This is a genomic window from Microbacterium murale (assembly GCF_014635185.1).
In the GTDB taxonomy this organism is placed as follows: domain Bacteria; phylum Actinomycetota; class Actinomycetes; order Actinomycetales; family Microbacteriaceae; genus Microbacterium; species Microbacterium murale.
Window position 1 is genome coordinate 226841 of the sequence record NZ_BMCM01000002.1, and the last position, 55025, is coordinate 281865.

The following is a 55025-nucleotide window of genomic DNA, read 5'->3' on the forward strand; positions in this document are numbered from 1 at the left end:
TCAGGTTGAACGGCATCATCGCCAGCGATGTGTCGAACGGCGTGCGGCCCTGCACGATCTGGATGTACAGCGGGATCGAGAAGTTCACGCAGGCTTCGAGCGCGACCACGATGAACATCGCGTACACCGCTGCGCGCTCGCGCGGTGAGTCGACGACGCTCAGGTCGATCAGCGGCACCTTCCCGCTCGCCATCCGCCGCCTGGTCCAGACGAAGAAGAACTGGCCGCACACGACGCCGAGCAGGATCAGGACTGGAGCGGGCGAAAGCCCGAACACGCTGAACGGCGCGTCTTCCGTCGCCGCCAGTGCACCCCAGCCGTTGAGGTTGTTGAAGCCGAGCGTCAGCATGACTATTCCGGCGCCGATCAGCAGCGCCGCGACCAGGTCGATCCTGATCGCGGCATTGCCTCGGTCGGAACGCAGGGTGAAGCTCAGCAGGAAGACGGCGATCGCGAATGCGAGCACCACGTAGAAGATCGGTCGCCAGCCGACGAGCGTACCGAGGGTGCCGCCGATCAGAAAGGCGCTGACCCCCGAGATCGCGCGGGCGGATCCCAGGGCGCCGATCGCCGTCGCCTGTTGGGCGCCGCGATAGTTCTCGGCGATGAGCGCCACGAGCGACGGCACGATGATCGCGGCCGCTGCGCCCGCCGTCGCCTGGCCTGCGATGGCCCACCCCACAGTCGGAGAGAAGATCATCATCAGGGCCGAGCCGGCGAAAAGCACCACGACGACGCGGAAGATGACGACCCAGCCGATGCGCTGTCCGAGCTTGGCGCCGGTCATCACAAGGGCGGCGACCGAGAGCCCGTACACGACGATCGTGGAACTCGCGACGGTTGGCGGCACGCCGAAATCCTCCACCATGCCGCCGAGCGAGATCGGGAGCGCCGCGACGTTGAACGACATGAGCACCTGGGCGAGGAACAGGCAGACCATCGGCAGCCAGGACGTCTTCTTCGCGGTGCTCGGCGATTCAGTGGTACTCACGTTCATCCTTCCGTTGCGACGCCGCTGCGCGGCGCAGATGCGAACAGGTTCAGTCCGAGGGCCCTCGAAAGGTAGCCGATCGCCAGCTGCGAACGAACTGAGTTGCCGGCGCTGTCGAGCGGGGGCGAGAAGGCGCCGGCGGCGCCCTTCCCCGGTGAGACCGCCACGATCCCTCCGGAGACGCCCGACTTCGCCGGGATGCCGATCTCGAAGAGCCATTCGCCTGATCGCTCATACAGCCCGGACGCCGCCACGACCGCGAGCGTGTCGCGGCAGACGTCAGCTGAGACGACCTGCTCACCCGTGACCGGGTTGACGCCGCCGTCTGCGAGCGTCGCGCCCATCACCGCGAGATCGTGCGCCGTGACGTTCAGTGCGCACTGGCGGGTGTAGATGTCCACGATCGCATCCGAATCGCCCTCCAGACGTCCGTAACTGCTGAGGAGGCTGCCGAGCCCCTCGTTGCGCTGGTTCGTCTCGGCTTCGGAGTGATAGACCTCGTCATCGAGCGTCAGTTCACGTCCGGCGAAGGCAGACAGTCCCGTGCGGATGCGCTCCCACTTCTCCTCCGGGGTGGTGCCGGGCATGAGCGCGGTGGTGGCGATCGCTCCGGCATTCACCATGGGATTCATCGGATGCCCGGCGTTGAGTTCCAGTGCCACCACGGAGTTGAATGGCAGGCCGGTGTTGTTGACTCCGACGATGTCGCGGACGCGTTCGTGTCCGTGCTCCTGGATCGCGAGCGCATACACGAACATCTTCGAGATCGACTGGATCGAGAATGGGTGCAGCGCATCACCGGCGTCGTGCACACCGCCGGTGACATCGACGACCGCGAGCCCGAAGAGTGCGGGATCGGCAGCGCCGAGGATCGGGATGTAATCGGCGACCGTGCCCGATTGATCAGCCATGTGACGATGGTGAGCCTCGTGCACCAGCTCATCGACGCGGTCCCAGCCCGGGAGCGCACCGGTGGAAACCTGCTGCACAACACCGACAAGATCGGTCGGAATCACTGGCCCCCCTCGCACCGTCGGTTCTCCGTCACACCGTAGACCTTGACGGCGCCCGCTGTACAGGTTCGCTCCTTTGTTACCTCACGGCCGTACGACAAGAGGGCCTCGCCATCCGGTTTGCACCGGCGGCGAGGCCCTCTTGAACACTGCCGTTACGCGTTGGCGTCCTGACGCTTCAGGCGCGACGTCTCACGACCGCGCACGGTCGCGTCGAGGTTGACCTTGCGGATACGAACGACCTCAGGAGTCACCTCGACGCATTCGTCGTCACGGGCGAACTCGAGGCTCTCCTCAAGGGTCAGCTGGCGCGGAGGCGTCATCGACTCGAAGGTGTCGGAGCTCGCTGCACGCATGTTGGTGAGCTTCTTCTCCTTGGTGATGTTCACGTCCATGTCGTCGGCGCGCGAGTTCTCGCCGATGACCATGCCCTCGTAGACCTCCTGCGTGGGCTGGACGAAGAACGACATCCGCTCCTGCAGGGCGATCATCGCGAACGGGGTGACGACACCCTGGCGGTCGGCGACGATCGAGCCGTTCTGGCGCGTGGTGATGTGTCCGGCCCACGCGTCGTAGCCGTGCGAGATCGCGTTGGCGATACCCGTGCCGCGCGTCGTGGTGAGGAACTCGGTGCGGAACCCGATCAGTCCGCGCGAGGGGACGATGAACTCCATGCGCACCCAGCCGGTGCCGTGGTTGATCATGTTGTCCATGCGGCCCTTGCGGGCTGCCAGCAGCTGCGTGATCGCGCCGAGGTACTCCTCGGGAGCGTCGATCGTGAGGTGCTCGAACGGCTCGTGTGTTTTGCCGTCGACCTTCTTCGTGACCACCTGCGGCTTGCCGACGGTGAGCTCGAAGCCCTCTCGTCGCATGTTCTCCACCAGGATGGCGAGCGCCAACTCGCCACGGCCCTGGACCTCCCAGGCATCAGGGCGTCCGATGTCGACGACCTTGAGCGAGACGTTGCCGATCAGTTCGCGGTCGAGACGATCCTTCACCATGCGGGCGGTGAGCTTGTGCCCCTTGACCTTGCCCATCAGCGGCGAGGTGTTCGTTCCGATGGTCATCGAGATCGCGGGATCGTCGACGTGGATCTGCGGGAGCGGACGGACGTCATCGGGGTCGGCGATGGTCTCACCGATCGTGATGTCCTCGAAGCCCGCGATGGCGACGATGTCGCCGGGGGCTGCGCTCTCGGCCGGGTAGCGCTCGAGGGCGCGGGTCTTGAGCAGTTCGGTGATACGCGCGTTGCTGGTTGTGCCGTCAGCACGCACCCACGCGACCGTCTGGCCCTTCTTCAGAGTGCCGTTGAAGACACGAAGCAGCGCGAGGCGGCCGAGGAACGGGCTCGAGTCGAGGTTGGTGACCCAGGCCTGCAGCGGCGCCTCGTCATCGTACGACGGTGCAGGGATGTGCTCGAGGATCGCCTCGAACAGGGGCTCGAGGTCGTCGTTGTCCGGAAGCGAACCGTTCTCGGGACGGTTGCGCGAGGCTGCGCCGGCACGACCGGAGGCGTAGACGACCGGCACGTCGAGCAGTGCGTCGACATCGAGGTCGGGCACGTCATCGACCATGTCCGAGGCCAGGCCCAGCAGCAGGTCGTGCGCCTCTTCCTCGACCTCGGCGATGCGAGCGTCGGGACGGTCGGTCTTGTTCACCAGAAGGATGACCGGCAGCTTCGCCTCGAGCGCCTTGCGCAGTACGAAGCGGGTCTGCGGCAGCGGGCCCTCGGATGCGTCGACGAGCAGCACGACGCCGTCGACCATGGAAAGGCCGCGCTCGACCTCGCCACCGAAGTCAGCGTGACCCGGGGTGTCGATCACGTTGATCGTGATGTCCTGCCCGTTCGCGTGCACACCCTTGTAGGTGATCGCGGTGTTCTTGGCGAGGATCGTGATGCCCTTTTCGCGCTCGAGGTCGTTCGAGTCCATGGCGCGTTCATCCACGTGCGCGTGCTCGCCGAACGAGCCCGTCTGGCGCAGCATGGCGTCCACGAGCGTGGTCTTGCCGTGGTCGACGTGCGCGACGATAGCGACATTGCGGAGGTCAGAGCGAAGGGCGTGCGCCATGCAAGTTTCCTAAAAGGGAGGGGAAATGCCGGGATGCCGACGGTCCAGGATATCGCACGATCGCTGATCGCTCTCTGAGCGCGCATAAGAACGCTCCCGTAGCATCAGGCTGTGCACTCCTCCGATCCCACCGCCGCACCCTCGCGTGCACGAATCTGGTGGGAGATCGCCATCGTCCTGGCGCTCGGGCTCGGCGAATCGGCCGTGTACTCGATCGTGCAGCTCGCCTACCGGCTGACCGATTCGACGCCGCTCGCCGATCAGACCACCGCACTCAATCCCTCGCGCAGCGATCGCGAGATCTTCGATCTCATCTACCAGGTGCTCGGGGTGGCCTTCTCGATCGTGCCGGTGCTGCTGGTCTGCTTCCTGCTGTGGCAGGCCTCGCGCCCGCACCTCGGCAGGCTCGGGCTGGACGGAACCCGTGTCGGCCGCGACATCGGCCGCGGCATCCTGCTCGTTCTGGCCATCGGCATCCCCGGTATCGCGCTCTACGTCGGCGGGCGGATGCTTGGGCTCTTCGTCGCCGTGAACGCGGGCAGTCTCGACAACTACTGGTGGACGGTACCCGTCCTGCTCCTCTCCGCCGCCCGCGCGGCGCTCATGGAGGAGTTCGTGGTGCTCGGCTACCTGTTCACCAGGCTCAAGCAGCTCGGCTGGGGCATCTGGCCGATCATCATCGCCACTTCCGTGCTGCGCGCGAGCTATCACCTGTACCAGGGTCCGGGCGCATTCATCGGCAATCTCGCGATGGGGTTGCTGTTCGGATGGCTCTTCGCCCGCACCGGCCGCTTGATGCCGTTCCTGGTGGCGCATTTCCTCATCGACGCCGTCGCGTTCGTCGGCTACCCCCTGGTTGCTCCCTTCCTTCCGTAGCTCCGCCGTCCCTCGAATCAACAACACCACGCCGAGACGTACGCAGTTCGCCGCGCATTCGGCGTGGTGTTGTTGATTCGAGGAGCTGCAACTGTGCGTCCGCCACTTGTCCTGCACATTGCCGATGAAGCGGGAAGCCTGTGGAGCACGACCATGGATGTCGATCGTGGATCACCATGGGCCGTATGCGGATCCTGCCGAGCCCCCTGCCACTGATCCTCTCCCGTGACGAGAGCGCCGGCCACACCGACCGCCGCTGGCGCAGCGGAACTCTGAACAGGCTGTTCCGTGGTGTCTACGTCGAGACCAGCACGTGGAATCCGCTCCCACCATGGCAGAAGTACCTCGTCCGCATCCACGGTGCCCTCGCGGCCGAGCCAAACCGTGTGCTCTTCGGCGAATCTGCCGCGGCGGCGGTCGGGGTGCTCATCCCCCATGCCGTTCGCCCCGTCCACATCCTCAGCCCGGGTGCTTCCTCGCGCGAGTACCGCGGGATTCGCAGTCATGTCTCGGTCGATGCGCGCGAGATCGTCGTCGTCGACGGCGTCCGATTGACCGCTTCGGCACACACCGCCGTCGATATTGCACGTTCGCGTCCACCTGCGGAGGCGCTCGCATACGCCGACGCGTTACTCCGCATCGACCCGGATGCGACGAGAGAGCAGTTCGTCGCGTTGAACCAGGCCCTGGTCTCCGGACGTGGGCGGCGACAGGCACGATGGGCGCTGAATCGAGCGACCGGCCTACCGGAGAGTCCACTTGAGTCTGCGAGTGTCGCAGTGATCGAGTGGCTCGGATATGCATCACCCACGCTGCAGCATCCGTTCTTCATCGAGGGCAGGACGTACAAGTCCGATTTCTTCTGGGAACACGAACGCGTCGTCGGCGAAGCCGATGGCAATGGGAAGTACTCGACGGAGACGGGCAATCCGACCGAGGCGATCATCGGCGAGAAGCGGCGGGAGAACCTGCTCCGCCGCCACACGTCAGGCATGGCGCGGTGGGGATGGGAAGACGTGGCTGAAATCGAGCCGCTCGACGTGGCCCTCCGCGCGACAGGCTTGCGCCCGATACGCGCACGCGACACGATGAACCTCGCCACGATGCGACCGTTCGGGCGTTAGCCGCGCCAGTCCGCTCCAACGAATCGACAACACCACGCCCAACGTGCGGCGAACCGCGTACGTCTCGGCGTGGTGTTGTCGATTCGACGAGTCAGCCGGCACCCAGGGTGATCGACGCGCCGGGGATCGCGCTCAACAGTCGCTCGGTGTACTCCTGCTGCGGGTTCGCGAAGATGTCGTCGACCGTGCCCTGCTCGACGATTCGGCCGGCCTCCATGACGCACACGTGGTCGGCGATCACACGAACGACTGCGAGGTCGTGCGTGATGAACAGGTACGTGAGATTCAGCTCGGACTGCAGATCGGCGAGCAGTGCGAGCACCTGCGCCTGCACCAGCACGTCCAACGCGGACACCGCCTCGTCCAGCACGACGATCTCGGGCTTGAGCGCCAGCGCGCGTGCCACTGCGACACGCTGCCGCTGGCCACCGGAGAGCTCGTTCGGATAGCGATCCACGACGCTCGCCGGCAGCGCCACCTGATCGAGCACCTCGAGCACACGGGCTCGCCGTGACGCGACGTCTCCCACCCCGTGCACGCGCAGCGGCTCGGCCACCGTGTTGCCGATGTTGTGCAGCGGGTCCAGCGATCCGTACGGGTCCTGGAAAACTGGTTGCATCTGCCGGCGCATCGCCTGCAGCTCCGACCGGTTCAGGGTGTCGGTGTCGCGGCCGTTGACGAGGATCGATCCGGCGGTCTTGCGCTCCAGGCGCAGCAGCAGCTTCGCCGCCGTCGACTTGCCCGAACCGGACTCGCCGACGATCGCCATCGTCGATCCCTTGGGAACCTGGAAGGAGATGTCATCGACTGCCGTGAAGCGGGTCGAGCTGAAGCCCGTGCCACGGATCTTGAAGACCTTCGTCACACCACGGAACTCGATCGCCGGTTCCGCATTCTCCGAAACGGGATGCACAGCCGCAGCCGAGACTGCGGCGAGGTCGGCCGCTCCCGCGGTGTCGGTGATCTCGATCAGGTCACCCGAAGCACCGGAGACCTCCCCGCTGGACACGGCCTGGATTCGCTTCGAGGCGATGCTCGGCGCCGCCGAGACCAGTCGCTGCGTGTACGGATGCTGCGGATTCTGCAGGATCTCCAGAGCGGGCCCCGACTCCACGATGCGCCCGCGGTGCATCACGACGAGGTTCTCGGCGCGCTCTGCGGCGAGTCCGAGGTCGTGGGTGATGAACAGCATCGCCGTGTTGCGTTCCGCCGCGAGCTTCTCGAGGTGGTCGAGGATCTTCTTCTGCACGGTGACGTCGAGCGCGCTGGTCGGCTCGTCGGCGATGAGCAGATCAGGATGCGACGACAGGCCGATCCCGATCAGCACACGCTGGCGCATCCCGCCGGAGAACTCGTGCGGGAACTGCCTCAGCCGAGTGTCCGCGTCGGCGAGCCCCGCTTCCTTGAGCACCTCGATCGCCCGCTTACGTGCGGCGCGGCGGTTGTCCGCGAGTCCGTTCGCGAGGATCGTCTCCTCGACCTGGAACCCGATGCGGTGCACGGGGTTGAGGCTGTTCATCGGGTCCTGCGGGACGAGTCCGATGAGCTTGCCTCGGACGTCCTCGATCTGAGAACGGTTCAGCTTCGTCAGATCGCGACCTTGGAAGTTCACGGCCCCGCCGGTCACCCGACCGCTGCCGGGCAGCAGGTTGATGATGGCGTGCGCGGTCGTCGATTTGCCTGAGCCCGACTCCCCCACGATCGCCATGGTCTCGCCAGGGTAGATGTCGAAGCTGACACCGCGCACGGCGGGCACGACACCATCCTGCGTACGGAACGCGACCTCGAGGTTCTGCACCGAGAGGAGCGGCACGTTCGGATCGTTGATGGTCATCGCAGTGCCCTCGCCTTCGGGTCGAGGGCGTCGCGCACCGTCTCTCCCAGCATGATGAACGACAGCACGGTCAGCGACAGCGCGATCGACGGATAGATGAGCGGCATGGGATCTGTGCGCAGACGGATCTGCGCCTGTGAGATGTCACTGCCCCACGAGACCACGTCACTCGGCAAGCCGACGCCGAGGAAGGACAGCGTCGCCTCCGCGGTGATGGCTGCGGCGAGACCGATCGTGCTCACCACGATCACGGGTGCGATCGAGTTGGGCAATACGTGCGTGAACATCGTGCGGACGCGTGAGACCCCGAGCGCTTCGGATGCCATCACGAAGTCGCTCGAGCGGACCCGCAGGATCTCCGAGCGGAGGATGCGCGCGAGCGATGGCCAGCCGAAGAAGCCGATCGCGAGCGAGATCACCAGGATGTTCCGGTTGGCCAGGAACATCGACATGATGACCACGGCAGCGAGAACGTAAGGGATCGCGAAGAACATGTCGCCGATGCGCATGAGCAGCGAGTCGACCCAGCCGCCGAAAAACCCTGCGAACGCACCGATGACGATGCCCATCACAGCGATGATGATCGTGACGATCACGCCCACCGAGAGCGACGTGCTCGTCCCGTGGATGACACGGGAGTAGACGTCGCACCCCTGGAAGTCGAAACCGAGCGGATGCCCCGCCCGAGGATCGGCGTTGGAGTTCGCCAACTCGCACGCGTGGGGCGAGACCTGGACGAACAGCCCGGGGAACAGCGCCACCACGATGAGAAGGAACACGAACACCGCGGAGACCCAGAACATCCAGCGGCCCCGCAGATCGCGCCAGGCGTCGAGCCAGAGGTTGCTCTTGCGCTCGTTCACGCGCACCGCATCGACGGCGCCGAGTCCTCCTTCGTCGAGTTCGGCGACGTAGTGCGCCATCCGGCGCACGGGGATCTCATTTGACATAGCGAATCCTCGGGTCCAGCACGCCGTACAGAAGGTCGATCAACAGGTTGACCAGCACGTAGATGACGACGAGCACGGTGACGATCGAGACGATCTCCGGAGCATCGTGTCTTTGGATCGCACCGAACAGCTCATTGCCGACCCCCGGGACGTTGAAGATGCCCTCCGTGACCGTGGCACCGACGATCAGGATCCCGAAGTCGGCGGCGAGATTCGTGGTCACCGGGATCAACGAGTTGCGCAGCACATGCACGGGGATCACGCGCCGAGTGGGGAGCCCCTTGCCGAATGCCATGCGCACGAAGTCCTGTTGGCGGGTCTCGATGACCGACGCCCGCGTGAGACGCACGACGTAGGCGAAGTTCAACGCCGCGAGAACTATCGCCGGGAGTAAGAGGTCTTCCCATGGCACGCCCCTGCTGACGGTGGGCCGGAAGATCCCCAGTTGGATGCCGAGGAAGAACTGCGCGATGAACGCGAGCACGAACACGGGAAGAGAGATGAGGACCAGGCTGATCAGCATCGAGACGTGGTCGAAGGCACTGTTCTTGCGAAGGCCGGCGATGAGGCCGACCGCGACGCCGAACACGAGCTGCAGTACAATCGCGAGAAGCGCGAGCCGCAGCGTCACCGGGAAGGTTCGCAGCAGGATGTCGTTCACTTCTTGACCGCGGAACGTGGTGCCCAGGTCGCCCCGGAAGAGGTCGCCGAGGTAGATCAGGTAGCGGGTGAAGAAGGGCTGATCGAGGTGGTACTCGGCCTGCAGGGCCGCGTACTGCGCGTCAGTCGGCGTCTTGTCGCCGAACAGGGCGAGGATCGGATCGCCGGGTAGCAGGAAGACCATCGAGAAGATCAGGAAGGTCGCCCCGAGGAACACGGGTATCGCCTGAAGCAGGCGTCGAAGGATGTATCCAGTCATAGCGTGCACCCGACCGCGCGGTGCGGAGCATCGCCCCACACCGCGCGTTCAGGACATTGCCTACGAGTTATTCGGCCTTCGTGATCTGGTACACGATCGGCCAGCTGTCCCAGCCGTACTCGACGTTGTCGACCAGGGTGGAGAAACCGGCGTTCGTGGAGCGGTACCAGAGCGGGAGGACGGGAAGGTCTGCGAACAGGACTTCCTGCGCCTGGTCGAAGAGCTTCTGGCCTTCTTCGACCGACGGCGCCGTTGCGCCCTCCTGCACGAGCTTGTCGTACTCGGGGTCCGAGTAGTCGCCGTCGTTGGAGCCTGCACCTGTGATGAACAGCGCGCCCAGGATGTTGTAGGCACCCGGGTAGTCGAACTGCCACCCAGAACGCGTCGCGGCATTCAGCGTGCGGTTCTTGATCTCTTCACGAAGCGTGGCGAGGTCAGGGAAAGACTGACCTGCAGCATCGATGCCGAGCGTGTTCTTCAACTGGTTGGAGACTGCGTCGACCCACGGCTGGTGGCCGCCGTCGGCGTTGTACGCGATCGTGAACGTGCCGCTCCACGGCGAGATGGCGTCGGCCTGTGCCCACAGGTCCTTGGCCTTCGCAGCATCCGCGTGCGTGACCTCGGAACCGGCGAGGGAGTCGTTCCATCCTTCGATGACCGGCGACGTGTAGTCGACGGCCGGTGTCCTGGTGCCCTCGAAGATCACGTCGGTGATCTCTTCGCGGTCGATCGCGTAGGAGATCGCCTGGCGACGCAGGAGACCTTCTTCGTCGTTCGCGAAGTGATCGAGGCGGGCCGGAATCGTCAGGCCTTCCCAGATCGCGGCGGGCTGGTCGACAGCGTTCTCGCCCAGGTCGTCCTTGTACGTGGCCAGTGCCGACGGCGGAACGCCGGGGTTGATCACGTCGAGGTTGTCGGAGAGCAGGTCGGCGTACGCCGCCTCGCCCGTGCCGTAGCTGACGAGGTCGACCCCGCCGTTCTGCGCGGCGCGAGGACCGTCATAGGACTCGTTGGGGACGAGCGAGATGACCTGGTCGTGCTCCCAGTTGTCGAGCTTGTACGGGCCGTTGCCGACCGGGGCCGCACCGAACGCCTCCGGGTCGTCGAAGAACGACTCGGGCAGCGGCGAGAACACCTGGTATCCGAGCGAGATCGGGAAGTCCGACTGCGGAGCCGCGAGCTGGACCGTGAAGGTCGTGTCGTCGACGACCTCGAGGCTGAGGGAATCCTCGGCGACCGCATCGGCGCTGTAGCCCTCGAAGTTCGCGAACCACCACTGGTTCTCGAAAGCGGGGTCGGATGCCGCGTACTGCCAGGAGTTGACGAACGACTCGGCGGTGACAGGGGTGTCATCGCTGAAGGTCGTGCCTTCCTTGATCTTGATCGTCCAGAGCTGGTTGTCGTCGGATTCGATCGACTCGGCGACATCCATCGCCATGGCGCCGTCGGCTTCGTAGTAGACGAGCCCGGCGAAGATGTTCTGCAGTACGAGGCCGCCTCCGACCTCGTTCGTCACCGCCGGGATGAGCGGGTTCTGCGGCTCGTTACTCTGAACCGTGACGATTCCGGTGGATGCACCCGCGTCGCCACCGCCACTGCCGTCGCCACCGCCACCAGATGCGCAGCCTGCGAGGGCGATGACGCCCGCCGCCAGCATCCCCACGCCCGCGAGGGCGATCCTGTTTCGCTTCACGTTGTCCTCCTGTGGACATGTAGAAGTGCAAACCCGTGTTCGGGTCGCAGATGTGTCGAGAATAACCCGGACGGACTCCGATTGACGCCGTGTGTTAATCAACCGTTACTGAGTGGTGACCTTCGTGAAACACGGATTTCTGCTAGGCGAAAGCCTCGATCGGCGGGCAGGCGCATACGAGATTGCGGTCGCCGTAGGCCTGATCGATCCGACGCACGGGTGGCCAATACTTGCCGGCGACGAGCGAATGCACCGGATATGCCGCATCCTCGCGAGTGTATGCGTGCGTCCACTCCCCAGAGATCAGGGAGACCGCCGTGTGCGGTGCGTTCACGAGCGGATTGTCATCGGCAGGCCAGCGACCGGATGCCACGGCATCCGCCTCGCCCTTGATCATGATCATCGCCTCGATGAACCGATCGATCTCGCCGAGGTCCTCCGACTCGGTCGGCTCGACCATGAGGGTGCCAGGCACGGGGAACGACATGGTCGGGGCATGGAATCCGTAATCGATGAGGCGCTTGGCGACATCGTCGACCGTGATTCCGGTCGCTTCCTTCAGCGGCCGAAGATCCAGGATGCATTCGTGCGCCACCCGGTCGTCCTCACCCGTGTAGAGCACCGGGAAGTGATCGCGCAGGCGCGCGGCGATGTAATTCGCCGACAGGACGGCCGCCGCAGTCGCGTCCCGAAGACCGGCGGCTCCCATCATGCGCACGTACGACCAGGAGATCGGCAGGATTCCGGCGGAGCCATACGGTGCAGCCGAAACCGCTCCCCCGGCGAACTCGTATCCGCCGGCATGCGTCGCGCGCTGCGCGAGGGGGTGAGACGGCAGGTGCGGTGCGAGGTGCGCCTTGGCCGCCACCGGACCGATGCCGGGGCCGCCGCCGCCGTGCGGGATCGCGAACGTCTTGTGCAGGTTCAGGTGCGACACATCGCCGCCGAGATCACCGAAGCGCGCATAGCCGAGCAGCGCGTTGAGGTTCGCGCCGTCGACGTACACCTGGCCACCCGCGTCGTGCACCGCGGAGGTGATCTCCACGACGTCGTGCTCGTACACGCCGTGCGTGGACGGGTACGTGATCATGAGGGCGGCGATCTCTTCGGCGTGCGACGCGATCTTCGCGCGCAGGTCGTCGAGGTCGACGTTGCCGAGCTCGTCGCACGCGACGACGACGACCTTCATGCCCGCGAGCACGGCGGATGCCGCGTTCGTGCCGTGCGCCGACGACGGGATCAGGCACACGGTGCGGTGGGCGTCGCCGTTCGCGAGGTGGTAGCCGCGGATCGCGAGGAGTCCGGCGAGCTCGCCCTGCGAGCCGGCGTTCGGCTGCAGCGAGACGGCATCGTATCCGGTGACCTCGGCGAGCCAGCTCTCGAGCTGGTCGATCATCTCGAGGTAGCCCTCGACGTCGGATGCCGGGGCGAAGGGGTGGATCTGCGCGAACTCCGGCCACGTGATCGACGCCATCTCGGTCGCCGCGTTCAGCTTCATCGTGCACGAGCCCAGCGGGATCATGCCACGATCGAGCGCGTAGTCGCGGTCGGCCAGACTCTTCAGGTACCGCATCATCGCCGTCTCACTGTGATGCACGTGGAAGACGGGATGCGTGAGGTATTCGTCGGTGCGGTGGAGTGACGCCGGGAGGGCGTTGGCTTCGACTCGCTCTGCTCGCTCAGCCCGTTTCGTCTCGCTTTGCTCGCTCAACGACCCGCGAAGGTTCGCCCGCGCGGAGCCGAAGGCGGACGCCTTCGCCCCGAACATCACTGCGATGTCGTGGATCTCGTCTGCTGTGGTCGTCTCATCGAGCGAGATTCCCACCGTGTCGTCATCCACCAATCGGAGCAGGATCTCAAGCCCGTCATGAGCAAAGCGGACCTTTTCTGCGGCTTCACCCGGCACTCGTACCTGAAGCGTGTCGAAGAACGCATCGTGCGCGACCTCGACGCCAGCCTCGACGAGGCGATCGCGCAGCGCCGCGGCCTTGGATGCGACGTCTCCCGCGATCCGACGCAGGCCGTCAGGCCCGTGATAGACCGCGTACATCGCCGCCATGACGGCGAGCAGCACCTGTGCCGTGCAGATGTTCGAGGTCGCCTTCTCGCGACGGATGTGCTGTTCCCTCGTCTGCAGGGAGAGCCGGTACGCGGGCTTGCCGTCGGCATCCACCGAGACGCCGACCAGGCGGCCGGGGAGTTGGCGCTCCAGCCCTTGTCGAACGGCCATGTAGCCGGCGTGCGGGCCACCGAAGCCCATCGGCACGCCGAAGCGCTGTGTGGTGCCGACCGCGACGTCGGCCCCGAGCGAGCCGGGTGAAGAGATCAGCGTCAACGCGAGCAGGTCGGCCGCGACGACCGCGAGGCCGCCGGCGACGTGCGCGTCGTCGATCACGGCGCTCGGATCCCAGACGAGACCGGATGCCGCGGGGTACTGCACGAACACGCCGAAGAGCTCATCCGGCAGAGCCTCGCCTCCGGCGAGATCGCGTTCGACGAGATCGATGTCGAGTGCTGCCGCACGGGTGGACAGCAGTGCCTTGGTCTGCGGGAACGCACCGGCATCCACCACGAACACGTTCGTCTTCGCCTTCGAGGCGCGCCTGGCCAGCAGCATCCCCTCGGCCACGGCCGTGGACTCATCGAGCATCGAGGCGTTCGCCGTCGACAGGCCCGTGAGGTCGGCGACCATCGTCTGGAAGTTGATCAGAGCCTCGAGCCGGCCCTGCGAGATCTCGGGCTGGTACGGCGTGTACGCCGTGTACCAGGACGGATTCTCGAGCACGTTGCGCTGGATCACGCTGGGCGTCAGCGTGCCGTAATAGCCGAGTCCGATCATCGAGCGGCTCACGCGGTTACGGGAGGCGAAGGCCCGGAGCTCGGCGAGCGCCTCGGCCTCGGTGGCGGCCGGCGGGATGATCGACGCGTCGGAGGCGTCGGTGTAGATCGACGTCGGCACTGCGCCGCGCATCAGCTTCTCGAGCGAGGTGGATGGGTCGGAGGTGTCGACGCCGAGGGCGTCCAGCATGACGCGCTGGGTCTCGGCGGTCGTCCCGATGTGACGATCGGAGAAGGAGCTCACTGCGGAATCAACCCTCCGTCAGCGCGACGTACGCGGCACGGTCGAGAAGGCCGTCGGCCGCGTCATCCGCGATCGAGACCTTGATGAGCCAGCCGCCCTCGAAGGGGGCTGCGTTGACGAGCGAGGGGTCATCGACCACGGCGTCGTTGATCTCGACTACGGTTCCGGCGACGGGAGCGTACAACTCACCCACCGACTTCGTCGACTCGATCTCGCCGACGACCGTGCCGGCGGCGATCTCCGTGCCGACTTCTGGGAGTTCGACGAACACGACGTCACCGAGCTTCTCGGCGGCGAAGTCGGTGATGCCGATCGTCGCGACGCCGTCGGCGATGTCGAGCCACTCGTGCTCTTCGGTGTACGAGAGTGCGTTCAGATCAGTCATTTCTTCCTCCGGTAGAAAGGCAGTGCGGTCACGGTCGCGGGGATTTTCGTGCCCCGCACATCAAGGAATACGGCTGTCCCGGTTTCCGCGGAATCAGGATCGATGTAGGCCATCGCGATCGGATGGCCGAGTGTTGGGCTGAGTGCTCCGCTGGTGATCTCACCCAGCGCTGTGCCGTCCTCGGCGACGACGGCGTAACCGGCACGTCCGGCCCGCTTGCCCTCGGCTGCGAGTCCGACGAGCACTGGTGCGTCCTCGGTAGGCGCCACGGCATCCTTGCCGATGAAGTCGGCCTTGTCGGATGCCACGACCCGGCCGAGACCGGCCTGCGCGGGTTTGATCTCCCGCGACAGTTCATGGCCGTACAGCGGCATGCCCGCTTCGAGTCGCAGCGTGTCTCGCGCCGCGAGGCCCGCGGCAACGATGCCGTGCGTCTCACCTGCCGCGAGGACCTCGTCCCAGAGCGCGACGGCGTCCTCACTGCGCACGAGCAGCTCGAAGCCGTCCTCACCGGTGTACCCGGTACGTGCGATCAGCAGCGGTGCGCCGAGGAAGAAGGCGTCGGTCCACGCGTAGTACTTCTGATCCGACCACGGGATGCTGACATCGGTGATGCCGGCGGTCGCCGCCGCGATGGCCTCGGAGGCCGGCCCCTGAACGGCGAGCAGTGCGTAGGAATCGGAGACGTCCTCCACGTCGACGCCCCGGTCGCCGAGGAAGCCGGCGAAGCTGCGGTCCTCCCCCTCGGCGCGCGGGGGAAGCTCCCGCTCGATCCGCGAGGGGAAGGATCTCACGCGGGAGGCGAACGCCGCATCGACGAAACCCCGGTTGCCGGCATTCGCGATAACCAGGAACCGGTCCTCCGCGAGCCGGTAGACGATGACGTCATCGATGATGCCGCCGTCTTCGGCGAGCACGAGCGAGTACTTCGCCTTGCCGATCGCCATCGTGGAGAGGCGCCCTGCGAGCGAGTAATCGAGGAACTCGGCGGCGAAATCTCCGGTGACGAGGAACTCCGCCATGTGCGAGATGTCGAAGAGACCTGCGGCCTGGCGCACGGCGTGATGCTCGGCGAGGTCGGATGTGTAGCGCACCGGCATCTGCCAGCCGCCGAAGTCGGTGAAGGACGCGCCGAGCGACTCGTGTCGCTCACGCAGCGGGGTGAAGCGGGCCTCGGTCATGGAGTTCTCCCGGATGGATCGGAAGGATGCCGTACGGAATGCACGGTATCCGAGAACTCCCCCTCTGTCATGGGCCTGAGAGTTTCGCCCGTGCGCATGACACAGAGCTTTCACCGTCGGCGGATATCTCGCGGAGGTCGTCTCACCAGGTTTCGACTCGGGGCTGCTGCGCAGCGCCTCGCTCAACCCGATTTCTTGCTTCGCTCGAAATCGCTTTTCAGAGTGGCCTGACCGGCGCGGTACGCGGTACCTGAGAGATTGGCGGGGAGGCTTGCTCCTTCGGTGCCCGGCTGTGATCACCGGGGCTCTCCCGCACGGGTCGTGGGGCCTGTCTTCAGTTATGCGTTCAGCTTAGCGTGCAAGCTCGGCCCGCACCTCGTCGCGCAGCCTCCCGAAGTTCTCCGGCTCTGGTGCCGCAGCCAGCAGCGTCTTCGTGTACTCGTGCTGCGGGTTCCGGATGACCTCATCCGCCGGCCCGCGTTCGACGATGTCACCCCGATACATAACGAGGATCTCGTCGCTGAAGTGCCGCGCCGTCGCCAGATCGTGCGTGATGTAGAGCACGCCGAGCTGCTCTTCGCGCTGCAGCTCTGCGAGCAGATTCAGCACGCCGAGGCGTATCGAGACATCGAGCATCGACACCGGCTCATCGGCCACGATGAATCGAGCGCCAGGGGCCAGCGCTCGAGCGATGGCAACGCGCTGGCGCTGGCCGCCAGACAGCTCATGCGGCCGGCGCTCGGCGAAGCTCTCAGCCGGCGACAAGCGGACGCGCTCCAGCAGTTCCAGCGCCTTCCCCCGTACCTCACCGGCCGAGAGCCCGCGATTGTGGATCCGCAACGGCCGCTCCAGGTGATGGATGATCGTGTGGAACGGATTGAGCGAGGCGAACGGATCCTGGAACACCATCTGCACATCCGAGCGGTACCGCTCCAGCGCCCGACCGGCGTCTCCGCTGCGTGTGCCGTCGAGGAGGATCTCCCCCGATGTGGGGGTCTCGAGCTTCATCAGCATCCGAGCGATCGTCGATTTGCCGCTGCCCGATTCCCCGACGAGGGCCACGGTCTTACCGGGCTCGAGCGTGAATGAGACGTCCTTCACCGCGTGCAGGATCGTTGTCTTCAGACCGGACCTCAGCCGGAAGTCCTTGACGAGGCTCCGCGCCTCGAGAGTGCGTACGCTCATCGCTGCTCCTCCGTGACACCGGATCGTACGAATCCTCCGCGTTCACCGTGCAGACTCGGGAAGCTCGACAGCAGCTTCCTCGTGTACGCGTGCTGCGGAGTGCGGTAGATCTCCTCCGCCGTCCCCTGCTCGACGATCTCACCCTGCAGCATCACCGCGATGCGGTCGCTGATCTCGATCAGCATCGGCAGGTCGTGCGTGATGAAGATGACGGCGAAACCAAGGCGCTCGCGCAGCCGCATGATCTCCCGGATGATGCCGCGCTGCACGACCACGTCGAGCGCTGTGGTCGGCTCATCCATGATCATCACCTGCGGGTCGAGGGCGAGCGCCATCGCGATCATGACCCTCTGCCGCATGCCGCCGGAGAGCTCGTGCGGGAAGCTCGACAGGCGTGCCGGATCGACCCCGACAAGGCCCAGCAGCTCCTCAGCGCGCTCGGTCTTGGCGCGCCTGCTCATTCCAGGGCGATGCGTGTCGAAGACATCGAAGATCTGCGCCTTCACGCTGATCACCGGGTTCAGCGAGTTCATCGCGCCCTGGAACACCATCGAGATCTTGTCCCAGCGGAAAGCGCGCAGCTGATCATTCCGCAAACCGATGATGTCGATGTCGTCACCGCCGCGGTCATGGAACGTGATCTCGCCCGAGGTCATCAGCGCTGGCGCCTTGAGCAGGCGGTTGAGTCCGTATGCGAGCGTCGTCTTCCCACATCCGGACTCTCCCGCGAGCCCGAGGATCTCGCCGCGGTGCAGGGTGAGCGAGACGTTGCGCACGGCCTTAACAGGTGGATCCACCTCGTACTCGATCGACACGTCGCGTGCGGTCAGCACTGCTTCTGATGTGTGCACGGCATCGGGGGCGATCACGCGATGACTCCCTTCGTCTTGGCGGCTTTGCGCACGCGGCGCGCGGCTTCCGGCACGCCCCGCAGCTTGGGGTTGATGATCTCGTCGATCGAGAAGTTGATCAAGGACAGGCCGCAGCCCAGCAGCGCGATCAGCACGCCGGGCGGCACGAACCACCACCACGCACCGGTCCCGAGAGCCTGACCCGATTGGGCGTCATTGAGGATCGTGCCCCAGGTGATGGAGTCGGTCGCACCGAGACCGAGGTACGACAGCCCCGCCTCACCGAGGATCGCGAAGATGATCGCGAACAGGAACTGTGCGGCCAGCAGCGGCAGAAGGTTGGGCATGATCTCGACGAGGATGACGCGGAACGACTTCTCGCCCGCGACCTTCGCCGCGTACACGTAATCCCGGCTGCGCAGCGACCGCGCCTGCGTGCGCAGCACGACAGCGGAACCCGCCCAGGAGGTGATGCCGAGCACGATCGCGACCAGCATCCAACTGCGGCTGCTGAAGTACGTCGCGATCACCATCGCGAGTGGGAGCCCCGGAATGACGAGCATGATGTTCGTCACGAGAGAGAGGATCTCATCGCGCCAACCACCGACGTAGCCGGCGAGGATGCCGAAGAAGAGCGACAGCACGACAGCGATGCCGCCGGCCGTGATGCCGACGAGGAGTGACCCCTGCGTGCCATGCGCCAACTGCGCGAACACGTCGTAGCCGAGTTTGCTCGTGCCGAGCAGATGCTCGAGGCTCGGGGGCTCGAGCGCGGGATTCTGCGAGTTGCGCGGGTTCTGGGTGAAGAGCGGACCGAGGATGCCGAACAGCACGATCGCACCGACCAGCACGAGTCCGACGACGAGCTTGGCCGACATCCTCGGCAGGATCGAGCGGAATCCGCCCCTGCTCCGCCTCTGCGTGACGAGGGCGACGGTGTCCGGTGGGATCGGCGTCGGCCCGGTGCGCGGGAGCTCGGACTTCTCGGAGGTCACGGTGGTCTCAGACATTGTGGCGCGCTCTCGGGTCGATGTAGCCGTACACGAGATCCATGACGAAGTTCGCCGCGAGCACAGTGATCGTGATCACCAGGAACACGCCCTGCATCAGCGCGTAGTCGCTGTTCTGCACTGCCTGGAACATGAGTTTTCCGATCCCGGGATAGGTGAACACCTGCTCCATCACGATCGAACCCGCGACAACGAATCCGAGCGTGATCGCGAAACCCGCGATCGAGGGGATCGCCGCATTGCGCGCGGCGTACATGGTGAGGATGCGACGCGGCCGCAGGCCTTTGGCCTCTGCCGTGGTGACGTAGTCCTCGGCCATCGTGGAGACCATCATGTTGCGCATCCCGAACAGCCAGCCGCCGACCGAGCTCAGCACGATGGTGAGCGCGGGGAGGAAGGCATGGGTGACAGCATCCGTGAAGAACGCCCACGTCCACTCGGGCCCGCGCGGGAAATCGAACACGCTGTACCCGCCGATGATCGGGAACGCTCCGAGGCCCACAGCGAACACGGCGACGAGCACGAGAGCCAGCCAGAAGTACGGGATGGACTGCAGGATCGTCGTCGCCGGGATGAGGTGATCGACCCACGTGCCGCGCTTCCATCCGGCCCAGGCCCCCAGCGCGATGCCGAGGATGAACGAGATGACCGTCGCGACGCCGACGAGGATGATCGTCCACGGCAGCGCCTGGCTGATCAGCTCGGCCACCGGGGTCGGATACTTGGTGACCGAGATTCCCAGGTCGCCTTGCAGCATCCGCCCCCAGTAGCCGAGGTACTGCTCCCACATCGACGAGTCATCAGAGCCGAGCAGCAGTTTGATGTTGCGGATCGTCGTCTCCGAGATCTCGCCGCCATTGCGCTGCAGTTTGGCGATCATGATGTCGGCGGGGTCACCGGGCATCAACCGAGGAAGCAGGAAGTTGAGAGATATCGTCGCCCACAGCGTGATGATGTAGAAACCGATCCTGCGGCCGTAGAACTTCATGTCCTCAACTTCCTGCTCCCTCTAGTACCGGTCGGCGATCAGTTCGCCGGCTTCAGATGCTGCAGGATGTATCCCGCTGCCACCGACCCCCAGGAGGGCGGGAAGGCGTACAGGTCCTCCTCCGTCGGCCACCCGGTGAAGTCCTTCGCGTTGTAGAAGGTCTGCGTGGCGTTGATGACCAGCGGGATGTACGGCAGATCACGCACGATCTCGGTCTGGATGGTGGCATAGGCCACCATCTTCGCGGCTTCGTCGTTCGTTCCCTCTGCGGCGGCGATGGCCGCGTCGACGGTCGGGTTGTTGTAGCGGCTGAAGTTCCAGCGACCTGCGGGGACCTCTTCGCCGACGGGACTCGTGGACTGCGTCGCCGTGCCGCCCACCCAGTCACGGTAGATCTGGAACGGGTCGGCCACGGAGGTGCCGACCATGCCACCCATGATCAGCTCGTACTGACCGGTCTGTCTGGAGTCCGAGAATTCCTGCCACTGGACGGTCGACGGGTTGACCTTGATGCCGGCCTCCGCCGCCTGCTCGGCGATCAGCTTCGCGGCGTCGTTGTAGTCGGTCCAGCCGTCCACCGAGGTGAGGTCGAGCTCGATCGGGGTCCCGTCTTTGCCGTAGAACCCGTCAGCGTCCTTGGTGTAGCCGGCAGCTTCCAGGATCTCGCCCGCTGCTGCAGCATCCGCACTCTGCGGGCTGACCTCATTGGCCGCGTCCGCGACCCACTTCTCATCGCGCGGCAGCAGTGCGTACGTCGGCGAGATGTCGCCGGTGAGACCGACGAATGCCTTCTCCTTGATCGTCGATCGGTCGATCGCGACGTTCAGCGCCTGTCGCACGGCGACATCGGTCTGCTCGCCGGTGCAGCCGAGGTCCGCGTTCGCGCAGGTGTACAGCACCGTGGGATCCTGCGGGGTGTTCACCCAATCGATCTGACCGTTCGATGTGACGGAATCCGGATTCGGAATGAACATACCCGTCCAGTCCAGCTCCCCAGCGGCCAGCAGGTCCTGTGCGGACTGGTTGGCGTCGATCGCGATGTACTGCACGGTCTTGATGGCCGGCACGTCGGCATCGCGGAAGTTCTCGTTCGCGACGAGTGTGTACGACTCGCTCGTGACGCTGTCGACCACGTACGGGCCCGATCCCACGGGCTCCTCATTCGTGAAGTTCGCGAAATCGTCGACCTCGCTCCAGACATGCATCGGCAGGATCCAGGTTCCACCCATTCGCTGCCACTCGGTGGTGAACTGCGGGCTGGCGTAGGTCAGCACCACCGTGGTGTCGTCGGTGGCCTCAGCGGAGACGAGCCCCTGGCCCTCTGGATTGTTGCCCTCGTAGCTGAAGGTGAATGCGACGTCTTCGGCCGTCAGCGGCTCGCCGTCACTCCAGGTGAGGTCGGGCTTGATCTTGATCGTGATGACGGTGCCGTCTTCGTTGAATTCGTACGACTCACCGATCATCCCGTCCGCCGGTTCATCTGCCAGCTTGTTGAAGAAGAACAGCGGTTCGAGGATCGGGCCGAGCGCGCCATGGAGCACGGTCGGGGCGAAGGGGTTGAAGTTCGCCGTGATAGGTGTCTGGCTTCCGGCCCACACCCGCAGCGAGCTCGCTGCGTCGTCGCCGTCGCCCTCTCCTCCCCCACTGGAACAAGCGGTGAGGCCCAGTACGAGGACGGATGCCCCCGCGATCGCCGTGACTGATGCACGGCGTCTGCCATTGCGAATCATGTGTTTGTCTTCCTCTCGGTGCTGCGTTGCATGAGGGATGTTGCTCATCATTGAGGACCCCCGAGGGGGTTTGTTAGGACAGTAACCTAACAAACCCTTTCCGTACAGACAAGAGGCGGGATCTGTGTGATGAGATCTGCCATAGCGCGTCATGTGACGATCACCGCATTGCACTTCGGGTCGATCTGACACTAAGATCGATTCCGGAGGTTATAGTCATGGTGACCAGAACCAGTGAACCCGAGATCCGCGTCGCGGTGTCCACGGTGATCCTGACGCTTCGGCGCGCACGCGACGTCGATCAGCCGTCGCTCGCCCTGCCGCTGGTACTCCGCACACGCGACCCTCATCAGGGCGACTGGGCCTTGCCGGGTGGCTGGTTGGAGCCGGACGAGAGCCTCGAGGATGCCGCGGCACGCACCCTGCACGAGACCACGGGCCTCTCCCCCAGTTACCTCGAGCAGCTCTACGCCTTCGGCGCCGTCGATCGTTCCCCGAGCCGCGTCGTCTCGATCGTGTACTGGGCGCTGCTGCGCTCGGACGAGGTCGACGCGCAGAGCGCCGCGCACGTGGCATCCGGTCTGGCGCCGGAGAACGTGCAGTGGTTCGACGCCGCCGGGCTACCCTCGCTGGCGTTCGACCACAATCAGATCATCGACTACGCCCTGTGGCGGCTGCGCAACAAGGTCGGCTACAGCCGGGTCGCCCACGGCTTCCTTCCGCCCACCTTCACTCTCGCCGACCTGCGCGAGGCGTACGAGGCGATCCTGGGCAAGCGTCTGGATCCGGCGAACTTCCGCCGTCAGGTCGAGACCTCCGCCGCGCTGCTGCCGACCGATGAGTTCCGCACCGGTAGTCACCGGCCCGCCCGTCTGTACCGATACGACGACGACGTCGAGCTGGCCGACCGCGGCCCGCTCGCCCCTGAGAAAGATGTCAAGGAGAAGAGGACCCGATGACCCTCCTGCCGTTCCCCGAACTCACCGACCCCCGCAACACCGACCCCTCTGTCGATCACGCCATCCAGGCGATCGTCGGCGGTGCGTCGACGGATGCCACCTGCAGCACCGACCTCGCGGCGGGTCCGTGGGATTTCGACGCGCGCCCGGGCTACGGACCCGGATCCTCGATGGGTGACGTCATCCCCACCGGCGCTCCGCGCCAGGGTGAGCTGCCCGTCGAGTACCGCGAAGCCGATGAGGACGACCTCGACGCGCGTATCCGCGCGGCGAAGGCGACACTCGGCGACCGCGTCGTCGTGCTCGGACACTTCTACCAGCGCGAAGAGGTCGTGCAGCACGCCGACTACGTTGGCGACTCGTTCCAATTGGCGAACGCGGCCCTCGATCGCCCTGAGGCCGAGGCGATCGTGTTCTGCGGCGTGCATTTCATGGCCGAGACGGCTGACCTGCTGTCCCGTCCTGAGCAGTCGGTGATCCTCCCGAATCTCGCCGCCGGATGCTCGATGGCCGACATGGCCGACATCGACCAGGTAGAGGAATGCTGGGAGCAGCTCGCCGACGTGCTCGGGCCGCTCGATGTCGTGGACGACAGCGGTCGCGTTCCGGTGATCCCTGTCACGTACATGAACTCCTCGGCCGCGATCAAGGGGTTCGTCGGTCGTCACGGCGGCATCGTCTGCACGTCCTCGAACGCCGAGACCGTTCTGGAGTGGGCGTTCGCGCGCGGACATCGGGTGCTGTTCTTCCCCGACCAGCACCTCGGTCGCAATACCGCCAAGGCCATGGGCGTGCCGCTGGAGCAGATGCCGATGTGGAACCCGCGCCGCCCGCTCGGTGGGTCGTCGGCCGAGCAGCTGGTCGACTCGCGCGTCATCCTCTGGCACGGATTCTGCTCGGTGCACCGCCGGTTCACGGTCGCCCAGATCGACCAGGCACGCGTCGAGCACCCCGGAGTGCGCGTGATCGTGCACCCCGAATGCCCGATGGAGGTCGTGGATGCCGCGGATGAGGCCGGTTCCACCGACTACATCCGCCGCGCGATCGACGGCGCCACGACGCCTGCGACATTCGCGATCGGGACAGAGATCAACCTGGTCAGGCGGCTCGCCGCCCAGTACCCGCAGCATGAGATCTTCTGCCTGGATCCCGTCGTCTGCCCGTGTTCCACGATGTACCGCATCCATCCCGGCTATCTCGCCTGGGTGCTCGAGGAACTCGTCGCCGGACGCGTCGTGAATCAGATCTCCGTGGCTGCGGGCGTGGCAGCCCCCGCCCGCGTCGCGCTGGAGCGGATGCTGGCCGCGAAGCCCCGCGCATGAACGAGTCGACTCCGGACCCGTCACACTTGTCGGCTCAGATCACGGATGTCGGCGAGAATCCTGTGTTTCGCGCCGACAAGTGTGTCGCTCGACCGACATCTGTACCGGGACACGTCAGCGTGATCGTCGTCGGTTCCGGGATCGCCGGCCTCACGGCGGCGCTGCAGGCTTCCGAGGCGGGGCATGCGGTGACACTGGTGACCAAGGGTGCACTCGGCGACGGGTGCACGCCGCTCGCGCAGGGCGGCGTCGCGGGTGTCTACGGGCCTGGCGACTCCCCTGATGCGCACGCCGCCGACACGATGAGCGCGGGAGCGGGGCTCTCGGATGCCGCCGCCGTCGACGTGCTGGTGCGCGAGGGCGCGGCCCGTATCGCCGAACTGATCGCCCGCGGCGTCGCGTTCGACCGCGCGCCCGACGGCACACTGCTGCTGGGCCGTGAGGCCGCCCACAGCCACGCGCGCATCGTGCATGCGGGCGGCGATGCGACGGGTTCGGAGATCTCACGAGCATTGATCGCGCAGGCGCGACGGGGTGCGGTCGACATCGTCGAGCACGCCTTCCTGGTCGACCTCCTTGTGGATGACGGCTCCGTTCGCGGCGTCCGGATGCTGCGGCACGAAGTGCTCACCGACCTCGAGGCGGATGCGGTGATCCTCGCGACCGGCGGGGCCGGTCAGCTGTACGCCCGCACGACGAATCCGCTCGGCGCGACCGGCGACGGGATCGCCGCGGCGCTGCGCGCGGGCGCCGAGGTGGCGGACCTGGAGTTCATGCAGTTCCACCCGACCGTGCTCGCGGCAGGGTCGGCGTTCCTCATCTCCGAAGCCGTCCGGGGTGAAGGGGCGACGCTGCTCGACGACGAGGGCCGGCGGTTCGTGTTCGACACGCACCCCGACGGTGAACTCGCTCCTCGCGACGTCGTGTCGCGCGCGATCGCGAGGCAGGCCGCGACGCAGGAGGGTCCGGTGCTGCTCGATGCGACGATGCTGGGTGCCGAACGCCTTGCAGAGCGCTTCCCGACCATCGACCGGGTCACGCGCGAGCGCGGTTTCGACTGGGCGCGCGAGCCCATCCCGGTGACACCGGCCGCGCACTATCTGATGGGCGGCATCGTCACAGACCTCGACGGCCGCGCCTCACTACCCGGACTGTTCGCGGTCGGCGAGGTGGCGCGCACCGGTGTGCACGGTGCGAACCGCCTCGCGTCGAACTCGCTGCTCGAGGGCGCCGTGTTCGGTGCGCGGGCTGCCGCGGCCGTCGGCCGGCTTCGACTCCCTTCGGTCGCTCAGCCCGTTTCGTCTTCGGCGGCTCCGCGGCCTCCGGTCAACGCCCCGCAACCGGAGCCTCTTGGCGGGGATTCATCCCGCGGGTCGTGGAGCGAGCACAGCATCCCCCGCGGGTCGTTGAGCGAGCGCAGCGAGACGAAACGCGTTGAGCGAGCCGTAGGCAAGTCGAAACGTCGCACGCAGCAACTCATGTGGGACAACGTCGGTCTCCTGCGCACTGAAGACGGTCTCCGTGGCGCTCTGGCCACGGTTCGCGAGTGGCGCGCCGCCGGCCCTGCACCGACCACCCGCGCCGAGCACGAAGACGCCAACCTCCTGCTGCTCGCCGAGGCCACGGCATCCGCCGCTCTCGCCCGCACCGAATCGGTCGGCGCCCACCACCTGACCGCCTCCCGCGCCCTGATCGGAGCCTGATGCTCACTGCAGCCACCCTCACCCGCATCGTCGGGGCCGCCCTCGAAGAGGATGCCCCCTGGGGCGACCTCACCAGCACGACGCTGCTGCCGTCCGACGCCACCGCGACCGCCGACCTCACGGCCCGCGAGCACGGCGTGTTCAGCGGAGGCGACGTCTTCACCGCGGCGTTCACCCTGACCGACCCGACGCTCACGATCGACCTGCACGTCGGCGAGGGAGACGAGTTCGCACCCGGCGACGTGCTCGCGTCCGTGACCGGGTCGGCGCGCAGCATCCTCACCGCCGAACGCGTGGCACTCAACTTCACGCAGCGGATGAGCGGCATCGCGACCCTGACCGCGCAGTACGTCAAAGCGGTCGAGGGCACCGGTGCGCGCATCGCCGACACCCGCAAGACGACGCCGGGGCTGCGAGCATTCGAACGGCACGCGGTCGTGTCGGGCGGCGGCAGCAATCACCGCTTCTCGCTCTCGGATGCCGTGATGGCCAAGGACAATCACCTCGCCGTGCTGCAGCGCTCGGGGGCCGATCTCGCGACGGCACTGCGCGAAGCACTGGCTCGACTGCCGCACACGGCGCACGTCGTCGTCGAGGTCGACCGGCTGGACCAGATCGAGGCCGTGCTCTCCGGCGGCGCGCACACCGTTCTGCTCGACAACTTCTCGGTCGACGACCTGCGCTCAGGCGTCGCCCTGATCGGTGATCGTGCCACGGTCGAGGCATCCGGCGGCGTGGATCTCGACACCGTCCGAGCCATCGCCGAGACAGGTGTGGACGTCATCTCCGTCGGCGCACTCACCCACTCCGCCCGCGCTCTCGACCTCGGGCTGGACGTGCGGATCGCCTGATGCTCTACCTCGACCACGCCGCGACATCTCCGGTTCGTCCGGAGGTACTGGAGGCGATGCGCCCGTACCTGACCGGGGTCTTCGGCAATCCGTCGAGTCACCATACGGCAGGCGAAGCCGCGGCGAGCGCGCTGGACGACGCACGGGCGCGTATCGCCAAGGTGCTCGGGATGCGCACCGGCGATGTGATCTTCACCGCCGGCGGCACCGAGGCGAACAACCTCGCCATCAAGGGCATCGTGCTCGCCGCGCTCGAGCGCGGTCGTCGACACGTCGTGACCACGCCGATCGAGCACGAGTCGGTCCTCGAGTCGGCCGACTTCCTGCGAAGGTTCCACGATGTCGAGGTGACATACGCGGCTGTCACGTCCGCTGGTCGTGCGACGCCGGATGCCGTGGCCGACGCCCTTCGCGACGACACCGCGCTGGTGTCGATCGGGCACGCCAACAACGAGATCGGCACCGTGCAGGATGCCTCAGCGATCGCGGCCGTCACCGCAGCCGCGGGGGTGCCGCTGCACCTCGACGCGGTGCAATCGGCCGGCTGGCTGCCGGTCGCCGGCCTCGGAGCCGATGCGATCTCGATCGCAGGACACAAGCTCGGTGCCCCGAAGGGCATCGGCGCCCTGGCCGTGCGCGGACGCGTGCCGCTGGAGCCGCTGCTGCACGGTGGCGGGCAGGAACGCGGTCGGCGCTCGGGGACCGAGAACGTTGCGGGCGCCGTGGGCCTGGCCGCGGCACTCGAGCTGGCTGAGGCGGAGCGCGAGTCGGTCGCCGCTCGTGTCGGCGCGCAGACGGGGCAGTTCATCACCGGGGTGCTCGCCGCGGTACCGCAGGCCGCGTTGACCGGGGACCGCGAGAACCGGCTGCCTGGCACCGCGAGCTTCACCTTCGCCGGTACGAGCGGCGAAGCGGTCCTGTTGGAGTTGGAGCGGCGCGGCGTGATCTCGTCGAGTGGTTCGGCGTGCGCAGCAGGAAGCGATGAGCCTTCGCACGTGCTGCTCGCCTGCGGTGTGGCACCCGAGGTGGCGCAGACGTCGGTGCGCTTCACATTCGGGCGGGATGTCCTGCCGGATGATGCTCCCGGGCAGCTCGCGGCGCTCGTCGCTGCCGCGGTGTCGGCGATCTCCGGTTCATGAGACTTTTCGGCGGTCCGCGATGGATCCCGAGTACACCTGCATGTCGAGAATACGGATGTCAGTCGAAATCGCCGATCTCAGCTGACATGTGTACCGATTCGCCGACAGGTGTACCGCTCGCGCCCGACGGTCCGTTCCGACCATAGAATCATCGTGATGAATGCCGCCGACCCGATCGTCACGCTCATCGTCCCCGGCCGCGACATCGAGTCATTCGCCCCGGCAGCGGTCGCCTCACTGCTCGTGCAGACCGAGCCACGCTGGCGGGCCGTCCTCATCGACGACGGATCGAGGGACGCCACCGCCGAGATCTTCGCGGATGCCGCGGCCTCCGATCCACGATTCACCCTTCTCCGCCACGACGCGTCCCGCGGACTCGGCGCTGCCAGAAACGTCGGGCTCGGCCTCGTCGACACCGAGTACCTCGGCTTTCTCGACGGCGACGACGAACTCACCCCGAACGCCCTTGAACGGCTCACCGGAACTCTTGCCGAGACCGGCAGCGACTTCATCGCCGGCGCGTACGTGCGCACACGTCCTCACGGTAACGGATACGTTCCTGGCCGTGTGCAGCCCTGGACATCCGCGGCGACCGATCCCGCCCGCCACCGAACGAACATCTTCGATCACCCTGCGGCGTCATCGAACATCGTCGCGTGGTCGAAGATCAGCCGCACCGACTTCTGGCGCGATCTGCGATTCCCCGAGGGCGTGGCCTACGAGGACCAGATCGTCGCCCAGCAGATGTACACCAGCGCCCGTTCCTTCGACGTCATCCCCGATGTCGTGGTGCGCTGGCGCGTGCGTGCCGACGGCACCTCGATCACCCAGAGCAGGCATCAGCTGCCCGTGCTGCGCGACTATCTCGCAGCACTCCGCGGCGGCATCCACGTTCTGCGAGGTGCCGGGGCTCACGCCGCGGTGACGGCGAGACTCGACCTCATCCTCGCGATGGACATGGCGCCGCTCCAGGAGATCGCCGCCGCCCACTCCGATCCCGCCTATGCCGCGGAAGTCACGGCGTTCCTCGATGAGCTCCGCTCGCTTCCCGAGTTCGCCGCCGCCCATCCCGACCCCGACCTGGCCACAGCGCTGTCCTGGTGACGCGCACGCCGTACCGGAGAACCCATGAACGCCTACCTGGAATCCCTGTTCTCGCTCGAGGGCCGCACCGCGATCGTGACCGGAGGCAGCTCCGGCATCGGCCGCGCCATAGCGACAGCGCTCGCGCGCGCCGGCGCATCCGTCGTCATCGTCGCCCGTGGCGGCGAGCGCATCGATGAGACCGTGAGTGAACTGCACGATTCCGGATGCCGCGCCGCCGGCGTCCGTGGCGATCTCGGCACCAGGGACGGCATCCACGCGGTCGCCGAAGCCGCGACAGAGCCGTTCGGCGAACCCGACATCCTGGTGAACTCCGCAGGCATCAACATCCGTCCGCCCTATGCCGAGATCACCGAAGACGACTGGGATGCCACGATGACCGTGAACGCCCTGGCGCCGTTCCTGCTCGGACAGCGCTACGCGCAGGGCATGGCAGAGCGCGGGTACGGCCGGCTGATCCACATCAGCTCGCAGCAGGCGCACCGCGCCTTCGTCGGCAGCGGCATCTACGGCGCGTCCAAGGGCGCGATCGAGTCGTTGATGCGCTCGGAGGCAGAAGCCTGGGGTGCGCACGGCGTGACGAGCAACACGCTCGTCCCCGGCTTCGTGCTCACGCCGCTGAACGCCCGCCTGCAGGAGGACCCGGAACAGATCGCGGCCCTCGCCGCGCGGACGATGGTCGGCCGCAACGGACTACCTGCCGACTTCGCCGCCGCCGCGGTGTTCCTCGCCGGCGCGGGCTCGGCATACGTGACCGGCCACTCCCTGTTCGTCGACGGTGGCATGTCCGCACACTGAGTTGCCGCCGGACTACCCCTCGGCCGGGTACACCCGTTGATCCGCGCCCGGTCCGTCGAGCAGCGGCACCGGCGACGTGAGCGCATCCACGGCATCCGCTCCGGCTGAGTCATCCGGTGCACGATCGGCACGGCGGTTCGCGAACGCCGCTGCAACCCCTCCGCCGATCACGTTCTCGACGACCGTCTCGGTCTCGAGCACACGGGATGCCGCGACCTGCTGTGCCGCGAGCTCCGCGTACAAGCCGCCCCGGGCGAGCAGTTCACTGTGTGTGCCGGACTCCACGATCTGCCCTGCCTCGAGCACATGGATGACGTCCGCGCCCATGACGGTCGACAGCCGGTGTGCGATGGAGATCGTCGTCCTGCCGCGAGCGGCCTCGTCGAGCGCCTCCTGCACCACGCGTTCGGACACGGTGTCGAGTGCCGAGGTCGCCTCGTCCAGGAGCAGCACCGGCGGATCCTTCAGCAGCACCCGTGCGATCGCGATGCGCTGCTTCTCGCCGCCGGAGAGCCGGTAGCCGCGCTCTCCGACGATCGTGTCGTAGCTGTGCTCGAAGCCCGCGATGATGTGATGGATGTTCGCGGCCGTGCACGCTGCGATGACCTCGGCCTCCGTGGCGTCCGGCCTGGCGTACATGAGGTTCTCGCGGATCGTCGCGTGGAAGAGATATGTCTCCTGCGAAACGATGCCGACGTTGTCGATGATCGACTCCTGCGTCAGCGTGCGCACATCGGCTCCGGCGAACAGCACCGCACCCCCGTGCGCCTCGTAGAGCCGCGGGGCGAGGTACAGGATGGTCGTCTTGCCCGCCCCGGACGGCCCGACGAACGCGACGTGCTGGCCGGGTTCGGCCACGAACGACACACCCTGGAGGGTCGGTCGCGCATCGGGCGCAGCATCCGGATACCTGAACACGACCTCATCGAACTCGACCCGTCCGAGCGGCCCTGGGGCGTCGTCGACCGACATCGCGCCCTCGGCATCCTCGATCTCCGGGACCAGGTCGAGGTACTCGAAGATGCGTGCGAACAGCGCCTGCGACGTCTGCAGGTCGAGAGAGACGCGCATGAGTCCCATCAGCGGCTGCAGCAGCCGTGCCTGCACGGTGGTGAACGCGACCACTGTTCCCGCGGTGATCGCGCCCGCACCGCCGGCGATCAGGTAGCCGGAGACGAGGTAGATGACCGCCGGAACCGAAGCCATCAGCACCTGCACGACGGCGAAGAAACCCTGGCCGCTCATCGCGCGGCGGACCTGCAGCTTCACCTGATTGCGGTTCTCGCCCTGATACCGCTGAGACTCGGCACGCTGACGGTTGAACGACTTCGACAGCAGCATGCCGGAGACGCTCAGGGTCTCCTGAGTGATCGACGTCAACTCCGAAAGCGACTCCTGCGTCTCTCCCGCGATCCGCGCGCGCACCTGGCCGACTCGGCGCTGCACGATGATCAGGAACGGCATCAGCACGACGGCGATGAGTGTGAGGCGCCAGTCGATCAGGATCATCGCCACCAGCGATGCGATCACCGTCACGACATTTCCCAGGATGCTGGTGACGGTGTTCGTGAGCACACCCGAGACGCCGCCGACATCGTTCTGCAGGCGCGACTGGATCACGCCTGTCTTGGTGCGGGTGAAGAAGCCGAGTTCCATCGCCTGCAGATGCTCGAACAGTCGCACGCGCAGATCGCCGGTGACGCTGTTTCCCACCGTCGATGTCAGCCAGGTCTGGCCGACGCCGAGTACGGCGGAGAGGAGGAAGAGTCCGACCATGATCAGCACGAGGCGGATGAGCAGTCCGATCTCGGGACTGCCGCCGTCGACGGGGAACAGCGCGTCGTCGAATATGCGCTGGACGATCAGCGGCGGGATGACCGCGATGCCGGCTCCGACGACGACGAGGATGCCGGTGATGATGATGCGACCGAGGTACGGCCGGAACAGCCCGACCACTCGCTGTCCGAGTCCGGTGATCCGCGGCGCCTCGGCGTTGAGTCGTTTCTGCGCCGCCTCGTCCACTCCGCGGAAACCGCCTCCGCCACCGCCGCCACCGCCGCGCCCGCCGCCCATACTCATCCGGTCAGCCTAGCCCCGAGAAAATCTCATCAGAGCGGGAATGCCCGCTGGCAAGACTGCGTTACCATGATTCGTTGTCCACGAGTGGGTGCCGCGTCTTCGGCTCCTTCGTCGGCCTTCCGCCACCCATCCACTGAGGAGACGCTTTGGCCACCACATCCACCGGTTCAGTTCCCACCGTCAAGACGGAACCGACCATCGCGCGCTCCGACATGCGCGTCATCTGGTTGCTGCTCATCGCCGCGTTCGTCGCGATCCTCAACGAGACGACGATGGGAATCGCCATCCCGCATCTGAACGCAGATCTGGGCATCCCGCCGGAGCTCGGCCAGTGGCTGACCAGTGCGTTCATGCTCACGATGGCGGTCGTGATCCCCACCACCGGTTTCCTGCTGCAGCGGTTCACCACTCGTCAGGTCTTCATCGCCGCGATGACGGCGTTCTCCCTCGGCACCCTGGTGTGCCTCATCGCACCCGGATTCGCCGTGCTGCTCGTGGGGCGCGTCATCCAGGCTGGCGGCACCGGCATCATGATGCCGCTGCTGATGACGACCATGATGAACGTCGTCCCGCCCCAGTCGCGCGGCCGGATGATGGGCCGCGTCGGCCTCGTCATCTCCCTCGCGCCGGCGATCGGCCCGACGTTGGCCGGTGCTGTGCTCGAGACGCTGAGCTGGCGCTGGTTGTTCGCGATCATCCTGCCGATCGCGCTCGTCGCGCTCGCCATGGGTGCGAAGTGGATGACGAACCTCGGTGAGACCAGGGATGCCCCGGTCGACGTGCTCTCGATCGTGCTCTCCGCCTTCGGCTTCGGCGGTGTCGTCTACGGTCTCAGTCAGTTCGGCGGCGAAGGCGAGTCGAACGGCGCGACGATCGGCGTGATCTCCCTGGTCGTCGGCGGTATCGCCCTCGGTCTGTTCGTCTGGCGCCAGCTCGTGCTGCAGCGCATCGACGACGCCCTGCTCGACCTGCGCGTGTTCCGCTCAGGCAACTACACGCTCGCCGTGATCGTCATGGGGATCCTCGCGCTGTCGATGTTCGGAACGCTCACACTGCTGCCGCAGTATCTGCAGAACGTCGCGGGACTCGATGCGCTGCAGTCAGGCCTGATCCTGCTTCCCGGCTCGATTCTGATGGGTCTGCTCGGCCCGATCATGGGCCGCGTCTACGATGCGCGCGGTACCCGCACACTGCTCATCCCCGGCACGATCATGGTGTCGGCTGCGCTGTTCTTCTACTCCACAGTGGGCGAGCACACGCAGTGGTGGATGCTGGTGATCTCGCAGACCTTCATGTCGGTCGGCCTTGCGATGTCGTTCACGCCGCTGTTCTCCGCGTCGCTCGGGTCGCTGCGGCGCCACCTGTACTCGCACGGTTCGGCAGTGCTGAACACGATTCAGCAGGTCGCCGGGGCGGCTGGCGTCGCGTTGCTCACAGTGACGTATTCGTCGATCCTGCACGCGGGTGAACTCGAGGGCCTGTCGACCCCGATCGCCGGTGCGCCGGGAGCACGCATGGCATTCCTGATCGCGGCGATCATCTCACTGGGTTCTGTCGCGCTGAGCGCCTTCATCCGCAAGCCGGCGGATGACGCGGGCGGGGACTTCCACGGCGGTCACTGACCGCCGACGGAGTGGCCTAACCGGGCAGAGAGCAGGAGCCGCCGCAGCAGCTGCCGGCGTTGTCGTCACCCAGCAGATTCAAGCCTGCAGGGATGACGGGGACGTCGACCGCACCGGTCGATTCCGAGGTCTCGCGAATGGTCATTGCTCCATGGTACGCCCGCGCGCGCACTGAGGCGCCGGGCGTGGCGCTGGACAGTTCGACGGTCGTGCCCAAAACTCTGAGTATGAACGACTCTCCCGACGCCAGGTCCGACACGAGCGCTGCCGAGGTCCACCACGGGGCCGACGCGAAGCGCGACGGCCGTGACGAGACTCGTGACGAACGCGCCGACCGCAACTGGGATGAGCTCATGCAGGAACTGCGCGTGATGCAGACCGGCACGCAGGTGCTCTCCGGCTTCCTGCTCGCCGTCGCCTTCCAGCCGCGATTCACTGAACTGGACGACCTGCAGCGCACGCTCTACATCGTGCTCGTCGGTCTGGCAGCGTTGGCGACAGTGCTGGCGCTGGCGCCGGTGGGGATGCATCGGTCGCTGTTCGGCCGGCACCGCAAGCCCGACCTCGTCAGGTTCGCCTCGCGAATGGTGCAGGCCGATCTCGTCGTGATCGGCCTGCTGAGTGTCGGCGTCACGACGCTCATTGTCGACTTCACTGTGGATCGGACGACGGCGACCGTCGTGTTGATCGTCGCCGCTGTCGTGGTCCTAGCGCTCTGGGTGCTCCTGCCGCGACTCATCGACAGAAGGTGAATGCCCTACGGTTATGTGGTGAAACGAATCCTCGCCCGTGCCTTCTGGGCGCTCAGTCGCTGGACGCTCACGGGCGATGAGGTACCCACCCGCCCGACGATCCTCATCGGGGCGCCGCACACCTCGAACTGGGACTTCGTCCTCATGCTCGCAATCGCCTGGCGGCTCGGCATCGACGTGCACTGGCTGGGGAAGAAGAGCCTGTTCACCGGATGGCGTGGACCGATCATGCGGAGGATCGGCGGCGTGCCCGTCGATCGGGACGATCCCAGCCGGGTCGTCAAGGACGTGATCGCGCAGGTGCATTCCGGTGAGGTGTTCGCACTCGTCGTCACGCCGGACGGCACACGCGGCGGCAACGAGTACTGGAAGTCGGGTTTCTACCGGATCGCCACTGAGACCGGTATGCCGGTGACTCTGGGCTACGTCGATCGCACGACCATGACGACCGGTCTCGGCCCGACGTTCGAGCTGACCGGAGACGTCGCCGCCGATATGGACCGTATCCGGACGTTCTACGCCGACAAGGCGGGGGTACGACCGAGCAGGCGCACCGAGCCGCGGCTGCGGGAAGAGCGTGGCGCCGACGAGTAGAGGTCGCGATCGCCCAGGGTATCGGTGGCCTCGCGCGAAGGTGTGAGGAACCTCCGAATACCCGGGCTCAGGTTGCTCCACTCCCCCGACGTGCGGAATCGTGGCCCGGACATGTTCTGACCGGAGCATGTCCGCAACCGGAAGGAGAGCGCTGTGCTCACCCTGACCGAAAATGCAGATGCCGTCGTCACCACGATCGTCGGCCGCGAGGATGCCAGCGCAGACGCGGGGCTTCGTATCCAGACCGCGGAAGGACAGGGACCGAACGGCGAATCACGTTTCGCCGTTCACGTCGTGCCTTCCCCGGAACCCGCCGACGTCGTGATCGACGGTGTCGGCAGCCGCGTGTTCCTCGAGGAGAACGCCGCTGAGGCCCTCTCCGACAAGGTGCTCGATGCCGGTGTCGATGACGAAGGCGCCGTCAGCTTCACGATTCTGCCGCAGCCGGCCTGACACGCACGCTGAGGATTTTCGGGGGTGGGATGCAGTTCGCATCCCACCCCCGATGCGTTCCTCTCTCCCGACGCTGAGCTGCTCACCGCGGCAGTTGGATCCGACCGAGTCGCATCGCCAGTGCGAAACGGTCTGGCACGCCCCAGTGCTCCACGATGCGGCCGGCATGAACACGCGCGATATCGATCACCGTGAACGCGACTCTGAGGCCGGTCGGCGGACCCATGAATGCTCCGGTGTTCGTTCCGACGCCTTCAGCCCGCACCCAGACGGTGTCGCCCTGCTCGGCCCAGTCGCCGATCGTGAACGTGAGGTCGGGCAGCCCCGCATGCACCTCGCTGATCGCACGCTTCACTTTTGCGATGGCGTTCGCACCGTTTCCCGAAAGTCCGAACTGATGCTCGATGAGATCCGGCGAACAGAGTTCGTCGACCACATCCGTGTTTCCCGCGGCGAACCCCTCGTGCAGCATCCGCTCGAGAACACTGACTCGGGCGGACTCCGCGATTGCGTCAATCATGATCTTCTCCCTTGCAGTTGATATGCAGTCACTGCAGTAGCACTGCACCGACTTCATTCGTTAGCCTGATCCTCATGAGCAGCCGTGTCAATAGCCCTGCGCCGACGTATCGGCAGGAGCAGGCCGCTGCGACGAAACGCCGCATCGCCGAAGCTGCGCAGCGACTGTTCGCTGCCGACGGGTACGCGTCGACCAGTTTGGCTGCGGTCGCAGAAGCAGCGGGCGTCGCCAGCCGCACCGTGTATGCGGCGTTCGGGACGAAGAGGGAGATTCTCAACCTCATCTGCGAAAGCTGGCTGGAGCGTGCGGACGCACGCGCTCTCGCAGCATCGGTGCTCGCCGAGGAGTCTGCCGTCGGGCGCCTGCGCGGTGCCGCGCATTGGCTCACCGTGCTCTACTCGACCGACTTCGATGTGGTGCAGATTCTCGATGCCGCCATGGACGAGGACGCCGACACCCGAACACTCCTGCGTTCGAAACTGCGCGGCCGCAACCGGGTGATGGACGGCCTCATCGCGTCGGTCGCCTCAGAGCTCGCGCTCCCCCTCGAACAGGCGCAGTCGATCTTCCGCGCCTTCGCTGCGGCCGGGGTCTACAGCGAGCTGGTGATCGATTCAGGTTGGACGCCGGAGCAGTTCGAGAACTGGCTCTCCGATACGCTGCTTCACCAGCTCTTCGCGCCCGCTGTCATGCCAGGGAGCCGAGGACCTCATTGAGAGCTTCCGTCATCGACACTCTGCTGCACGGCGCCGCCTGCGCGACGGACGACGCGTACGCTGAATACCGGCCGCGACAGACGCGCGCATGAAAGGCTCCCGTGAACATCACCCTGCTTCGACGTTTCGTCGCCGTCGCCGAGGAGCTGCATTTCCCGCGCGCTGCTCAGAACCTCGGCATCCCGCTCGCCTCGCTGTACTCGTCGATCGACAAGCTCGAGGAAGAGGTCGGCCAGCCCCTCGTCACCCGCGAAGGCGAGACGCGCCTGACTTCCGTCGGCTTGCTGCTGCTTCCCGAAGCGCAACGCGAAGTCGCTGCGGCACCGCCCGAGGCGAAGAAGCCCGTTAAGGCCGGCGGCAAGGCGAAGGCGTCGAAGGGACGGGGCCGCGCGCCGGTCGTGAAAGGGCAGCCGAAGCCGTACAAGAAGCGTCAGGGACGCTGAGGGCTCATACCTCTTCGACCTGACCCGCTTCGACGCGCCAGCGCCGGTCCGTCTGCACCGTGTCGAGCATCCGTCGATCGTGTGTGACCAGCAGCAGTGTGCCTCCATAAGACTCCAGCGCCTGTTCCAGCTGTTCGATCGCCGGCAGGTCGAGGTGGTTGGTCGGTTCATCGAGCACGAGAAGGTTGATTCCGCGCGCCTGCAGCAGTGCGAGAGCCGCTCGAGTGCGCTCCCCCGGTGAGAGTTCGTCGACTGGGCGGTCGACATGATCGGCCCTGAGACCGAACTTGGCCAGAAGCGTGCGCACCTCTCCTGATGCCAACTCGGGCACGAGCGCCTCGAACGCTGCTGCGAGCGGCGCAGTGCCGGTGAGCAGCGATCGCGCCTGATCGATCTCCCCTATCCGGATGCTGGCGCCGAGACTCGCCGTGCCCTCATCCGGATGCTGCTGCCCGAGAAGCGCACGAAGCAGGGTCGATTTTCCCGCACCGTTGGGACCTGTGATGCCGATGCGCTCCCCCGCATTCACCTGCAACGAAACCGGCCCCAACGTGAAGGAGCCCTGCCGGAGGACGGCGTTGCTGAGCGTCGAGACCACCGAGCTCGAGCGGGGAGCCGAGCCGATCGTGAACTCGAGCTGCCATTCCTTGCGCGGCTCCTCCACTTCGTCGAGCTGGGCGATCCGACTCTCCATCTGACGCACCTTCTGCGCCTGCTTCTCACTGGACTCGACGGATGCCTTGCGCCTGATCTTGTCGTTGTCAGGCGACTTCTTCATCGCGTTGCGCACGCCCTGGCTGGACCACTCCCGCTGCACGCGAGCGCGCGACACCAGGTCGGCCTTCTTGTCGGCGAACTCATCGTACTTCTCGCGTGCGTGGCGGCGTACCGTGGCACGCTCCTCCAGATACGCGTCATAGCCGCCGCCGTATACCCGGTTCGAGTTCTGCGCGAGATCGAGCTCCAATACGCGGGTCACGCTGCGCGAGAGGAACTCCCGGTCATGACTGACGAGCACGACACCGCCGCGGAGCCCGCGGACGAATGCCTCGAGCCGCTCCAGCCCGTCGAGGTCGAGATCGTTCGTCGGCTCGTCCAGCAGGGCGATGTCGAAGCGTGACAGCAGAAGTGCGGCAAGCCCGACTCGAGCTGCTTGCCCACCGGAGAGCGAGGTCATCAGCGTGTCCTCGGCCCGAGCGCCTTCGAAGACGAGGCCGAGGTCGGCGAGCACCGCCGGGATACGCTCCTCAAGGTCCGCGGCTCCGCTCGCGAGCCACCGCTCCAGCGCCGCCGAGTAGACATCGGCGGGGTCGGCACCGTCTGCAGCGAGCGAGGGATCACCGAGCGCCGTTGCCGCCGCATCCATTTCTCTCGTGGCCGCGGCGCAGCCGGTGCGCCGGCCGATGTAGCCCACCACGCTTTCGCCGGCGATGCGTTCGTGCTCCTGCGGGAGCCACCCGACGAACGCATCGGAAGGCGCCAGTGTGATCGAGCCCGCCTGCGGTTCGTCGATGCCGGCGAGCAGTCGCAGCAGTGTGGATTTTCCGGCGCCGTTCGCGCCAACGACGCCCACGACGTCACCCGGTGCGACAGTCAGGTCCAGTTCGTCGAACAGCGTGCGGTGGCCATAGCCTCCGGCGACGCCTCGAGCCACGAGAGTTGCGGTCATCAGACGATTCTCCCATCGGTCGCGTCCCAACTTTCATCGCACTGCGGCACACTTGTGGAGTGGATGATCTGCGTGTGCCTCCTGGACCGGGAGCTCCGCACGGTCTCAGGATTCCCGCGAGTGATCTGATCGAGCAGTTCTCGCGCTCTTCGGGGCCGGGCGGGCAGGGTGTCAACACCGCCGACTCGCGCGTACAGCTCAGTCTTGACCTCGGCACGACGACCGCGTTGAGCGACGTGCAACGTGCGCGTGTCATAGAAGGCCTCGTGTCGAGGTTGGCTGGCACTGTACTCACCATCAGCGCCGCCGAACACCGTTCGCAACGGCAGAACCGGGTGGCGGCGCGGGAACGGCTGTCCGCTCTCATCCGCGAAGCAGTCATGCCACCCAGCATCCGTCGCTCCACGAAACCCACGAAGGGCTCCCGGCGACGCCGATTGGACGAGAAGCACCGGCGCTCGGAGACCAAGTCGGGCCGCAGACGGCCCACCGGTCAGGACTGACCGGTTGTCGTTCTCAGTTCTTCGGATGCCGTGATCGCAGCTTGTCGAGGCTCTGCTGCGCCCCGCGACGGACCTCGACCTCCGGGTCCTTGAGCAGGGCGCGAACAGGGTCGATGTCATTCGCAGACCCGATGGCGCCCAGTGCCCTGGCCGCGGCTGCACGCACCCGCGGGGTTTCGTCGCCGAGCAGTTCCGCCAGTTCGGATGCCGCATCGAGTTCGCGTGCGGCGGCGAGCCTGGCGCCCATTTCCCGCACACGCCAGGCGGGGTTGCTCAGCGTGCTGATCAGGAGCGCGGTCGCCGACTCGTCGATGACCGATGCGTCCCAGACGTGCAGCAGCGCACGCGCACCCCAGAGTTCGGGCCAGTACAGCACCGGTGCACCGTCGATGATGCCGCGTGCGTGCTCACCGCCGACGAAGAGGAGGAAGTCCGCGCCCTCGTTGTTTCCGGCGAGCAGCGAGAGCGAGCGCGACACCACGGCCTGCTCGCCGTACCGCTCGACGGCGACCGCCAGACGACGCTCGAGGGGAAGCTCGACGGGAACGGGGGCCGGGGATGCAGGAGAGTTTCGGGACACACCTCAACCATAGGTTCTCTGGGGGTGCAGCGTTGCAGCCCCTAATCCCAGTCGAGGTACTCCTCGATGATGACGGCGGTCTCGATCGGGTGCGTGGCCGGGAACAGATGGTCGGCGCCGTCGACGATCTTGATGCTCGCTCGCTCCGGCGCGGTGGCGTGCAGCGCCTCCGCCGTGGCAGGCGGGGTGACCGCGTCATCCGTCGCCTGCACGATCAGCACGGGGATCGCCGGGGCAAGCGGAATCTCGTCGTCCTCGACGCCGAGCAACAGCAGGCCGTTGACGCGATCGGTGTGCTCTGCGGCGAAGATGCGTGCCGCGGTGCCGCCGAAGGCATGACCGCCGATCCAGGTGTGATCGAGTCCGAGGTGGTCAATCACCGCGGCGGCATCCTCGACGCGCTCTCGCAGCGTCGTCGCACGATCCTGCCCGACCGAATCCGCTCTGGGGCCGATCCGCACGACGTGGAAGCCCGCCTCTTCTGCGAGATAGTGCGCGACCACGGCGAGCCCGTCGCCGCTGAGGGCGCGGCCTGAGATGAGCACGAGCGGGACGGGACCCTCGCCTTCTTCGATGTACGGAACCGCACGGCCGTCCGGGTCAAAAGTGCTCTGCTGCGTCATGGTGGTCTTTCCTCTGGTGCTGGTGGCGGCCGGCTGGGGCCGGATTCGTCGCTGACATCCACGATACTGTCCGGAGCGCAGCTCAGAGCCGTCGGCGGTCCCCTCACCGATCGATCAGGAATCGAGAAGCGCGAGGATGCGACGAGTCGTAGTTTGGTCTCAGGCGCAATCGCCATCCCGATCAACAGAGCATCCCGATCAACAGAGGAGCATGACATGGCTGACAAGACCGCCGGACTGTCGAACGATGAGCGCGATGCCGTCAAGCAACGCGCCGCCGAGCTGCGCGCGCAGGAGAAGGCCGGAAAATCGCGCGCTGCGGGCGAGAAGGCAGTCCGCGAAGCCATCGCCGCGATGCCGGATGACGACCGCGCGCTTGCGGAGGGCATCGACCGCATCGTCAACGATGTCGCGCCGCAGCTGATTCCGAAGACCTGGTACGGCTTCCCTGCGTACACGGATGCCGATGGGAAGGTCGTGGTGTTCTTCAAGGCAGCATCCAAATTCACCACCCGCTACGGGACCCTCGGCTTCGAGGAAAGCGCACAGCTCGACGACGGCGACCTCTGGGTCACGTCGTTCGCAATACTCAAGCTGACCCCGGCGACCGAGAAGACGATCGCCGAGCACATCCGCAAGGCTGCGGGCTGAAGGCGTCAGTTCGACGCTCAGTCGAGCGCTGAGCGGACGATCTCGGCGATGCGCTTCTCCGTGACCTCGTCCACGGTCTCGAAATACCATGCCGCCGGCATCAAGTCCCCTTCCGTGCCGCGTGCGGGCCGGAAGGCCGCCTTCTCGGTGATCGCGAGATTCAACCGCTCGTCGTTGCGCAACGTCACGAGCGCGGGCGTGCTCGCCGACTTCGCGTAGGCGGGCATTCCGTACCAGATCCGCGGTTTGAGCGTGGGGGCGGCCGTCACGATGACGTCATGCACGCGCTGCATGACCGAACGTCTCGGCTCGTCCATCTTCGAGATCTTGTCGAGCACCTGGGTCAGGTTCTTCTCGTCCTTCGACGACATGTCATGTCCTCTCGTCAGCCGATGTCCGGCATCGGCGGAATGAAGTCGGCGCATCGCGTGCGCCGCACCCCATCCGGACATGTCCTGATCTGCTCAGGTCTCTCCGCGATGATTCACGTGGATCGCCACGTGGAAGCGCAGTCGGTGGCGTACCACCGCGTTCAGGTTAACGGATACGCCGAATGATTGCACCCCAGGACCGCCCACAACGCTGAGACGGCGAGCATTCTGGGTTTCCGCCATGACCTCGGGGGCTAACACTGCTGTGGCGGTCGCCGATCATGCGTACGGTCGATGTCATGGCAAAGTTCTTCGACTCCATCCGCAAGTCAGGTCTCCGACGTGGACCCCGGCGCCTCATCGCTGGGATCGGAGGCGGCCTCGCCGAGAAACTCGGAATCAACGTGTGGGTGGCCCGGCTGCTCATCCTCGTGTCGTTCCTGTTGCCTGTGCTGGGGATCGGCGCGTATCTCGTCGTCTGGATCCTCACACCGTGGCAGGACGGCCGCATCCCGTTGGAGCGGATGTTCGGTGGCAGGCGCGACCTGCGTCGTTGACCGACGGCATCACTCGCGTGCCGCAGTCCCATCGGGTCGGGACCGCAGCAGGACTCCTTCGCCGCCGGCGAACTCTATGCGGGCGATCTCCGCACGCCGTGCGATCTCGCTGAACCCCAGCCCTTCATGCAAGTCAATGGAGGCGAGGTTGCGCGCGTTGATGACGCTGAAGATCGCCGCGCCGGGCTCGTCAGAGCGCACAGCCCCCATGACGCCGCCTAGCAGCAGCGCTGCGATGCCTCTACGGCGCAGCTCGGGAACAACCGTGATCCCGGCGATCAGCCACTCCGGTTCAGCATCTGGCTCGATCGACGACCTCTGAGCCCCGCACCAGCCGACGATCTCACCATCCGACTCTGCGACGAGAATCACGGGAAGCCGCTCGATCAACCGCTGAGAAGCCTCGAGGTGCTCCTCGACGCTCCCGCCGCGCGCCGACCTCACAACGGCGAGGCCACGCGTGTCGCCCGTGGTCGCCGGCCGGATGGCCACTTGCGGATCCGGCCGGAAAGACGACTCGGAGCGTGGGCGATATTCGACGAAGTCGGTCATGATCGCTCTCCCTCGATTCGACGGATCTGCGCTGAGCCGGAACGCGACTACACGTTGAAGCGGAACTCCACGACGTCGCCGTCCTGCATGACATAGTCCTTGCCCTCGAGGCGGGCCTTGCCCTTCGCACGCGCCTCGGCAACGGAACCGGTCGCGACGAGATCCTCGAACGAGATGACCTCCGCCTTGATGAAGCCCTTCTCGAAGTCGGTGTGGATGACACCTGCAGCCTGCGGCGCCTTCGACCCCTTGGGGATCGTCCAGGCGCGAGCCTCCTTCGGACCGGCGGTCAGGTACGTCTGAAGACCCAGCGTGTCGAAGCCGACGCGGGCGAGCTGGTCAAGGCCCGACTCGTCCTGACCGGTCGACGCGAGCAGCTCGGCAGCATCCTCCGGATCGAGGTCGATGAGCTCCGACTCGATCTTCGCGTCGAGGAAGATCGCCTTGGCCGGTGCGACAAGTGCTTCGAGCTCTGCCTTGCGCGCAGCATCCGTCAGCACCGCCTCGTCGACGTTGAAGACGAAGATGACCGGCTTCGAGGTGAGCAGGCCGAGTTCTTTGATCGGGGCGAGATCGATACCGCTCACCGAGAGCAGGATGCCGCGTTCCAGAGCATCCTTCGCGGCATTCGCCGCCTCGAGCACAGACGGATCGGCCTTCTTACCCCGCACTTCCTTCTCGAACCGCGGAATCGCCTTCTCGACGGTCTGCAGGTCGGCGAGCATGAGCTCGGCGTTGATCGTCTCCAGATCGTCCTTGGGGTTGATCGAACCCTCGACATGCACGACGTCGTCGTCGTCGAAGCCGCGAACGACCTGGGCGATGGCGTCCGCCTCACGGATGTTCGCGAGGAACTGGTTGCCGAGTCCCTCGCCCTCGCTCGCGCCGCGCACGATACCGGCGATGTCGACGAACGACACGGCTGCGGGAAGGATGCGTTCGCTGCTGAAGATCTCCGAGAGCACATTGAGTCGCGAGTCGGGAAGGTTCACCACACCGACGTTCGGCTCGATCGTCGCGAACGGATAGTTCGCCGCGAGCACGTCGTTCTTGGTGAGTGCGTTGAAAAGAGTCGACTTGCCGACGTTGGGCAAGCCCACGATCCCGATAGTTAGAGCCACGGGATACGAGTCTACCCGGGACGGATGCCGTGATCCTGCGGGAACTCGACGGTCAGCGACCGTGCGCGCGAGAAGTCAGGCGCGCACGGCGCGATACGCCGTCGTCGCGTACGGCATATCGATCGTCGCCTCCGCGTCACCGAGTCCGAGCTCGTCGAAGAGCTCGTCCATCCCGCGCACGATGCCGGCACGCTCTTGAGCCGGCGCGGTGATGAGGTAACTGCGTGAGGATGCCATCTGATGCAGCTGCGTCCTGTTCATCGGGCGCTTCCATTCCCACCGACCGGTCTCGACGCCTCCGAACGGCGCTGCGATCTGCGGACCGTGCGAACCCGGACCGTTGACCATGTTCTCCGCGGGACTGCTGTGCATGATCTCTGTCAGGCGGCGGACCCAGTCGACGCTCTCGTCGCGGATGTTCCAGATCAGCCCCAGCGTTCCCCCGCTGCGAACGACGCGGCCGATCTCGGCGGATGCCGCGACCGGATCGACCCAGTGCCATGCCTGACCGAGCACCACGGCGTCGAGGCCCGAATCTGGCAGCGGCAGATGCTCGGCGGTTCCGGTGAACGTCGGCACGCCCGGAACGCTCTCCCGCAGCTTCGCGAGCATCGCCGGGTCAGGATCGATCGCGACGACCTCCCCGTCCGGCGCCGCGACGAGCACGCGGGTGAGCTTGCCCGTGCCGGCTCCGACGTCGGCGATCCGACGCGATCCGTGCGGGAGATTCTCGAGCATCCACGCCACCGCATCGAAGGGATAATCCGGCCTCGCCGCCTCGTAATGATCGGCCGCCGCACCGAAGGAAGTCGCCCGCGCATCGCTCATGTGGCCAGCCTACGGCGAGTCTGCGACATCACGCGCGGCACCGGAGAGAAGGTGGACAGGTGCCCCTGGACTTCACCGCAATCGACTTCGAGACGGCGAATTCCAGCCCCGCCTCGGCATGCTCCGTCGGACTCGTCCGTGTACGCGACGGCGAGGTGGTCGCCACCGCCGGCTGGCTGATCCGACCTCCGGCAGGACACGACGAGTTCCAGGACTGGAACATCAAGATCCACGGCATCCACCCTCACCAGGTGCGCACGGCCGCGACCTGGGAGGAGCAGTTCGACCGACTGTGCTCGTTCACCGGCGCGGACGTCCTCGTCGCGCACAACGCAGGCTTCGACACGAAGGTGCTGCGCACCGCATCAGAGGTCACCGGGCTCGAATGCCCGCCGTACCGCTCGCTGTGCAGCCTCCAGGTCGCGCGCAAGATCTACGATCTCGACTCGTACCGCCTGCCCGTGGCAGCCGCTGCCGCAGGGTTCGCCGAGTTCTCGCACCACGACGCGCTGGCGGATGCTCGCGCTTGTGCCCAGATCGTCATCGACGCCGCTGCACGTGCCGGTGCCGCCGACGTCGACGAACTCGCGCTGATGCTGAGCCTGCGGCTCGCCGAGCCTCCTGTTCGCGTGCTGGAGCGGGCTGTCGCCTGATTTCGGCGCTGCGCACCTCCCGCAGTGCACAATGAGTGCATGACGAATCCCACCGGCGACTCCCCCGTCAGCGTCGAGGTCATCGAGGGCACCTTCGACCTCGCCCGCGAAGGCCGCACCGGACCGCTCGGCGAGATGATCGACGCCGGCGTACCGATCGACGTGCGCAATCCGCGCGGCGACACCGTGCTGATCGTCGCGACGTATGCCGAGCAGGAGCATACGGTCGCAGATCTCGTGCGACGCGGCGCCGAACTGAACGCGCTCAATGCCTCGGGACAGACAGCGATCTCGTGTGCGGTGTTCCGGAAGAACGAGACACTGCTGCGGTTGCTGCTCGAAGCGGGTGCCGACCCGGACGCCGGACCGCTGTCGGCCGTCGCCATCACCGAGCAGTTCGCACTGCCCGAGATGCGCGCGATCCTCGACGAGTACGCGAGCCGCTGAACTCCGGCCTCGCTTGAGCGGAGCGGCATCCGACCGATGTCCGTGGCCGGGTGCACGCTGGGTTCATGGATGCTCCGCTGATCGCTCTCATCGCCGTCACCGCGCTCGCGGTCGGCCTCGTCGTGGGCTGGTTCGCGCGGGCGTCGCGCACTGCGACCGAACACACCCGCAGCGCGACGGAGCTCGCTCGAGCGCACGCAGAACTCGCCGCCGCTCGCGATGATCGCGACCGGCAGTACGACCTGTATCGGGATGCTGTCGAGCATGCCCGTGTCGAACAGCGGGCCGAGGCGCAGCGGGTGCAGCAGCAGAACGCCGTGCTGACCGCGCTCGCTCCGGTGCGCGAATCGCTGCAGCAGATGCAGAACAAGGTGGCGTCCCTTGAGCAGGAGCGGCATGCGCAGTTCGGTTCCCTCGCCGAGCAATTGCGCAGGGCTCAGGAGTCCGATGAGGCGCTGCGCGCGACCACCGAATCGCTCGCGGGAGCACTCCGTTCGACGTCGACACGCGGCGTATGGGGTGAGACGCAGCTGCGACGAGTGGTCGAGGCCGCAGGTCTCACACGGCACGTCGACTTCGATCTGCAGTCCACGATCTCGTCGGATCGCGGTCAGGGACGCCCCGACATGGTCATCCGCCTCGCCGGCGGCACGTCGATCGCCGTCGATGCGAAGGTTCCTCTCGATGCGTATCTCGAGGCGAGTGCGCTGACGGGCGGTGACGCGCAGGAGGCGCAGCGCCGCCAGTTCATGCAGAAGCACGTCAAGGCCGTCCGCGCGCACATCGACGCGCTGGCGAAGAAGGCGTACTGGTCAGGCCTCGACGCCAGCCCCGAGTTCGTGATCTGCTTCCTGCCGAGCGAGTCGTTGCTCTCATCCGCGATCGACGAAGACCCGACGCTGCTCGACTACGCGTTCGGCAGGCGCGTCGCTCTCGCCTCTCCGGTGAACCTTTGGGCCGTGCTGAAGACCGTCGCGTTCACCTGGACCCAGCAGGAGGTCTCGACCGAGGCGCGCACGCTGCTCAACCTGGGAACGCAGCTGTTCGATCGTCTGGGTGTCCTCGCCGGGCATGCCGACGACATGAGACGGGCGCTGGAGCGCACGGTCGAGAGTTACAACCGCTTCGCCGGCTCACTCGAGACCCGTGTGCTGGTCACGGCTCGTCAGTTCCCCGGGATCGACGCCTCGGCGCTGGAGGCTGCTCCGCAACCGATCACGACCTCACCGCGCCGGTTCACCGCGCCCGAACTGGTCGAGAATTCTGGCGTGGTCGAGAATTCTGAGATCGGCGAGAACACGGAACCGGCCCAACGTGCAGAGCTGTTCGAAAGCGCTCAACTGGACGGGATCCAAGCCGACCTCGACGCCGTGCGGCACCGTGTGGACGAGACTTAGGCGCTGCCGGGAACCCAGCTGAGCAGGGCGATCACGAGGCCGGAGGTCACGACGAAGGCGCCGATCATCCACCACGAGCTGAGCTCGTGTCCCTCGGGTCGGCGCACGCGGAACAGCACATCAGCACGGCGCGCAGGATCGACGTTCGCAGGAGCCACCGTCGCAGCTGCTGCGGCTGCGACACGAGCGGCTTCGTCCTCCGGAGTGATCCGAAGAATGCGGCCCGTATTCGTGGTGACCATAGCCGTCGCCCGTGACTTCGCGTCCCGCGTCTGCTCCGTGGTCATCTCACCCTCCTGGATGCCGTCGTGAACTGTGACGGCGACGAACCCAGGGCCTATTGTGCCAGCAAAGCCTGAATAAGACCGGACCCAGCGCGACGTCGGTATACCGGGTCGGTAACGATCAGACCAGCGAAAATCGTGGAACAGGACCTTCGATCCCTAGAGCCACTTGGAGACGAGGTGCTCCGAGGCGATGCGACGAAGGGTTCCGGAGGCACCACGCAGCACCACTGATTCGGTGTACACGTAGTTGCCTTCGCGGCGCACACCGGCAACAAGCTGCCCGTCCGTCACTCCGGTGGCGACGAAGATCGTGTTGTCGCCCTTGACCAGGTCATCGGCCTCGTAGACGCGGTCCATCTCGAGTCCTGCGTCGATGCCGCGCTGACGCTCGTCGTCGTCACGCGGCCAGAGCCGCCCCTGGATGTGGCCGCCGAGCGCCTTGATCGCACAAGCGGTGACGATGCCCTCGGGGCTGCCGCCGACACCGACGCACATGTCGGTGCGGGCACCGTGACGTGCGGCGTTGATGCCGCCGGCCACATCGCCGTCGCTCATCAGGCGCGTGCCTGCACCGGCCGCACGGATCTCCTCGATGAGCTTCTCGTGGCGCGGGCGGTTCAGCACCGAGACGACGATCTCATCGACGGGCTTGCCCAGCGCCTCCGAGAGCAGACGGATGTTCTCGCCGATGGGCAGCCGGATGTCGACGACGCCGACACCCGCGGGGCCGGTGACGAGCTTGTCCATGTAGAAGACGCTCGACGCGTCGAGCATCGTGCCGCGATCGGAGACTGCGATGACGGAGAGGGCGTTCTGACGACCAGCTGCGGTGAGCGAGGTGCCGTCGATCGGATCGACGGCGATGTCGCACTCCGGACCTCGACCGGCTCCGACCTCCTCGCCGTTGAATAGCATCGGAGCGTTGTCCTTCTCGCCCTCGCCGATGACGACCCTGCCCTGGAAGTTCACGGTGCCGAGGAACGCACGCATCGCGTCGACCGCCGCGCCATCGGCGGCCTCCTTGTCGCCACGGCCGATGAACGGCACGGCCCGGATGGACGCGGCCTCGGTCGCACGCACCAGTTCCAGCGCGAGGTTTCGATCGGGACGCAAGGGGCTCATATCGGCCGTCAGACTCACCATGTGGTCAGCCTAGCCAGCTGACTGCGCGGAACCGCAGGTATTTCGCGTGAATTCACGTGAAGGAATCGGGATTCTTAACGCTGGCGAAGAGCCTGCTCTCTGACAGGGGTCAGCGGGCCACGGCATCCGCTCGTCGCCAGCGATAGAGTTGGGGCTGTCCCGGCTCATCTATCGCAGGAGTTTTCATGCCCGTCGCCACTCCGGACCAGTACGCAGAAATGCTCGACCGCGCGAAGGCCGGTGGCTTCGCGTATCCCGCGTTCAACGTCTCCAGCTCGCAGACCATCAACTCCGTCCTCCAGGGGCTGACCGAGGCCGGCTCCGACGGCATCATCCAGGTCACCACCGGTGGTGCCGACTACTTCGCCGGGCACACCGTCAAGGCCCGCGCCACCGGCGCTCTCGCGTTCGCGCGCTACGCCACCGAGGTCGCCAAGAACTACCCGGTCACCGTCGCCCTGCACACCGACCACTGCCCGAAGGATGCCCTCGCAGGCTTCGTCGAGCCTCTGATCGCGGCATCCGAAGAAGAGGTCAAGGCCGGCCGCAACCCGATCTTCCAGTCCCACATGTGGGACGGCTCGGCTGTTCCCCTCGCGGAGAACATCGAGATCGCGAAGGACCTGCTCCCCCGCATGAAGGCGATCAACGCGATCCTCGAGGTCGAGATCGGCGTCGTCGGCGGCGAAGAGGACGGCGTGCAGCACGAGGGCTCGAACGAAGCCCTCTACACGACCTTCGCTGACGTCGACCAGGCGGTTCAGGCGCTCGGCATGGGCGAGCAGGGTCGCTACATCGCCGCCCTCACCTTCGGCAACGTCCACGGCGTCTACAAGCCCGGCGGCGTGAAGCTGCGCCCCGAACTGCTGGGCGACATCCAGCAGCAGGTCGCCGCGAAGTACAACACGGGCGCGAAGCCGCTCGACCTGGTCTTCCACGGTGGCTCCGGCTCGACCGACGAGGAGATCGCGACCGCGGTCGCCAACGGCGTCATCAAGATGAACATCGACACCGACACGCAGTACGCGTACACGCGCGCGATCGCCGACTACATGTTCAAGAACTACGACGGCGTCCTGAAGGTCGACGGCGAGGTCGGCAACAAGAAGCTGTACGACCCGCGCGCGTGGGGCAAGGTCGCCGAGTCGGCGATGGCCGCCCGCGTGGTCGAGTCGACCCGCCAGCTCGGCTCGTACGGCCAGTCCAAGAGCTGACCTGCGCTTGTGAAGATGCCCCGGCACGGTTTCGGGTCGGGGCATTCTCATTGCCGGCGGGCAGCAGCTCGCCCGCAGTAGGCCTTGCCGCCGGTGACTGCGAGGAGCATCGTTGAAGCATCCGATCCGCGAAGGAAGGGTGTGATGACGATGCAGGCGAAACCCGGTGACCGATTGATCGTCGAAGGGCGCACCGATACGGCTCACAGACGCGAAGGCGAGATCCTTGAGGTGCACGGCGACGACGGGGCCCCGCCCTACATGGTGCGATGGGATGACGGGCACGAGGGCACGGTGTATCCCGGGCCGGACGCCCACGTCTCGGGGCGCTGAGTCGACACCGATGACGACGCTCACTCCGCCGTGCGCTCTCCCGCCGGTGACAGCACCCACCACACGTCGTTGACTCCCTGGCCGGCGACGTCTCCGGCGGCCGAATCACCCGCGAAGTAGTACAGGGGCCATCCGTTGAGCGTGGCCTGGGTGGCGCCGTCGACGCCGGTGATCGTACCCAGCTCACCGGTCACGCCTTCGCCCGCGACCGGGTCGCCGTCTGTGGTCACCGCCGGCCAATTCGTCGCGCACTGTCCCTCGCAGGTGCTCTCGCCCGCGTCCTGAGTGTCGCTGTCGAACATGTAGACGGTCATGCCCTTCGCATCGACCACGATCTCGCCGAGCTCCGAGTCGGCGACCATGAGCTGAGCACCCTCTGTCGTCCCGTATCCGTCACTCGACTCCGACGCCGACTCCGATGCCGGAGCCGCCGGGTCGGCCGCGCCGCCTGCGCAGCTCGACAGGGTGAGTGTGAGCAGAGCGGCCACCGCAGCGGCCCTGCCGATCTTCGTGAACATGGAAAGTCCCTTCTCTGCGATCGCAACTGCGGTCACCGGGGAAACGACGCCGCGATGAGAAGGGTTCAACCGGAGAGTTCAACGCGCATGAGCACCTGCCCCGATCCGACGGCGCGGATCTCCAGCGTCTCGATCCGTCCGACGTCCAACGCGGTCCCCGCGCTGAGCTCGGCCGTCGTCCCCGGACGCGCGCGCCAGCTGGACACGGCCTCTTCAGATCCGTCACTGCCGATCACGTAGAGCGCGTAGGGCCAACTGGCGTCTCCACCGCCTGCACCGCCGTACACGCACTCCAGATCGATGCGCGTGCCCCAGTCGACCTCGGTGAGCTCGGCACTCGCCTCGAGGGGCAGATCCGATGTGGTCTGCATCGTGACGACCGTGACGTCCTTGGGTGACGGTGCGAACGGCAACGTCACGGCGAGCACGACCGCGACCACCGCGGCAGCTGCCGCAACCGCCGCACCGGTCCACCACCGCCTCCGCAGGCGGTGAACCCGATCCGCTGCCGCGATCCGGGCGAGCTGCCCGCGTCGAGAGGGATCGGGTCCCGCCGGGGTCTCGGCGAGAAGGGACTCCGCATTCTTGCGCTCGACGCGTCCAAGCAGGCCGATGACCGGTGCGAGCTCGGCGACCGCCCGGCCGCACACCTCGCAGTCGTCGAGGTGTTCCTCGAAGAGGCGCCGGTCCGCCGAGTTCAGCGCACCCATCACGTAGGCCGCATCCCAATCGGCGAAACGCGCGTGATCAGCGTTCATCGCGTCACCCCCTTCTCCTGGAGCGCGAGTCGAAGCGATCGGATGCCGTAGTGCAGACGCGACTTCACCGTTCCCTCGGGAACATCGAGTTCCGCCGCGATCTCGGCGACCGTGCATCCGCCGAAGTATGCGCGCACGATGACCTCGCGGTGATCGTGCGTCAGCGTGGCCAGCGCATCCTCGATGAGGATCGCCTCGAACAGCGCATCCGTGGCGTCATCCACCATGCGTTCCGGCGCATCCGGAGCCGCGAACTCGTGGCGTCTGCGTGCACTGCGTGCGTCATCGATCACGAGATGCCGCGCGACGGTGAACATCCACGACCGCGTCGTCGACGTCTCCTGTTCGAGGATGCGCGGGCTGCGCCAGGCCCGCAGCAGCGTCTCCTGCACGATGTCGTCGGCTCCGGCGCGATCGCCAGTGAGATGCACCACGTACCGCCACACCGGCCCGGCATGCGCGTCGAAGAGCGCGGTGAGCCGTTCGGCCTCGTCGAGCGCCATCTGCTGCACCTCCCCTGACAACACGTCGTGGAGGGTCGGAAGGTTCAGATGAACCGGATCCCGGTTCCTGTCGTTCTCCCAGTATGAACTCCCTGCCCATGGTCGGAGCCCTGGAGATCGGTGGGCTCCCGCTGCACCCGCTCATCGTCCACCTGGTCGTGATCCTGACGCCCCTGACTGCACTCGCACTGGTGCTGAGCGTGTTCTGGCCGGCTGCGCGACGACGGCTCGGCATCGTCACGCCGCTCGCCGCACTCGTCGTGCTGATCCTCGTGCCCATCACCGTGGCCGCCGGCGAGAGCCTGAAGGAGGTGGTCGGCCCGCTGCCCGCCGTCGAGCGTCATGAATCCTTCGGACGGATGCTGTTGCCCTGGGCGATCGCGCTCTTCGTCGCGGCCTCCGCCCACTGGGCCTGGTACCGGTTCGGCCGCCAGGGAGTCATCGAGAAGCGGCCCTCGCAGGCTCGTATCGTCGCGGTCGTGCTCGGCGTGCTCGCAATGGGCGTGAGCATCGGAGTGACCGTCATGATCGTGCTGATCGGTGAGTCGGGAGCCCGCGCGGTCTGGGGGTCGTGACGCCGACTGCGCACCGGCATCCGGTCCGAATACCGGGTGGGCGATGAGTCCTCACACGCCGCGGTAGATCTCCAGCACGGTCGGGGCGCCTTCCGGCCGATGCAGCACGGTCACGGCATCCCCCGCCTGCACCCGCCCCTTCTGCACCACTCGCAGGTACACGCCCAGCCGGCGCGCATTCGAGAAGCGCTTGACCCAGCCGCGCTCATCATCGCCGCCGACCCAGCGCGCAAACGTCTGACACGGAGTTCGCGGCATCGTCACCTCGAGGATGGTCGTGCCGATGGACCACCGCTCGCCGACGAGCGCCGCACCGAGATCGAGACCGGACACGCGCAGGTTCTCCCCGAACCACCCGAACGGCAGCTCACGGCCCAGCTCCCCCGCCCAGAAGTCAGCATCCCCTTGCGAATACGCATACACAGCCTTGTCGGGTCCGCCGTGGTTCCTGCGGTCTGCCTGCACGTCGGCATACGCGCCATAGGTGCCGACCTTGATCGGACCGTCCACCGGACGCTTGTCGATCGCCGTGGTTCCGACTGGGCCGGCATCCGCTCGCAGTTGATGGACCACGCAGACGGCGAGAACGCGGGCGGCGCTCACCGACCGGACATCCCGTCGACGTACGCCATGAAGGCCGGGTCGCCCAGCATCGGCACCATGATGCAGATCGACACGATCAGCATGGTTGCGGCCGCACCGACGAGGGGCACCCACCAGGTGAGCTTTCCGGTGCGCAGCCGCCGCAGCGAGAGCCAGGCGGTGATCGCCCAGCCCACGACGAGGAGGACGGCAGCGGTCGTGCCCCACAGCCTGCCCTGGGCGAAGTTGGTGAACTCGCCGTCGATCCCGAGGATCCTCATGCTCTCGTTCATGACGGTCGGCAGGTCGAGGTACGACAGGCCGGTCATGACGACGTTGACGAGCCCGTAGGCCAGCAAGGCGATCGTGATGATCCGGTCCCACGGGCGCGCCTTCGCGATCGAGCGAGCGGGCTCCGCCGGCGCGGGCTGTTCGGTGACCGGGGCAGCGGCGGGCGCGGCATCCAACGGCGGCAGGCCTGCCAGCCGTCGCTGTTCATCCGGAGTCGCATACTCGCCGTACTGGGGACGCTGATCGGTCATCCCGACATGGTAACCGGCTCATCGTTGAACGGATCGCAGGATGATCGCAGGAATGGTTCCGCGCGCGCAACGCAGCGAGACGGCCACAAAGATCTCGACGGCCCCAGAGGAGTGGGGACTCCTCTGGGGCCGCTGAAGCGGAACGCTGGGGACGCTCACGCCTCGGGACGCACGCTCCATCTGCAGCACCGTGATACGCGTGCTGCACGACAAGCCTAAACAACTGTCGCGACGAGCGCGCGGGGTTGTCGTTCAGGACGTGGATGAATCCGCTGTCGCACGGCCGCCGAGAGCACGTGCATCGCGCTGACCCGACGCATCCTGGCGCAGTTCCTTGGGCAGAGAGAACATCAGGTCCTCCTCGGCGGTGCGGATCTCCTCCACGTCGCCGTAGCCGGCGGCGGCCAGCGTCTCGAGCACCTCGCGCACGAGGACCTCTGGAACGGATGCCCCGCTCGTCACGCCGACGGTCGCGACGCCGTCGAGCCACTCCTGCTTGATCTCTTCCGCGTAGTCGACGCGGTACGCAGCCTTAGCCCCGTACTCCAGCGCCACTTCCACCAGACGCACACTGTTCGACGAGTTCGACGAACCGACGACGATCACGAGTTCGGCGTCGACGGCGACCTTCTTGATCGCGACCTGACGGTTCTGAGTCGCGTAGCAGATGTCGTCGGACGGCGGATTCTGCAACTCGGGAAAGCGCAGCCGCAGTCGGTTGACCGTTTCCATGGTCTCGTCGACCGACAGCGTGGTCTGCGACAGCCACACGACCTTCGAAGGGTCCTTGACCTGGACGGTGTCCGCCTCGGCCGGAGAGTTCACGATCGTGACGTGCTCTGGCGCCTCGCCGGCCGTGCCCTCGACCTCTTCGTGACCCTCGTGGCCGATGAGCAGGATCTCGAAGTCGTCGCGCGCGAAGCGCACGGCCTCGCGGTGCACCTTGGTCACCAGCGGGCAGGTCGCGTCGATCGCGTGCAATCCCCGATCGGATGCCGCACCCACGACCGCCGGAGAGACACCGTGCGCGCTGAACACGACGTGCGCGCCAGTGGGCACCTCGTCGACCTCCTCGACGAAGATCGCGCCCTTCTCCTCGAGCTCGGTGACGACATGGATGTTGTGCACGATCTGCTTGCGCACGTACACCGGGGCGCCGTAGCGCTCGAGCGCCTTCTCGACAGCGACGACCGCACGGTCGACGCCGGCGCAGTACCCGCGTGGTGCAGCGAGCAGAACCCGCTTGTGTCCGTTCACCGGGTTATCCTGAAGCCGCGCCCCGCGCGATCGAGGGATGCGGGGAACGGGAAGATGTACGGTCGCCTGGCTCACGCTTCGATCCTACCTTCGAACGGCCATGCCAGGCCTGGACGGACGCTCAGGCGCACAAGCACGGAAAGGGCCAGATGACGGTCTTCGAAGCGACACCCGCGAAGGGCGAGGCGCCACCGGCGGATGCTGTGGCTCCGCGTGACTCGACGGCGGATGCTCCGACATCCGTGGCCCGTCTGAATGGCACGATCCGCGACTTCATCGCGCGCTGGAACGTCGTCTGGGTCGAGGGCGAGATCACGTCCTGGAACGTGCGCGGCGGCAATGTGTTCGCCCGGCTGAAGGACACCCAGTCCGACGCACAGATATCGATCCGCATCTGGTCGAGCGTGCGCGGCCGCATCCCGGCA

General features: G+C 66.4%; 58 protein-coding genes and 1 riboswitch (2 of these 59 running past the window's edge). Of the genes, 25 read left to right on the forward strand and 33 right to left on the reverse strand.

The features are described 5' to 3' along the window. From IEV67_RS07495 to typA, 3 genes are all read right to left on the reverse strand, one after another. Positions 1-991 carry the 5' portion of an MFS transporter gene (locus IEV67_RS07495; RefSeq protein ID WP_229702884.1) on the reverse strand. 641 nt of this gene lie to the left of the window's left edge, so the window shows 991 of its 1632 coding nt (coding positions 1-991); its start codon is at positions 989-991; its stop codon lies off the left edge, out of view. Between the two features lie 2 nt (positions 992-993). Then, positions 994-2007 (reverse strand): glutaminase A, encoded by a 1014-nt coding sequence (gene glsA, locus IEV67_RS07500; RefSeq protein ID WP_188435965.1) that lies wholly within the window; start codon positions 2005-2007, stop codon positions 994-996. A 152-nt stretch (positions 2008-2159) separates the two neighbouring features. Beyond that, the gene (gene typA, locus IEV67_RS07505; RefSeq protein ID WP_188435966.1) at positions 2160-4073 is read right to left on the reverse strand and encodes a translational GTPase TypA; all 1914 of its coding nucleotides are present in this window, start codon (positions 4071-4073) and stop codon (positions 2160-2162) included. A 111-nt stretch (positions 4074-4184) separates the two neighbouring features. On the opposite strand from typA, the gene IEV67_RS07510 reads away from it, so the two are divergent. Further along, complete coding sequence (locus IEV67_RS07510; RefSeq protein WP_188435967.1) at positions 4185-4949, forward strand: CPBP family intramembrane glutamic endopeptidase; 765 nt, start codon at positions 4185-4187, stop codon at positions 4947-4949. A 176-nt stretch (positions 4950-5125) separates the two neighbouring features. After that, entirely contained in the window at positions 5126-6073 is a 948-nt protein-coding gene (locus tag IEV67_RS07515) for a hypothetical protein (protein ID WP_188435968.1), read from the forward strand. A 91-nt stretch (positions 6074-6164) separates the two neighbouring features. Here the strand turns inward: IEV67_RS07515 and IEV67_RS07520 are convergent, their stop codons facing one another. The 12 genes from IEV67_RS07520 to IEV67_RS07575 all read right to left on the reverse strand — a co-directional run bounded on the left by IEV67_RS07520 (position 6165) and on the right by IEV67_RS07575 (position 21881). Then, positions 6165-7907 (reverse strand): dipeptide ABC transporter ATP-binding protein, encoded by a 1743-nt coding sequence (locus IEV67_RS07520; protein ID WP_188435969.1) that lies wholly within the window; start codon positions 7905-7907, stop codon positions 6165-6167. Further along, positions 7904-8857: an ABC transporter permease gene (locus IEV67_RS07525; protein ID WP_188435970.1), complete on the reverse strand. Its 954-nt coding sequence runs from the start codon at positions 8855-8857 to the stop codon at positions 7904-7906. Before IEV67_RS07525 ends, IEV67_RS07520 begins: the two co-directional genes overlap by 4 nt. After that, the gene (locus IEV67_RS07530; protein WP_188435971.1) at positions 8847-9776 is read right to left on the reverse strand and encodes an ABC transporter permease; all 930 of its coding nucleotides are present in this window, start codon (positions 9774-9776) and stop codon (positions 8847-8849) included. The genes IEV67_RS07525 and IEV67_RS07530 overlap by 11 nt, the downstream gene beginning before the upstream one ends. A gap of 67 nt (positions 9777-9843) precedes the next feature. After that, positions 9844-11469: a peptide ABC transporter substrate-binding protein gene (locus IEV67_RS07535; protein ID WP_229702886.1), complete on the reverse strand. Its 1626-nt coding sequence runs from the start codon at positions 11467-11469 to the stop codon at positions 9844-9846. Between the two features lie 142 nt (positions 11470-11611). After that, a complete protein-coding gene (gcvP, locus tag IEV67_RS07540) occupies positions 11612-14497 on the reverse strand; it encodes an aminomethyl-transferring glycine dehydrogenase (protein WP_229702960.1) in 2886 nt (961 codons plus the stop codon). A gap of 61 nt (positions 14498-14558) precedes the next feature. Next, positions 14559-14936: a glycine cleavage system protein GcvH gene (gcvH, locus tag IEV67_RS07545; RefSeq protein ID WP_188435973.1), complete on the reverse strand. Its 378-nt coding sequence runs from the start codon at positions 14934-14936 to the stop codon at positions 14559-14561. Then, complete coding sequence (locus IEV67_RS07550) at positions 14933-16117, reverse strand: glycine cleavage system aminomethyltransferase GcvT (protein ID WP_188435974.1); 1185 nt, start codon at positions 16115-16117, stop codon at positions 14933-14935. The genes gcvH and IEV67_RS07550 overlap by 4 nt, the downstream gene beginning before the upstream one ends. A gap of 227 nt (positions 16118-16344) precedes the next feature. After that, positions 16345-16440, reverse strand: a riboswitch (glycine riboswitch). Positions 16441-16468: 28 nt separating this feature from the next. Continuing rightward, positions 16469-17302: an ATP-binding cassette domain-containing protein gene (locus tag IEV67_RS07555; RefSeq protein WP_188435975.1), complete on the reverse strand. Its 834-nt coding sequence runs from the start codon at positions 17300-17302 to the stop codon at positions 16469-16471. Beyond that, the gene (locus IEV67_RS07560; RefSeq protein WP_229702888.1) at positions 17299-18171 is read right to left on the reverse strand and encodes an ABC transporter ATP-binding protein; all 873 of its coding nucleotides are present in this window, start codon (positions 18169-18171) and stop codon (positions 17299-17301) included. Before IEV67_RS07560 ends, IEV67_RS07555 begins: the two co-directional genes overlap by 4 nt. Further along, complete coding sequence (locus tag IEV67_RS07565; protein WP_188435976.1) at positions 18168-19163, reverse strand: ABC transporter permease; 996 nt, start codon at positions 19161-19163, stop codon at positions 18168-18170. Before IEV67_RS07565 ends, IEV67_RS07560 begins: the two co-directional genes overlap by 4 nt. Next, the gene (locus IEV67_RS07570; RefSeq protein ID WP_188435977.1) at positions 19156-20151 is read right to left on the reverse strand and encodes an ABC transporter permease; all 996 of its coding nucleotides are present in this window, start codon (positions 20149-20151) and stop codon (positions 19156-19158) included. The genes IEV67_RS07565 and IEV67_RS07570 overlap by 8 nt, the downstream gene beginning before the upstream one ends. Positions 20152-20189: 38 nt before the next feature. Continuing rightward, positions 20190-21881: an ABC transporter substrate-binding protein gene (locus tag IEV67_RS07575; RefSeq protein WP_188435978.1), complete on the reverse strand. Its 1692-nt coding sequence runs from the start codon at positions 21879-21881 to the stop codon at positions 20190-20192. A gap of 218 nt (positions 21882-22099) precedes the next feature. Here IEV67_RS07575 and IEV67_RS07580 point away from each other — a divergent pair, with 218 nt between their 5' ends. The 7 genes from IEV67_RS07580 (at position 22100) to IEV67_RS07610 (ending at position 29757) form a co-directional block, all read left to right on the forward strand. Then, entirely contained in the window at positions 22100-22840 is a 741-nt protein-coding gene (locus IEV67_RS07580; protein ID WP_188435979.1) for an NUDIX hydrolase, read from the forward strand. After that, the gene (gene nadA, locus IEV67_RS07585) at positions 22837-24162 is read left to right on the forward strand and encodes a quinolinate synthase NadA (RefSeq protein ID WP_188435980.1); all 1326 of its coding nucleotides are present in this window, start codon (positions 22837-22839) and stop codon (positions 24160-24162) included. Before IEV67_RS07580 ends, nadA begins: the two co-directional genes overlap by 4 nt. Positions 24163-24281: 119 nt before the next feature. After that, a complete protein-coding gene (gene nadB, locus IEV67_RS07590; protein WP_229702890.1) occupies positions 24282-25865 on the forward strand; it encodes an L-aspartate oxidase in 1584 nt (527 codons plus the stop codon). Next, positions 25865-26716: a carboxylating nicotinate-nucleotide diphosphorylase gene (gene nadC, locus IEV67_RS07595; RefSeq protein ID WP_188435982.1), complete on the forward strand. Its 852-nt coding sequence runs from the start codon at positions 25865-25867 to the stop codon at positions 26714-26716. Before nadB ends, nadC begins: the two co-directional genes overlap by 1 nt. Then, positions 26716-27855, forward strand: coding sequence for a cysteine desulfurase family protein (locus tag IEV67_RS07600; protein WP_188435983.1), 1140 nt, complete (start codon positions 26716-26718; stop codon positions 27853-27855). The genes nadC and IEV67_RS07600 overlap by 1 nt, the downstream gene beginning before the upstream one ends. Before the next feature lie 156 nt (positions 27856-28011). After that, complete coding sequence (locus tag IEV67_RS07605) at positions 28012-28959, forward strand: glycosyltransferase family 2 protein (RefSeq protein WP_188435984.1); 948 nt, start codon at positions 28012-28014, stop codon at positions 28957-28959. A gap of 24 nt (positions 28960-28983) precedes the next feature. After that, the gene (locus IEV67_RS07610; RefSeq protein WP_188435985.1) at positions 28984-29757 is read left to right on the forward strand and encodes an SDR family NAD(P)-dependent oxidoreductase; all 774 of its coding nucleotides are present in this window, start codon (positions 28984-28986) and stop codon (positions 29755-29757) included. Positions 29758-29769: 12 nt separating this feature from the next. Here the strand turns inward: IEV67_RS07610 and IEV67_RS07615 are convergent, their stop codons facing one another. Next, positions 29770-31830: an ABC transporter ATP-binding protein gene (locus tag IEV67_RS07615; RefSeq protein ID WP_188436330.1), complete on the reverse strand. Its 2061-nt coding sequence runs from the start codon at positions 31828-31830 to the stop codon at positions 29770-29772. A 218-nt stretch (positions 31831-32048) separates the two neighbouring features. On the opposite strand from IEV67_RS07615, the gene IEV67_RS07620 reads away from it, so the two are divergent. Further along, on the forward strand, positions 32049-33458 hold the full coding sequence (locus IEV67_RS07620; RefSeq protein WP_188436331.1) for an MDR family MFS transporter: 1410 nt from the start codon (positions 32049-32051) through the stop codon (positions 33456-33458). Positions 33459-33474: 16 nt separating this feature from the next. On the opposite strand, the gene IEV67_RS19075 is transcribed toward IEV67_RS07620, so the two are convergent. After that, on the reverse strand, positions 33475-33603 hold the full coding sequence (locus IEV67_RS19075; protein ID WP_268238578.1) for a hypothetical protein: 129 nt from the start codon (positions 33601-33603) through the stop codon (positions 33475-33477). Positions 33604-33685: 82 nt separating this feature from the next. On the opposite strand from IEV67_RS19075, the gene IEV67_RS07625 reads away from it, so the two are divergent. The 3 genes from IEV67_RS07625 (at position 33686) to IEV67_RS07635 (ending at position 35257) form a co-directional block, all read left to right on the forward strand. After that, positions 33686-34210, forward strand: a complete 525-nt coding sequence (locus tag IEV67_RS07625) for a DUF6328 family protein (RefSeq protein ID WP_188435986.1) — start codon at positions 33686-33688, stop codon at positions 34208-34210. After that, positions 34211-34804 (forward strand): 1-acyl-sn-glycerol-3-phosphate acyltransferase, encoded by a 594-nt coding sequence (locus IEV67_RS07630; RefSeq protein ID WP_373284454.1) that lies wholly within the window; start codon positions 34211-34213, stop codon positions 34802-34804. A 153-nt stretch (positions 34805-34957) separates the two neighbouring features. Then, positions 34958-35257, forward strand: coding sequence for a hypothetical protein (locus IEV67_RS07635; RefSeq protein ID WP_033104818.1), 300 nt, complete (start codon positions 34958-34960; stop codon positions 35255-35257). Positions 35258-35339: 82 nt separating this feature from the next. Here the strand turns inward: IEV67_RS07635 and IEV67_RS07640 are convergent, their stop codons facing one another. Then, a complete protein-coding gene (locus tag IEV67_RS07640; protein WP_188435987.1) occupies positions 35340-35777 on the reverse strand; it encodes an ester cyclase in 438 nt (145 codons plus the stop codon). Between the two features lie 74 nt (positions 35778-35851). Here IEV67_RS07640 and IEV67_RS07645 point away from each other — a divergent pair, with 74 nt between their 5' ends. Together IEV67_RS07645 and IEV67_RS07650 are read left to right on the forward strand one after the other, a co-directional pair. Further along, positions 35852-36493: a TetR/AcrR family transcriptional regulator gene (locus IEV67_RS07645; RefSeq protein ID WP_188435988.1), complete on the forward strand. Its 642-nt coding sequence runs from the start codon at positions 35852-35854 to the stop codon at positions 36491-36493. A 101-nt stretch (positions 36494-36594) separates the two neighbouring features. After that, positions 36595-36936, forward strand: coding sequence for a LysR family transcriptional regulator (locus IEV67_RS07650; RefSeq protein ID WP_188435989.1), 342 nt, complete (start codon positions 36595-36597; stop codon positions 36934-36936). A gap of 4 nt (positions 36937-36940) precedes the next feature. On the opposite strand, the gene IEV67_RS07655 is transcribed toward IEV67_RS07650, so the two are convergent. Further along, entirely contained in the window at positions 36941-38605 is a 1665-nt protein-coding gene (locus tag IEV67_RS07655) for an ABC-F family ATP-binding cassette domain-containing protein (protein ID WP_188435990.1), read from the reverse strand. A gap of 59 nt (positions 38606-38664) precedes the next feature. On the opposite strand from IEV67_RS07655, the gene arfB reads away from it, so the two are divergent. Next, positions 38665-39108 carry an alternative ribosome rescue aminoacyl-tRNA hydrolase ArfB gene (arfB, locus tag IEV67_RS07660; RefSeq protein ID WP_188435991.1) on the forward strand — a complete coding sequence of 148 codons (444 nt, stop codon included), beginning with the start codon at positions 38665-38667 and terminating at the stop codon, positions 39106-39108. A 13-nt stretch (positions 39109-39121) separates the two neighbouring features. On the opposite strand, the gene IEV67_RS07665 is transcribed toward arfB, so the two are convergent. Together IEV67_RS07665 and IEV67_RS07670 are read right to left on the reverse strand one after the other, a co-directional pair. Beyond that, positions 39122-39688 (reverse strand): HEAT repeat domain-containing protein, encoded by a 567-nt coding sequence (locus tag IEV67_RS07665; RefSeq protein ID WP_229702892.1) that lies wholly within the window; start codon positions 39686-39688, stop codon positions 39122-39124. A gap of 41 nt (positions 39689-39729) precedes the next feature. Further along, positions 39730-40311, reverse strand: a complete 582-nt coding sequence (locus tag IEV67_RS07670) for an alpha/beta fold hydrolase (protein WP_188435992.1) — start codon at positions 40309-40311, stop codon at positions 39730-39732. A 216-nt stretch (positions 40312-40527) separates the two neighbouring features. Between IEV67_RS07670 and IEV67_RS07675 the strand changes: the two genes are divergently transcribed. Beyond that, positions 40528-40962, forward strand: coding sequence for a hypothetical protein (locus IEV67_RS07675; protein ID WP_188435993.1), 435 nt, complete (start codon positions 40528-40530; stop codon positions 40960-40962). Positions 40963-40979: 17 nt separating this feature from the next. On the opposite strand, the gene IEV67_RS07680 is transcribed toward IEV67_RS07675, so the two are convergent. Further along, the gene (locus tag IEV67_RS07680; protein ID WP_188435994.1) at positions 40980-41333 is read right to left on the reverse strand and encodes a DUF1801 domain-containing protein; all 354 of its coding nucleotides are present in this window, start codon (positions 41331-41333) and stop codon (positions 40980-40982) included. A gap of 299 nt (positions 41334-41632) precedes the next feature. Between IEV67_RS07680 and IEV67_RS07685 the strand changes: the two genes are divergently transcribed. Continuing rightward, entirely contained in the window at positions 41633-41890 is a 258-nt protein-coding gene (locus tag IEV67_RS07685; RefSeq protein WP_188435995.1) for a PspC domain-containing protein, read from the forward strand. A gap of 9 nt (positions 41891-41899) precedes the next feature. Here IEV67_RS07685 and IEV67_RS07690 read toward each other — a convergent pair whose 3' ends face one another. The 3 genes from IEV67_RS07690 to IEV67_RS07700 all read right to left on the reverse strand — a co-directional run bounded on the left by IEV67_RS07690 (position 41900) and on the right by IEV67_RS07700 (position 44391). Then, positions 41900-42442 (reverse strand): GNAT family N-acetyltransferase, encoded by a 543-nt coding sequence (locus IEV67_RS07690; protein WP_188435996.1) that lies wholly within the window; start codon positions 42440-42442, stop codon positions 41900-41902. A gap of 47 nt (positions 42443-42489) precedes the next feature. Next, complete coding sequence (ychF, locus tag IEV67_RS07695) at positions 42490-43563, reverse strand: redox-regulated ATPase YchF (RefSeq protein ID WP_188435997.1); 1074 nt, start codon at positions 43561-43563, stop codon at positions 42490-42492. A gap of 75 nt (positions 43564-43638) precedes the next feature. Next, on the reverse strand, positions 43639-44391 hold the full coding sequence (locus tag IEV67_RS07700) for a class I SAM-dependent methyltransferase (RefSeq protein WP_188435998.1): 753 nt from the start codon (positions 44389-44391) through the stop codon (positions 43639-43641). Between the two features lie 59 nt (positions 44392-44450). Between IEV67_RS07700 and IEV67_RS07705 the strand changes: the two genes are divergently transcribed. The 3 genes from IEV67_RS07705 (at position 44451) to IEV67_RS07715 (ending at position 46888) form a co-directional block, all read left to right on the forward strand. Further along, positions 44451-45044 carry a 3'-5' exonuclease gene (locus IEV67_RS07705; RefSeq protein ID WP_188435999.1) on the forward strand — a complete coding sequence of 198 codons (594 nt, stop codon included), beginning with the start codon at positions 44451-44453 and terminating at the stop codon, positions 45042-45044. Between the two features lie 39 nt (positions 45045-45083). Further along, positions 45084-45491 carry an ankyrin repeat domain-containing protein gene (locus tag IEV67_RS07710; protein WP_188436000.1) on the forward strand — a complete coding sequence of 136 codons (408 nt, stop codon included), beginning with the start codon at positions 45084-45086 and terminating at the stop codon, positions 45489-45491. Positions 45492-45556: 65 nt separating this feature from the next. Continuing rightward, positions 45557-46888 carry a DNA recombination protein RmuC gene (locus IEV67_RS07715; protein WP_188436001.1) on the forward strand — a complete coding sequence of 444 codons (1332 nt, stop codon included), beginning with the start codon at positions 45557-45559 and terminating at the stop codon, positions 46886-46888. Here the strand turns inward: IEV67_RS07715 and IEV67_RS07720 are convergent. Both IEV67_RS07720 and glpX read right to left on the reverse strand, forming a co-directional pair. Further along, the gene (locus IEV67_RS07720; protein ID WP_188436002.1) at positions 46885-47175 is read right to left on the reverse strand and encodes a hypothetical protein; all 291 of its coding nucleotides are present in this window, start codon (positions 47173-47175) and stop codon (positions 46885-46887) included. The genes IEV67_RS07715 and IEV67_RS07720 overlap by 4 nt on opposite strands. Positions 47176-47331: 156 nt before the next feature. Continuing rightward, the gene (gene glpX / locus IEV67_RS07725; RefSeq protein ID WP_188436003.1) at positions 47332-48318 is read right to left on the reverse strand and encodes a class II fructose-bisphosphatase; all 987 of its coding nucleotides are present in this window, start codon (positions 48316-48318) and stop codon (positions 47332-47334) included. Positions 48319-48503: 185 nt separating this feature from the next. Between glpX and fbaA the strand changes: the two genes are divergently transcribed. Both fbaA and IEV67_RS07735 read left to right on the forward strand, forming a co-directional pair. Further along, positions 48504-49532 carry a class II fructose-bisphosphate aldolase gene (fbaA, locus tag IEV67_RS07730; protein WP_188436004.1) on the forward strand — a complete coding sequence of 343 codons (1029 nt, stop codon included), beginning with the start codon at positions 48504-48506 and terminating at the stop codon, positions 49530-49532. Positions 49533-49676: 144 nt separating this feature from the next. Next, entirely contained in the window at positions 49677-49865 is a 189-nt protein-coding gene (locus IEV67_RS07735) for a DUF1918 domain-containing protein (protein WP_306440984.1), read from the forward strand. 20 nt (positions 49866-49885) lie between these two features. On the opposite strand, the gene IEV67_RS07740 is transcribed toward IEV67_RS07735, so the two are convergent. From IEV67_RS07740 to IEV67_RS07750, 3 genes are all read right to left on the reverse strand, one after another. Further along, a complete protein-coding gene (locus IEV67_RS07740) occupies positions 49886-50383 on the reverse strand; it encodes a COG4315 family predicted lipoprotein (RefSeq protein ID WP_188436005.1) in 498 nt (165 codons plus the stop codon). Positions 50384-50448: 65 nt separating this feature from the next. Further along, positions 50449-51141 carry an anti-sigma factor family protein gene (locus IEV67_RS07745; RefSeq protein WP_188436006.1) on the reverse strand — a complete coding sequence of 231 codons (693 nt, stop codon included), beginning with the start codon at positions 51139-51141 and terminating at the stop codon, positions 50449-50451. Next, a complete protein-coding gene (locus IEV67_RS07750; protein WP_188436335.1) occupies positions 51138-51644 on the reverse strand; it encodes a sigma-70 family RNA polymerase sigma factor in 507 nt (168 codons plus the stop codon). The genes IEV67_RS07745 and IEV67_RS07750 overlap by 4 nt, the downstream gene beginning before the upstream one ends. Before the next feature lie 83 nt (positions 51645-51727). On the opposite strand from IEV67_RS07750, the gene IEV67_RS07755 reads away from it, so the two are divergent. Beyond that, positions 51728-52219, forward strand: a complete 492-nt coding sequence (locus IEV67_RS07755; protein WP_229702894.1) for a DUF2231 domain-containing protein — start codon at positions 51728-51730, stop codon at positions 52217-52219. A gap of 51 nt (positions 52220-52270) precedes the next feature. On the opposite strand, the gene IEV67_RS07760 is transcribed toward IEV67_RS07755, so the two are convergent. The 3 genes from IEV67_RS07760 to IEV67_RS07770 form a co-directional block, all read right to left on the reverse strand. Further along, positions 52271-52822: an MOSC domain-containing protein gene (locus tag IEV67_RS07760; RefSeq protein ID WP_188436007.1), complete on the reverse strand. Its 552-nt coding sequence runs from the start codon at positions 52820-52822 to the stop codon at positions 52271-52273. Continuing rightward, complete coding sequence (locus IEV67_RS07765; RefSeq protein ID WP_188436008.1) at positions 52819-53343, reverse strand: DUF6264 family protein; 525 nt, start codon at positions 53341-53343, stop codon at positions 52819-52821. The genes IEV67_RS07760 and IEV67_RS07765 overlap by 4 nt, the downstream gene beginning before the upstream one ends. A gap of 252 nt (positions 53344-53595) precedes the next feature. Further along, positions 53596-54600: a 4-hydroxy-3-methylbut-2-enyl diphosphate reductase gene (locus IEV67_RS07770; protein ID WP_229702896.1), complete on the reverse strand. Its 1005-nt coding sequence runs from the start codon at positions 54598-54600 to the stop codon at positions 53596-53598. Positions 54601-54749: 149 nt separating this feature from the next. Here IEV67_RS07770 and xseA point away from each other — a divergent pair, with 149 nt between their 5' ends. Continuing rightward, positions 54750-55025, forward strand: the 5' portion of a protein-coding gene (gene xseA, locus IEV67_RS07775) for an exodeoxyribonuclease VII large subunit (protein WP_188436010.1). The gene runs 1002 nt beyond the window's last position; the window shows 276 of its 1278 coding nt (coding positions 1-276); the start codon lies at positions 54750-54752; its stop codon lies beyond the right edge, outside the window.

Excerpts from the sequence above, each read along its gene's own strand:
- typA (WP_188435966.1), bottom strand. The coding sequence starts at position 4,073 with ATGGCGCACGCCCTTCGCTCTGACCTCCGCAATGTCGCTATCGTCGCG.
- IEV67_RS07515 (WP_188435968.1), top strand. The coding sequence starts at position 5,126 with ATGGGCCGTATGCGGATCCTGCCGAGCCCCCTGCCACTGATCCTCTCC.
- IEV67_RS07520 (WP_188435969.1), bottom strand. The coding sequence starts at position 7,907 with ATGACCATCAACGATCCGAACGTGCCGCTCCTCTCGGTGCAGAACCTC.
- IEV67_RS07525 (WP_188435970.1), bottom strand. The coding sequence starts at position 8,857 with ATGTCAAATGAGATCCCCGTGCGCCGGATGGCGCACTACGTCGCCGAA.
- IEV67_RS07530 (WP_188435971.1), bottom strand. The coding sequence starts at position 9,776 with ATGACTGGATACATCCTTCGACGCCTGCTTCAGGCGATACCCGTGTTC.
- gcvP (WP_229702960.1), bottom strand. The coding sequence starts at position 14,497 with ATGCTGGACGCCCTCGGCGTCGACACCTCCGACCCATCCACCTCGCTC.
- gcvH (WP_188435973.1), bottom strand. The coding sequence starts at position 14,936 with ATGACTGATCTGAACGCACTCTCGTACACCGAAGAGCACGAGTGGCTC.
- IEV67_RS07550 (WP_188435974.1), bottom strand. The coding sequence starts at position 16,117 with ATGACCGAGGCCCGCTTCACCCCGCTGCGTGAGCGACACGAGTCGCTC.
- IEV67_RS07555 (WP_188435975.1), bottom strand. The coding sequence starts at position 17,302 with ATGAGCGTACGCACTCTCGAGGCGCGGAGCCTCGTCAAGGACTTCCGG.
- IEV67_RS07565 (WP_188435976.1), bottom strand. The coding sequence starts at position 19,163 with ATGTCTGAGACCACCGTGACCTCCGAGAAGTCCGAGCTCCCGCGCACC.
- IEV67_RS07570 (WP_188435977.1), bottom strand. The coding sequence starts at position 20,151 with ATGAAGTTCTACGGCCGCAGGATCGGTTTCTACATCATCACGCTGTGG.
- IEV67_RS07575 (WP_188435978.1), bottom strand. The coding sequence starts at position 21,881 with ATGATTCGCAATGGCAGACGCCGTGCATCAGTCACGGCGATCGCGGGG.
- IEV67_RS07580 (WP_188435979.1), top strand. The coding sequence starts at position 22,100 with ATGGTGACCAGAACCAGTGAACCCGAGATCCGCGTCGCGGTGTCCACG.
- nadA (WP_188435980.1), top strand. The coding sequence starts at position 22,837 with ATGACCCTCCTGCCGTTCCCCGAACTCACCGACCCCCGCAACACCGAC.
- nadC (WP_188435982.1), top strand. The coding sequence starts at position 25,865 with ATGCTCACTGCAGCCACCCTCACCCGCATCGTCGGGGCCGCCCTCGAA.
- IEV67_RS07600 (WP_188435983.1), top strand. The coding sequence starts at position 26,716 with ATGCTCTACCTCGACCACGCCGCGACATCTCCGGTTCGTCCGGAGGTA.
- IEV67_RS07605 (WP_188435984.1), top strand. The coding sequence starts at position 28,012 with ATGAATGCCGCCGACCCGATCGTCACGCTCATCGTCCCCGGCCGCGAC.
- IEV67_RS07610 (WP_188435985.1), top strand. The coding sequence starts at position 28,984 with ATGAACGCCTACCTGGAATCCCTGTTCTCGCTCGAGGGCCGCACCGCG.
- IEV67_RS07615 (WP_188436330.1), bottom strand. The coding sequence starts at position 31,830 with ATGGGCGGCGGGCGCGGCGGTGGCGGCGGTGGCGGAGGCGGTTTCCGC.
- IEV67_RS07620 (WP_188436331.1), top strand. The coding sequence starts at position 32,049 with ATGCGCGTCATCTGGTTGCTGCTCATCGCCGCGTTCGTCGCGATCCTC.
- IEV67_RS19075 (WP_268238578.1), bottom strand. The coding sequence starts at position 33,603 with ATGACCATTCGCGAGACCTCGGAATCGACCGGTGCGGTCGACGTCCCC.
- IEV67_RS07625 (WP_188435986.1), top strand. The coding sequence starts at position 33,686 with ATGAACGACTCTCCCGACGCCAGGTCCGACACGAGCGCTGCCGAGGTC.
- IEV67_RS07630 (WP_373284454.1), top strand. The coding sequence starts at position 34,211 with ATGCCCTACGGTTATGTGGTGAAACGAATCCTCGCCCGTGCCTTCTGG.
- IEV67_RS07640 (WP_188435987.1), bottom strand. The coding sequence starts at position 35,777 with ATGATTGACGCAATCGCGGAGTCCGCCCGAGTCAGTGTTCTCGAGCGG.
- IEV67_RS07645 (WP_188435988.1), top strand. The coding sequence starts at position 35,852 with ATGAGCAGCCGTGTCAATAGCCCTGCGCCGACGTATCGGCAGGAGCAG.
- IEV67_RS07655 (WP_188435990.1), bottom strand. The coding sequence starts at position 38,605 with ATGACCGCAACTCTCGTGGCTCGAGGCGTCGCCGGAGGCTATGGCCAC.
- IEV67_RS07670 (WP_188435992.1), bottom strand. The coding sequence starts at position 40,311 with ATGACGCAGCAGAGCACTTTTGACCCGGACGGCCGTGCGGTTCCGTAC.
- IEV67_RS07675 (WP_188435993.1), top strand. The coding sequence starts at position 40,528 with ATGGCTGACAAGACCGCCGGACTGTCGAACGATGAGCGCGATGCCGTC.
- IEV67_RS07680 (WP_188435994.1), bottom strand. The coding sequence starts at position 41,333 with ATGTCGTCGAAGGACGAGAAGAACCTGACCCAGGTGCTCGACAAGATC.
- IEV67_RS07685 (WP_188435995.1), top strand. The coding sequence starts at position 41,633 with ATGGCAAAGTTCTTCGACTCCATCCGCAAGTCAGGTCTCCGACGTGGA.
- IEV67_RS07690 (WP_188435996.1), bottom strand. The coding sequence starts at position 42,442 with ATGACCGACTTCGTCGAATATCGCCCACGCTCCGAGTCGTCTTTCCGG.
- IEV67_RS07700 (WP_188435998.1), bottom strand. The coding sequence starts at position 44,391 with ATGAGCGATGCGCGGGCGACTTCCTTCGGTGCGGCGGCCGATCATTAC.
- IEV67_RS07710 (WP_188436000.1), top strand. The coding sequence starts at position 45,084 with ATGACGAATCCCACCGGCGACTCCCCCGTCAGCGTCGAGGTCATCGAG.
- IEV67_RS07715 (WP_188436001.1), top strand. The coding sequence starts at position 45,557 with ATGGATGCTCCGCTGATCGCTCTCATCGCCGTCACCGCGCTCGCGGTC.
- IEV67_RS07720 (WP_188436002.1), bottom strand. The coding sequence starts at position 47,175 with ATGACCACGGAGCAGACGCGGGACGCGAAGTCACGGGCGACGGCTATG.
- glpX (WP_188436003.1), bottom strand. The coding sequence starts at position 48,318 with ATGGTGAGTCTGACGGCCGATATGAGCCCCTTGCGTCCCGATCGAAAC.
- fbaA (WP_188436004.1), top strand. The coding sequence starts at position 48,504 with ATGCCCGTCGCCACTCCGGACCAGTACGCAGAAATGCTCGACCGCGCG.
- IEV67_RS07735 (WP_306440984.1), top strand. The coding sequence starts at position 49,677 with ATGACGATGCAGGCGAAACCCGGTGACCGATTGATCGTCGAAGGGCGC.
- IEV67_RS07740 (WP_188436005.1), bottom strand. The coding sequence starts at position 50,383 with ATGTTCACGAAGATCGGCAGGGCCGCTGCGGTGGCCGCTCTGCTCACA.
- IEV67_RS07745 (WP_188436006.1), bottom strand. The coding sequence starts at position 51,141 with ATGAACGCTGATCACGCGCGTTTCGCCGATTGGGATGCGGCCTACGTG.
- IEV67_RS07750 (WP_188436335.1), bottom strand. The coding sequence starts at position 51,644 with ATGGCGCTCGACGAGGCCGAACGGCTCACCGCGCTCTTCGACGCGCAT.
- IEV67_RS07755 (WP_229702894.1), top strand. The coding sequence starts at position 51,728 with ATGAACTCCCTGCCCATGGTCGGAGCCCTGGAGATCGGTGGGCTCCCG.
- IEV67_RS07765 (WP_188436008.1), bottom strand. The coding sequence starts at position 53,343 with ATGACCGATCAGCGTCCCCAGTACGGCGAGTATGCGACTCCGGATGAA.